The organism is Pseudanabaena sp. BC1403, from assembly GCF_002914585.1.
Classification (GTDB): Bacteria; Cyanobacteriota; Cyanobacteriia; order Pseudanabaenales; family Pseudanabaenaceae; genus Pseudanabaena.
Window position 1 is genome coordinate 1 of record NZ_PDDM01000018.1, and the last position, 57,671, is coordinate 57,671.

Sequence of the window (57,671 nt, forward strand, 5' to 3'; positions counted from 1 at the left end):
AAGTTTTGAAGCATCGCTGTGCTTATCTCAATGATATGCTTGATTCTTGTGAGTATAATTACTCAGTGCCAAACTGAGATGCTCCCAGCTGAATCTCACTATCTACGATCACTTGAAATCAGGGAAAGGCAGCTAGGGGAAAACAATCTCTATGTTGCCAACAGTCTCAATAATCTAGCAGAACTTTACCGAGTACAAGGAAAGTATGACGAAGCCGAGACTCGCTATCTAAGATCGCTCGAAATCTCCGAACAGGAACTAGGAGCAGATCATATCTATGTTGCTCCTGTTCTCAACAATCTCGGATCACTTTATTGTTTGCAAAGGAAGTACGGTAAAGCTGAATCCCTCTTGCTGCGATCACTCAAAATTAGGGAATTCCAACTAGGATTAGAACATCCTAATGTCGCTGACAGCTTATTCAACTTAGCTCAACTCTATCATACACAACGTTGTCCTGAAGCTCTACAATTCATCCAACGCGCCATCCAAATTTACAAACAAAAACTTGATATAGAACATCCGACAATGCAAAATGCACTTGCTTGGCTCCAGAAAATCCGTACTGCCAATAAACCTAGTTTTTCTATAGAATTCTTGCTAAATATGAAACCTTCTATCCTATGAGTCGCTTTTTCCTATGTCCCTACCTAAACGCTAATGTTGAGCTTACCGAAGAGCGCGAACAGCACATTAACCAAAATCATCCGCAAACCCTTCCCAATTACCTTAGTGAACTAGCAGCAACCCTTGACAATCCCGATCAAGTCCGTCCAAGTAGCTTCGATCCTTCAGCCCTAATGTTTTCTAAATGGTTTGATACAATTCGGACAGGGCGATATTTAATTGCTGTTACCGTAACCGATGATCTAACTGAACGTCATTGGATTATCACAGCCTACACAGCCCGCAAAATCACTGGAGGTAATTCCCAATGAAATCCAACATGACAATCCGCTACGACAAAATCGGCGACATTCTCTACATCGATCAATGCATACCCTATGCAGAGCAAGAATCCGAAGAAATTGGTGATGAAATTATTGCCAGACTCAATCCTGTAAATGGCAACATTGAAAACCTAGAAATCCTATTCTTTTCTAGACGACTACAAACCCAAAATATCTTTGAATTACCAATTTTTGCTCAATTGCAACTCATCTCTGCTTAGCTAAAGCACTCAATCTTTAGTCTAGTAGGACTTTACGAATCGCTAGGGAAGTACATTGAAGCCAAACCTCTCTATCTGCGATCCTTAGCAAGTCTCAAGCAAAAGCTAGGACAATATCATCCCAATACCCAAACTGTAATGTCTTCTCTAACGATATTGCGATCGCAAATTTCTACAGGTATGAGTTCTGAAACATTACAACAAATGATTGCCAAAAATCCTGATGATATAATCAGATTGCTACAAGAAAACAATCCCGACAACTAATAAAAAGAAAAAAGCACAAACACTCACAATCAAAAAAATAGCTATGAACACAGCCACTAAAACAATCAAAGTTTACGATGAAATTGTTGACTTCATTGCATCTGGCACAACGCCCCAGAGAGTAATCGACTTCCATCTTTCTGAAGCCGCACAAGAACGTTTAGAAGATTTAGTTCACAGTGCTAAAAACAATGAACTTACAAAAGAAGATAAAAGAGAATTAGAGAAATATTTAGTATTAGAACATATCCTCAGACTCGCTAAAGCTAAAGCCTACAAGTATATCGACACTGGAATTAAAGAAAATGCCTCGATCTTACATTAGGACTGAGTTGCGGCGCTTAGTTGCACAACGTGCAGATTATTCATGTGAATATTGCCTGATTGCAGAAGAAAATACGCCATCTTGCCAAGTTGACCACATCATTAGTGTGAAACATGGCGGTGACTCGACAGCCGAAAATCTTTGCTATGCTTGCCTATTTTGTAACTTACAAAAAGGAACGGATCTAGGCTCAATTAATTGGCAAAATGGAGAACTTGTTAGATTCTTTAATCCTCGCAGAGATTTATGGAGAGAACATTTTCAACTAGATGGAGCGATAATTCGTTCAACTACAGACATCGGCGAAGTCACAGCAAGAATTCTTGATTTTAATGATGAAGATCGTACTTTAGAGCGACAAGTACTCATCGAAAATAACAGATATCCATCACGAGCAGCTAAAAATAAAATTGGCTAAATCGCCAACAATTCTCCAAAGCTAAAATACAATTTGCATGTCGCCTGATATCTTGGGTAGCGCGATCGCGAACAATTATCGGAAAAGCCATACCTGCTATTGCTCTGTTCCAAGTACCGACAATCGGAGATCTTGCCAATAAGCTGAAGTTACCAGTTCAGCATTTAGCAAATCCAGAAAATAATCTGCCACAGTATTATAAGTCCCAGACTGAATCTGTCCTTTAACATAGGATTAGGCTAAAAATATATGTATCAAGTCACAGTAGATTATGCCAAAGCAAACCTTGATGAACTATGCGATCGCGTTTGCTGCCATCAATAATCTTGGCGATTACTAACGTCAAAAAAGCACCCTATCTCAAAAGCAGATAAGATGCTGGGACATTTTCTGGAGAAACTTTAGAAGCTATAGGCAGCATTCGCTAGGCTTAAAACAGCGATCGCGCTCACAAAAAACTTAAAGGAAAAAGCTTGGAGATCAAAGATAGTCATAGTCATGAGGAGGCTAGAGTGTAGAGAGAGCATTTGCCAAAACTAAAACAGCAATCGAACCAAAGTAGAACTTAATAACAAATCTACCAAAATGAAATACTGACATTGCCTTGCTCCTCACTTCCATATAACCGTACTTAGTATCAGGTTTTCCTCCAAGATATGACGTGATATGAGCCTTTTAGGTTTCGTGACTGTTTGCATTAAAATTTGCGATCGTGATCACTAGTCATAAAAAAATGAGAGTTGCGACGCAACTCTCATTTTTTATAAATTAAAGCGAACTATATCTTTCTTCAGCAAATGGTTCTCCACGATGGTGGTAGCCATTCCGTTCCCAGAAACCGAGTTGCATTTTGTCGAGGAACTCAAGCCCATTTAGCCATTTAGCGCTTTTCCAAGCATATAGATGGGGAACTACTAGTCGCATGGGACCACCATTATCAATCGGCAAAGGCTCATCAAAAAGCGTATGGGCGAAGAAATTCTCTTCTCTCGCAAAATCTTCCATGGCAATATTTGTCGTATATCCACCATAGCAATGTTCCATTAAATGTACAGCTTGAGGATCGACTTCAATATATTTTAAGAAATCCGTAACCTTGACACCCTTCCATTTCACATCGAGCTTTGACCATGTGGTTACACAATGAAAGTCAATTGTAAATTCTGTTTGCGGCATTGACATGAAGTCATCCCATGAGAATGTTTTCTCTGTCGCTAATCCCCATACGCGAAATTGCCAATCTTGACGCTTGATTTGGGGAGTATCTCCATAGGTCATGATGGGGAAGCCATTGGTTAGCCTTTGTCCTTTAGGAATACGATCTTGATTTGGCGATCGGGATTGAAATAAACTTCCAAACATAGAAAATTCTCACTCAAAATCAACTGTAAATATTATCGCTGTTTTCAGAAAATAAGGTGATTTCCAGTCTAAAATTTATCCTGCCATAACCCTGCCCTTGGAAAGCAGAGTGAATCAGATTTCTAGTTTTTTTCTTCCCAATCTGGAAATTAAAGGAGGTACATCTGAAAACAAATAATACCAAAACACAAAAAGGCGTAGCCATTTTGTGTTTTTAAAACCTTTACAGGGTTTGGTTTATACCAATTCACGAAAGTGTAGCAACACTTTTGTGAATTGGTATAAACAGGTGATGACACTTCTTGCTGGTAATTCTAATTATAAAAATTTATTAGTTCGAGTTACTGCGCTTTGCGATGTGACTTAAATGGAGACAGCCATAAAAATGCTAATCTTAAGCAAAGTTATGTTTGGTTTACGACAATGTCCTTAACAGGATTACCAAATATTTTGAACGGCATTCAGTCGCGTACTAGTTGGCAGCAACGCTGTCAATATTTACTGATTGTCGAAAAATGGGCGGAGATTGTCGGTGAGTCGGTGGCAAAACAAACTTGCCCAATTGGGGTGTATCAAAAAGCTCTACAGGTCGCTGTATCGAATTCAGTTTGGTCGCAGGCTCTGACCTTTGAGCGCGTCAGGATTTTGGCGAAGGTGAATGCGCTGTTTGGCGGTGCTGGGACTTTAGCGATCGCCGATATTCATTTCTCGACTGCAAAATGGGCTACCCAACAACAAACCTTAAAAGAACAAAAGGTTGTCGCTGAAGATCATCCGAGTTATTTACCTCCTGCGATCGCGAATGAATTAGTAACTAATCGTAAACTGAAGCCAAACCTTAAAATTAAATTAGAAACTCCTAAAGCCCCTGAAACTGCCAATGAAGCATTCCAACGTTGGCAAGATGTAATGAAGTTAAGAACTCATCAAATGCCCAAATGTCCTCGATGCGATCGCCCTGCCCTCACTGGTGAAATATCCCGTTGGAGTATGTGCCGAGTTTGTGCGATCGAATATTTATTCAATTAAAACATTTATCACTGCTACATCATACTAATTCACAAAAGTGTGACAACACGTCTGTGAATTAAAACCCAAACCCTGTAAGGGTTTTAAAAACACAAAATGGCTGTGCCACTTTGTGTTTTGGTATCACGGGAGCGGTGATAAATATTTAGCGTAAAGAAAGTGGTGCTTAACCCCAATTTCTTTATGGATGTGTGATTTGTAACGCAACACAAACAAACAATCAGGTAACATTGCATAGAGTCGAGCTTTGCCTGACTCTATGCAATTAATAACTCTTCACGATGCAACAACTAACACCTAATCCTAGCTTTAGCTTAACCATCCGCGTGCAACTCCTCAACCGCGCAGGAATGCTATCTTCAGTCATTGGCGTTCTAGCTGAAGCGGGAGGGAATCTCGGACAGATTGACCTCATCCAACAGACTCGCAAAATTTCAGTGCGCGATATTACGGTAAATGCTTATAGCGCCGAGCATATGGACAAATTGATTGCCGTCGTGAAGGCAGTCCCCGAAATTCGTGTTCTTGATGTTTACGATCGCACTTTCCAAATTCATAAAGGTGGCAAAATTCATCTAGAAGCCAAAGTTGCTGTCAAAGGACAAGATGACCTCGCGATGGTTTATACCCCTGGTGTAGGGCGCGTATGCATGGCGATCGCGGAAGACAAGCGCAAAGTTTATGACTACACGATCAAATGCAACACGATCGCGGTAGTTACCGATGGTACGGCTGTATTGGGACTAGGCGATATTGGTCCTGAAGCTGCTATGCCTGTCATGGAAGGTAAAGCAATGCTCTTTAAACAATTTGCGGGACTAGATGCATTCCCAATTTGTTTGAATACTAAAGATGTCGATGAAATCGTGGAAACCGTAAAACGCATTTCTCCTGCATTCGGTGGTATAAACCTTGAGGATATTAGCGCCCCACGTTGCTTTGAAATTGAAAGACGACTCAAAGCCGAATTAGATATTCCTGTTTATCATGATGACCAACATGGCACAGCGATCGTGGTAGTTGCTGCCACACTCAACGCTCTCAAGGTTGTCAACAAACCTATCGACACAGTGCGAATTGTGATGAATGGAGCTGGAGCCTCAGGTATCGCTGTAGCTCGTCTCCTGCGTGAAGCAGGTGTGAAGCGAATCGAGATGTGTGACTCTAGAGGTTGTATCAGCAAGGATCGCCCTGATCTCACTGCTGAAAAACTAGAATTTGCTAGCGATCGCTCTGGTTCTCTCGCAGAGGTGATCAAAGGTGCTGATATGTTTGTCGGTTTAAGTGTAAAGGGCGCACTTACGCCTGAGATGGTCAGAAGTATGGCTCCTGCACCGATCGTCTTTGCTATGGCAAATCCTAATCCCGAAATTCAGCCTGAACTAGTGGAAAACGATGTTGCAGTAATCGCCACAGGTCGAAGTGACTATGCAAACCAAATTAATAATGTATTAGCGTTTCCAGGGATTTTTCGTGGTGCACTTGATGCAAGGGTTACCCAAATCACTACCCAAATGAATTTAGGGGCAGCTCAAGCGATCGCTTCTTTAGTCAGCAGTAGCGATCTTGCTCCTGATTTTATTATTCCTTCTGTATTTGATCCCCGCGTTTCCCATGCAGTTGCTGCCGCAGTCCATGCAGTGGCACGTCAGCAAGGACTAGCTAACGCATAAATAAAAGGGCGTGCAAAGCACGCCCTTTTATTTATTAGGACTTACGCATTAACCGAGATTCGTAGGGGCAATTCATGAATTGCCCCTACGAATCTCGGTTATGTTTGCATGGAGATAAATTCATCAACTAAATTTAGGAGTCTTTCGATCGCATCATTGAGATTTATCGACTTCACAGGAAATCCATGAGCGACGCGATTTCTAATCTCGTTTAAAGCGATCACAGTTTCAAACTGATGATTAGAAATACCTAATTGATCGTGAAGATGATGGATCATCAAAATCGTTGGTAAGCGATCAATAGGAATTAATGTATGTCTTGCATGTCTTCGCATCAAGATCTCGGCAAATATCCAAAGCGATAGAAAGGCAGCCTCATGTTCTCCAATCGAGATTAATTTGGCGATCCGTTCTTTGCGATGCAAGATTTGCGATCGCGTAAGTTTATGATCCTCAATATCTTCTTCAGCGATCGGCGTTGCATCTTCTCCAGTTATCAGCAAAAATCGCCAGCCACTATGCTCAGCAACATTTTTGGCAATCTCTCGATAATGGGCGATCGGTAAATTTGTAGCGACATCTTGAACCTCAACGATAAAGCCTTGATTCTCCGACATCTTCACCAATAAATCTGGGCTATACCCATTTAAATCAAATGGTAGCTGCTGGGTATGAGGTTGACGAATAACTTCATATCCCTGGAAACCATAGCATTCGATAACTTTTGTCTTGACCAAACTATTAATACTTGTACTACCTGAACGCATTCTTAATGCCGACTCATTGCTTAAGGCAAAAAACTATACCAGTTGTCAAAATGACGTTGACATTTTAGGGATAGGATAGGCGGCGCGAAGCGCCGCCCATCCTATCTAGTTGAGAATTGGTATTACATGAAATCACGCGGATCGGTGATATGTCCTGTCAAAGCAGAAGCCGCTGCCGTATAGGGTGAAGCAAGATAAATTTGCGCTTGCTTATTACCCATCCGACCAGGGAAATTACGGTTTGTCGTCGAGACACAAACCTCTGCCTCATTGACACGTCCAAAAGTATCTTGTGGCCCACCCAAGCAGCCAGCACAGGATGGTGAAGCTGGTTCAATGCAACCTGCTTGCAAGAAGATTTCTGAAAGTGTCAAGCCATCAATCTTCAAGCTGAATAGATCATTGTAAACCTTCTGTGTTGCTGGTACAAGGTAAGTAGGAACCTTGACCTGTTGACCTTTGATCAATTGAGCGGCGTGATAGAAGTCTTCAGTTTTACCACCAGTACAGGAGCCGATATAAACGCGATCGATCTTCACATCTTGTACTTCGCGAACAAGAGCGCGATTGTCAGGAGAGTGAGGCTTTGCCACTACGGGTTCTAATTTGGAGACATCGTAATGCTTGACGTAATAGTACTCAGCATCAGCATCGGCGTAGAGCGACTCAAAGGGCTTAGCGGTGCGCGATCGCACATAGTCGAAAGTCGTCTGATCTGGTGCAATTACGGCATTTTTACCGCCAGCCTCGATCGCCATATTGCAGATCGTCATCCGCTCTTCCATCGTCATTTTGGCGATCGCTTCGCCTTCAATCTGCAAAGCGCGATAATTTGCGCCACTAACGCCGATATCGCCAATTACTTGCAAAATCAAATCCTTAGCCAACAAATAAGGCGGCATTTCTCCATCAAATACAAACTTCATCGAGGCAGGAACCTTTAGCAATAATTTGCCCGTTCCCAAAACAAAGGCAGCATCGGTATTACCGATGCCTGTGGCAAATTGTCCAAATGCTCCCGCATTACAAGTATGGGAATCAGTGCCAAATAGTACTTCACCTGGTCGCGTGTGACCTTCTTGCGCAAGGGCAATATGGCAAACACCTTTATAGTCAGGATTCGCTTTAAAGTCCGAAAGATCGGTAATGTCGTAGAAATACTTAATGTCTTGCTCTTTGGCAAATTCTCTCAAAATATCAATATTGCGGTTAGCTCTTGTATCTTTGGTAAAAATATAGTGATCGGGGATCAATACTAATTTTTCTTTGTCCCACACCTTGGCATCTTGACCAAATTCACGCTTAAATACGCCGATCGTGCCAGGGCCGCAGACATCATGGGTCATTAGCAGGTCAGCATTCACCCAAATATTTTCGCCTGGGCTAACGTGATTTTTGCCCGACGCTTTTGCCAAAATCTTTTCGGTGAGTGTCATTCCCATAATTGTGATGTCCTTGCGTAGATGTTGATTCCTACTTGTTTTGTAAATTAAATTATAGTCTGAAGATCGGAAGTTTTTAAGTTATCCCCATCTGTCCGTAATAACAATTCTCATTTTGAGAATTGTTATTACGGACAGATGAAATTTAATCTTTACGTAAAATCATGATTATGGCGATCTCTATATCATAATTTGTATTGAATTATGTCGATGTTGATTGGGGCGGCTTGCAACAAAAACATCATGATACGGGACTAATACTCAAACTAAGGCTCAAACTAAGTCTCAATAAAATTGATAGAGGATTTTATGTCCACACCAGAATCAGAACTTCCACAAAAAGCAGGACGGGCTGCTCAAGTTGGCGCAAGTCTTGCCACAGCTAAAATCGCAGGTAACCTTGCGCTAGCCTCTAGTGTTACAATCGCCTTACTTGTGGGGATCGTATTTTCACTAGTTACCGCCACCATTTTTATCGTCAATAGTCCCAACCCTATTCTTGGATTTGGCGTTGCAGTCCTAGTCACGATTGTGGTGAATGCGATTATTTTCTTTGTGTCGCCTTGGATCATGGACTTGACTCAAGGCTGGCTCTATCACACTCGCTGGGTAGAAATCGCAGAAATCGAGCGACTCAGTCCTGAATCGGCTCGTGTGATTCAGCGCATCTGTAGTCTTAAGAAGCTGAAGCAGCCTCGCCTCGGCATTATTGATGATAATAATCCAACTGCTTTTACCTATGGTGCTTTGCCAGATAGCGCTCGTCTAGTAGTTAGTGCGGGTTTGTTTAAGTATCTTGACGATGATGAAGCTGCTACGGTTTATGCCCATGAACTGGGTCATATTGTCCATTGGGATTTTGCGGTGATGACTGTGGCTTCGACATTGGTGCAGATTACCTATTTGCTCTATGTCACTATCCGTGAACTCGGTAAAAGAATTAATGATGAACGTGCTGAAAATGCAGCGATGGTTACTGCATTTATCGCCTATGCGTTTTACATCATTGGTACATATATGGTGCTTTACCTATCACGCACTAGAGAATATTTCGCTGACCATTTTGCCGCAGAGCAGACTGGTAATCCTAATGCTCTATCTCGCGCTCTGGTTAAAATTGCCTATGGCATTGTCCAAGAAACCGAGAAGTCTAAAGAACCAAGCCGTTTGATGCAAGGTACTCGCGCTCTGGGTATTTACGATGCTAAAGCTGCTGCTTCTACTGGTACTGCCTATCAAATTTCTTCTTCTCCAGAAAAAGTTGGTCGCCTATTTCTCTGGGATTTATTTAATCCTTGGGCATGGTGGATGGAGTTAAATTCGACGCATCCGCTGACGGGTAAGCGAGTCCGTGCTCTCAGTAACTATGCTGAGCAACTGGGACTAGCGATGGAATTTGATATGGGTCATGTAGTTGCCGAAGGTAAACGCCTCGACAAAAAGCGTCTTTATGGCACGTTCTATCAAGATGTCTTGCTCTATGGAGCAGAGTTTATTGCGATCGCAGTTGGTTTAGCGATCGGTGCTGCTACATACACAAGTATTGGCGGGCTGAGAGCATTTGTGGCAATTCCTCTATTGTTACTTGGAGCGGTGATGATCTTTAAGCGATCGGTCATGTTTCCAAGTTCCAAGAATGCGCCTACGAATGATGTGATTACCCTCATGTCTGATGCCTACGCTAGCCCTTTGCGCGGTCAACCTGTGCAATTGGAAGGAACTCTGATTGGTCGTGGTGATGCGGGTTATGTGTTTGGTTCTGATCTGAAGTTACAGGACAAAACTGGCATGATGTATCTGCTCTATGCTTCGCGTTGGGGCCCTTTGGGGAATTTCTTCTTTGGCATGAAGCGTGTAGAAGGCTTGATCGGAACAGAAACCACAGCAAAAGGTTGGTTCCGTCGCGGTGTTGCGTCTTGGATGGATTTAGAACTTCTATCTACCAAAAATGGCAACAAAGTTTCCAGTCATCCTGCCTTTTGGGGTTTGGTTTTGTCAATCATCTTTTTAGCGATCGGTACGCTACTATTTTTTGTTAAATAGTTTCTAACCTACATACTAAGCAATAAAGAGAGGGCGATCGCTCTCTCTTTATTGTGAGATATAGACAAGTAATTTCATAGACGTTTAATTAAGCTTTCAATCAACTATGAATCGCAAAAAAGCAGATGAATTAAGTAAGGAATTTGGATTAAATGTTGTTCAATCTCGCTATAGTGATTGGGGGAATTTCTACGGTTTAGTTCAAAATTATCCTTGTGCTCTCTGGGATAAATCGGGTTATGTCATTTTTAATAACGAGGATGATCTGAATATCCCTGAAATCTCTGTTGCTAAAAGAATCAACATACCAAAACGAATATCCTCTCTAAAAACTTATAAGCTAGTACTTCATGAAGCTCAATTACCAGAAGAGCTACCTAGCGGAGTTGTATATCAGGAAGGTACTGCACAAAAAATTATAGTAAATAAATATGAAAGAGATAAAAACGCACGATACGCTTGCTTGTCACATTACGGTTATATCTGCCAAGTATGTCATGTGAAACTCAGTGATGTTTACGGAGCTATAGCTGAAAATCTTATTCATGTACATCACCTCAAGCCAATAAGTGAGATTGGTGAAAATTACACAGTAGATCCAATCTCCGATTTGCTCCCTGTTTGCCCGAATTGTCATGCAGTCATTCACTTGAGAAATCCTCCATATTTACCTCAGGAAGTAAGCCATATGCTTCATAAAGCTTCTACATCTCAAACTGATAAAATTGCCATTTAACTGCCCATTAGTCTACAGAAATATCTTTAATCGCAATTCAAGTTATTCTGCTAATTTTTACGACAATTTATCAAGCGATCGCTAGCTACTTAGAAGATAAGCGATCGCAGTTGGTTTAGAGATCGGTACGTTACTATTCACTTTGCCAGCTTTAATTTCTAAACCTAGTTGTCACTTGACAACTACCTGCTTAGGGGGTAGCCTGTACAAATAAAAGTTTTTATGACAAGACGATCTCACTCAAAGTCAGAAATTGAGGCAGCCTTGAGATATGCCGAACAAAATGGATGGCGCGTTGATGTTGGTGGCGCTCATGCTTGGGGCAAGATCTATTGTCCTTACAATGACAAAGAATGTAGGTGTGGAATTTTTTGTATAACGAGTATTTGGAGCACTCCCAAAAATGCTAGTAATCATGCGAAGCAAATTCGTCGAGTTGTAGATAACTGTACAAAGCATAACAACGCAGATGATTTTTGCGTAGAAGAGGAATGAGTAATGAGCGAGTATGAATTCACTTTAAAGTTTAATCTTCAAAATTCACATGTTGACCCTAACGAGTATGTTGAGCAACTATATGAAAATGGGTGTGATGATGCCTTAATTGGAATTGGAGCGAAAGGATACATAGCACTCGATTTCATTCGCGAAGCTTCGTCAGCTTATGCGGCTGTTTCTAGTGCTATTACTGATGTAAAAAATGTAATTCCCCAAGCGAATTTAATTGAAGCAACACCAGATTTTGTCGGTTTGACGGATGCAGCAAAAATCCTTGGATGTTCTCGTCAAAACATCAGAAACCTCCTTGTCAAAGATCAATCCAAATCTCCTTTGCCAGTTTATGAGGGAACACCTTCAATTTGGCATTTGGCAGACATTCTCATTTGGTTGCGAGAGGAAAAGACTTATTCAATTGATGACTCATTACTAGAGATCGCTAAAATCAATATGAACTTTAATGTTGCCAGAAGTTGGCAAAAAATAGCGCCAGATCTTCAAGCAAATATTAAAGCTTTGGTTGTTTAGATAATATTATTTCTTTTTAAAATGTGAAATGCCGATCGCAATTCAAGTTGTTCTGCTGATTTTTACGACACTTTATCAAGCGATCGCTAGCTACATAGAAAATAGGCGATCGCCTATTGGTCAGCTGATTGATGTCGGTGGATATCGGCTGCATCTTTATACTCTAGGAGAAGCCAAACCAACAATCGTGCTAGACCATAGCTTAGGTGGCGTAGAAGGCTATCTGTTGATAGAGGAATTAGCCAAACTAGGACGAGTATGTATTTGCGATCGCGCAGGATATGGATGGAGCGACCATAGCCCACATCCTCGCACCAGCGGGCAAATTGTCAAGGAACTAGACCTATTGCTAACTCAAGCCAAAATTGAGCCACCTTACATCTTGGTAGGCGATTCCTTTGGTAGTTACAATGTCCGACTATATGCACACTTGTTTCCTCAAAAAGTTTCGGGCTTAGTCCTCACCGATGGACTGCATGAGATCGGGATGCTAAATATGCCGCTCCAATTAAAGGCACTCAAGTTGTTTTTTCTGTCAGGCTTTGTGATGTCTATCTTTGGCTCAGCATTTGGGGTTATTCGATTATTGAGAACATGTAGAGTATTTGAATTAATCAAGCCAGAGTTACGGAATTTTTCTGAAGAATCTCGCGATCGCGTGAAGCATTCTTTTTGTCTTCCCAAACATTGGATAACGATGAGCCGAGAGATCATCAATCTAGACAAAAGTTCAGCGCAAGTGAGTGTCGCTAAACATTTTGGCTCATTACCTATAGTTAGCATTAAAGCCGCCTCCTTCTTTAAGCCTGCATTTTGGACTGCATTTATTCCTCTGCGAAGCATTAATCAGTTACGAGATAAAATGCATCTAGAGCTAAGCCAATTATCCACAGATTGTCAGCAAGTTGAGGCAAGTCAAAGTGGTCATTTTGTATGGGTAGACCAGCCAGAGCTACTGGTAAACGCGGTAAAAACTGCGATCGATAAAATTGCTGCGCATTAAGCATTCTATGGTTTATCAAAGCGAATCATACTTACTGGCGAAGTAAAACTAATATTTTTAGTTTTAATCCATCCTTTCTTTCCATATGGAAACTCTACCCCAATCCAGCCACTATCTGTTTGCGCCTGAAAAACAGTAAGAACCTCATGCTTTGAAATCATACTGACAATATTTGATCGCGCATCTGGACGTTCCCGAATTTCGACACAATCGCCTAACGTCCATACGTACCGTTTATTTTGACTCTTCCATAACTGTTCTACTCGATTCCATTGTGCAACTACTTCTCCTCTGAAAAACTGCAAATCAAAATTTTCGTTGAGACTTGCTCCAGGTAAATCCGTAACTCCGAGATAAACTGTCTTTACTCCATCTGGCTTGACAAAGAGATACATACTCTCTTGACTGGTGTCATCACCCATGTAAAACAATAGTTCTTTTCGCCCATCGCCATCTAGATCTTTATCCAAAGTTAATTTATGAATCCAGTAACTAGCCAGACTAGTTCCATAGGACTGTTCAAGAATGACCTTGCCTGTTTGCTGTCCATCAGCATACAAGGTATATCTCACAAACTTTCCTGATAATGTCTGACAAGCGTTTGAGTCATATTTGGGAACTAAAACTGGACGAATAAAATAGCTAGCAACAATGCGATCGGGTTTTCCGTTGTTGTCAATATCTTCGTTAATAACAGTTTCAGATTTTGGCAATTCTAAATTAGTCTTTGTGCTTGCCAAAGCAGGAAGACAACTAATTGATGAAAATCCTATAATTAAAGCGATTCCAAGATTTTTTATCATTTATCCAATTCCAACTAACTTTCTGCAAAACTGGAAAACCATTAGGGATTAACCCAATACCGAATAGTAAGTTGGGTTGTTTGGGAAGACGAACTCATGCTAACTGATGTTCCTGCCCAGCCCCGCAAGTCACTAAATGGAATATTCTCACCGAAGACATAACGCTTTTTCTGGATTGCTCTTTTTTCGAGAGCTTCAGGAAATTCACGAAAAGGATCTAATCCTGTCTGTGTCTCTTTCCTCCACTCTCGTACAAGACTTGCTGCTTTAGTGAGTGCTTCCGCATGTGTCAATAGAACACCTCGCTTAGTGGGGAACTCGAAAACAAAAACTTGGATGATACTGGTACAAGCATTCCATGTGAGCTTTCCACTCACATCTCCAGACAGCTTTGCCTGTTTAACGCCATTGGTTTCTTTCAATGTGCAATTATTCTTTAGCGGAGCACTCAATATTTCTTGTGTAAATAAGCCTGATAAAACCGCGATCGCAAAAAAATAAGGTAGAACTTTAGCTCTCATTCCGATCCTCCAAAGCATTATGTGTATATGCGATCGCTAAAATAGTTTTAGAAATAGGAAGGGTGACAGCCATAAGAGTATTTTCAGCTAAATAGATTTTTCTAGGTTTAAGCTTGGTAGTTCTTCCAAAATTTCTTCGGGACTGTAGCCGTTTAATAGTTTCTCAATGTACGACTCTAAATGAACTAGTTTTACTACGCTCAATCGATGCAGTTTTTCTAGTATTTCCATCTCTTTTTGCCATTGTTCGACAGAGATAATTTGTGATTCGGCAACTTCGACTGTCACATTTGGAATATTAAACCCTTCAAGACTATAACCATCTTGCGCCAATTCAGTCATGGGATAATGTTCTACAACCGTAGCAACTGAACCACGTTTGAGGTTATACGTGGGTATATCTTGCAGCAAGACAACTTCAGAGAATAAAGGAAATTTAGGTTTCATGTATTTACTCGCGATCGCTTTAACGTTTAGGAACTAAGGTAACAAACTTTGCCTGTTGATTTGCTAACATCCAGATAGTAGTAACTTCAATTTCTACTCCGTTAACTCCTTTTAGGGTTGCATCAATTCTATACTTAGTCCCGTAGATCGTTGTTTCTACAAACTTGGCAGGCTGGGTCAAAATTTGCGCTCTCAGGTCAATTTCTAACTGCTGCCAATTTTCTAATGTGTAACCAGCTTTCTGAAGAAATTGTGATTTGTCATCTTTGGGCAAAAGCACCAAGAGATATTTTGTCAATTTTTCTTCGGCGATCGCTGTATTTGTGGGCAGAAGCATAATCTGTTTCGTAAGTCACTACTGATTATAGCTTTTGGTAAATCAACTATGATTTTTATCTAATTCGATCGCTAAGTAAAAAGTATATTTTCATGAAGTAAGTAAAAGTTCTTTTTTTACCTGTTCTCTATGTGATCGCACCCTAATGATCGCTTCTGACTGTTCTTTTTTAACCATTCTTGATACTGCTGTTCTTGTGACTTCTCTAGAATAAAATCAGGTAATCTGGACATAATAAGCATTTCAGTCTATTGTCCACCGAGATTCGGGAGGCAATAAACTGAAGTATTGAGAATTAACAATGTTCCAACAGTTGTTGCCGAAGTTGTTAGGATCTGAATCATACGACCTACCCAAGGCATCGAATATTTTATCGGCACACATTTCCAAAGTGTTTCGTAAGAGGTGGAGTTGGCTAATCAATTCATCTTCTGTACTGTATTCCCAACGACGGGATGAGTTGTAATCCTCAATTTCGGATTTTTCCTCGAAAGTGAAAGACTTCATAAGCCTATTCCGCTCTTCGTTAGTGAGTTCGTTAGAAAAAAATGTTTGGTAGTGTGCTGGGAAAGCTAAATTAGTGGGACGATCAAACCTTCCTCCACCACTGTGTATGGGTATGCTATCTGATATCAACTGAAGGTTGAGATAAAACTTGTATGGTGGACTAAGATGATTCCACATTGAGCGTTGAACATAGATTAATTCAGCGTAAGTATCGCGTGGTCGAGTAAATTTTGTATTCTTTGTCGTAAATCCTTTAGCGGCAAGAACTGGTTTGACGATTGTTCGTAGATGTTTTGTAAAGGAGAAGTGTTCAGCCATTTATAACCTCATAGATTGAGAGTAATAGTAGAAGTTATAGTTCTCAAAAATGCTCCCAAATACCATTGTAATTATCAAGTAATCGATGAGATGGTTGTTTTGGGTCAAATGCATATAAATGAACAATAACAGGCATCTCTTTGTCCATATGCTCCCAATACAAAACAAACGTTCGATCTTCTAAGTACCATAAACAAGCTTCATTGACTGGCAACCAGATTGGGAAAGTATCGTCTCCACGCTTGACTATAGTTCCGTTAAAACCAAGATTTTCTGATATGTAGGTAATTGCTTCACGATAATACTGTGCAGCCTCGTTATAAGCACTTATAAAATCATTCTCATCATAGTTATTCCAGAAGTCACGAGTTTCATACAATTCAAAACTATCAGCCCATAAGCAGTCAGATAGGAGAGATTCAAGAGAATGCTTGACTTTATCTAGTAATTCTCCAGACATTATTTTGGCTCCTTGCAGGTTGGAGTTTTCAATTCACCCTGAAATCGAGGAATAACCCAACAAAAAACATTACCAATTACACAGATACATAAACCAAATAAGCCAATACTATCATTGACAACTCCAAATACTCCCAAAAGCAGGAGCAAAGAACCCAACGAGATCATGTATGAGCCAATTAAACTTAGTTTCATTGTTCTATTACACAGTTTGACTATTAATTTTATGGTTTAACTCTCATGTTAACGAAAATTCAACCTGTGTTTCCCTGCAATGTAAATTTAGGTTGATCTAACAATGTATTAGCCAAAGTTTGTTGTAAGTGACAAAAAATACAGCTAATTAAGAGATGCTAAAATTCGCTAAAAAAAGGGCGCAAAGCGCCCCAGCTTTAGATTTATTGTGCAGTTGTTGTTAGCACTGCCACTGATTTTGCATTCGGTGCTTTAGCTTGGAGAAACTTAGTTTCTTTTACAGCTTGATTGGAAAGTGAGAATAGAGGGTTAGAAGCAATACCTGCGATCGCAGTAAATATTAGTGTAAATACGAGCGCTGCCTGTAAAGGCTTCATACCAACCTGAGTCCATGAGATCTCAGGATAATTGCGAATCGACTCAGACATTTCTTGAGGCTCTTTGACCACCATCATCTTGACGACGCGGATGTAGTAATAGAGAGAAACTACACTCATGACTAGAGCTAACAATACCAAGCCATAAGCTTGAGCTTGCCAACCAGCCCAGAAAATGTAGAGCTTACCGAAGAAACCTGCCAGAGGCGGAATCCCCCCAAGGGAGAGTAAGCAAACACTCAGTGCCAAGGTGAGTAGAGGGTCTTTTTGGTAGAGACCACTGTATTCGCTGATTTGGTCGGTTCCCGTGCGAGAAGCAAACAGAATCACACAGGCAAAAGCACCCATGTTCATGAATAGATACAAGATCAAGTAAAAGATCATGCTGGCATAGCCTGCTTCGGAGTCGATCGCCATGCCGAGCATCACAAATCCTGCTTGACCGATGGATGAATAAGCAAGCATCCGCTTCATACTGGTTTGCGCGATCGCAACGACGTTGCCCAAAACCATGCTTAGAACTGTCAATACCACAAACACGTAATGCCATTGCAGAGAAGCAAGAGGGAAAACGGTAATTAAAAATCTGAGAGCAAGTCCAAAACCTGCAACTTTCGAGCCAATCGACAAAAAGGCAACTACAGGAGTTGGTGAGCCTTCATATACATCAGGTGTCCATTGGTGGAAAGGTACTGCCGAGAGCTTGAAGGAAACTCCCGCAATTACAAACACCATTGAAATGATTAGAGCAGTATTGCTCACGGTGATCTTCGATGCGATCGCAGCTAGAGAAGTTTCGCCGCCCGATAGTCCGTATAGCAAAGACATGCCATAGAGGAAAATCGCGGAGCTAGCTGCACCGACTAATAAATATTTAAGTGCGGCTTCATTAGAGCGGGGATCGCGTTTGGTATAACCAGAAAGTAAGTATGACGAAATACTCAAGGTTTCTAGGGAGACAAATACCATCACCATCTCGTCAGCACCAGTGAGGAACATTCCGCCCAAGGTGGCACTGAGCAAAATCACCAGATATTCACCCACCACTACACCCGACTGCTCCAAATAACGTACTGAGACGAGGATCGTTAAGAGAGCCGATAGGGCAATAATGCCGCGAAAAATAATGCTGAGTTTGTCACTATTAAAACTGCCAAGGAAGGCGATCGGGTTTTCTAAGCCCGTCCATTGCCAGATCAAAGCGCCTGTGGAAACCGCTAAACCTGCGATCGCAATGTAGGGTAGAACATTTGCCGATTTTCGACCTGAAGCAATCAGATCGACGATCAATACGAGTACCAATGTCCCAATGACGATTAGTTCTGGCAAGATCGCGCCACTATTGAGCAGAGCATTGAGACTTGCTGTATCCATACTTAATTCATGTGTTGTTGCTATGGCAATTGTATAGCAAAAATAGAGTCGCTCTTATTTCTTGCAACCTTCTCTATTTGAGAATTACCTGTCAGAAATCTGCAAGTAAGGTGATGACATCAAACCCTGATCTATCCTTTGGCAGCAGGACTTAGGTAGATTTTGTCCTAACTATAGTCAGCTCAATATATAGATAAAATACTATGTATTGTATAAAAATAATAGACTTTACTCTATTAAGGTTTAACTCTAAGATATCAATAGCAACGAATCAATCGTTCTCAAGTTTTTTCGCTAAGTCTTCTCATAACTTAGCCTCTAAATCTGGGTGAGTTGAGATTGCCTTTAAATTTGCAAGCTGCAATTTAACTAAGGGCGATCGCAGCTTGGCTTTGCGCTGACTTAAATAACACCTTAAAAATTTAATCACTTTTTCTAACGTCAATTAAAGGAACGAAATTATGTCTGATTTCAAGCACAACATTTCACGGCGGCGCTTTATCGCCACAGCAGGAGCAACCGCTCTCAGCTCAGTTTTGCTCAAAGGCTGTCTTGGTAATCCCCCCGAAGACACCCCAACTATTACTTCGGCACAGGCTACCAAAATCAGTATTCCCACTGAGCAAGTCCCAGAGATTACAAAAGTGAGACTTGGATATTTGCCAATTATTGAAGCCGCCCCTTTGATTATTGCTAAAGAAAAAGGCTTTTTTGCTAAGTATGGAATGACTGATGTCGATATCTCCAAGCAAGCCAACTGGGGCGCAGCTAGAGATAATGCCAAAATTGGCTCTTCCGCAGGTGGTATCGATGGCGGTCAGTGGCAAATGCCCATGCCTTATCTGATTTCGGAGGGCATCATTACTGACAATCTCAAAATACCCATGTATGTATTGCTGCAATTGAATACACAGGGAAATGCGATCGCGATCGCGGATAAGCACAAAGACAAAGGCTTGACGCTAAAAGCAGATAAGGCAAAAGCTTTATTCGACAAAATGAAGTCTGATGGCACTAGATTTAAGGCTGCTTACACCTTCCCAAAATCTAATCAAGAATTTTGGATTCGTTATTGGTTAGCCGCTAATGGAGTCGATCCTGATGCTGACATTGAACTGTTGACTGTGCCTGCCGCTCAAACTGTGGCAAACATGAAAACTGGTTCGATGGATGCCTTCAGCACAGGAGACCCTTGGCCCTATCGCATCGTTAAAGAGAAGATAGGCTTTATTCCTGCGCTGACTGCGGAAATTTGGAAAGGACATCCTGAGGAATATCTAGCAATGCGAGCTGATTGGGTGGATAAGTATCCTAAAGCGACAAAGGCTATCCTAAAGGCGATTATGGAAGCTCAGCAATGGTGTGACAACTTCGATAATCGCAAAGAATTAGTGCAGATTGTTTCCGTCAAAAATTATTTTGGTGTCGATCCTGAAATTCTTGAAGACACGATGATGGGCAAGTATGACATGGGTGATGGTCGCATCATCAATGACAAGAGCATGGCTCCACTCTATTGGAAAGACTCGAAAGGGAATGTTTCCTATCCATATCAAAGTCATGATCTCTGGTTCATTACCGAAAGCGTGCGTTGGGGATTTTTGCCAAAGGATTCTCTAGCTACAGCTAAGGATTGGATCAAAAAAGTGAATCGTGAGGATCTTTGGCGTGAGGCGGCAAAAGAAGCTGGTATTCCTGCTGCCGACATTCCGACTAGTACTTCTCGCGGTATTGAAGAATTCTTCGATGGCACAAAGTTCGATCCAGAGAATCCACAAGCCTATCTTGATGGTTTGAAGATCAAGAAGGCATAACTAAAAAATCTAAATAACAACCTAAAAATTACTGTGTGAGGAATATCAAATGAAGAAAATTTACTCTATTGCCAAGATTGGTCTAATTTTGTCTGGTTTGCAGCTATCTTATGGTGCGATCGCTGTCTCTGCCGAAACAAAAACTGAAACAAAAACTGCTGTTGATTCAAAAACTCTTGTTCTCGCAGAAAATGTAACTCCATCAACTTCTAGTAGCAATAAAGCTCCTAGTTCTGAAGTGTCTCAGTTGAGTGCCGAAATTCGCCGTGACACTATCAGTACTAATACAACTGCTCAGAATGTCACATCTGTTTCGCAGCTATCTGATGTGCGTCCCACTGATTGGGCTTTTACAGCTTTGCAGTCTCTCGTTGAGCGCTACGGTTGTATTGCAGGATATCCCGATCGCACATTTCGCGGCAAACAAGCAACCTCACGCTATGAGTTTGCGGCTGGCTTAAATGCCTGTCTCGACAAAATCAACGAGATCATTTCTGCTGGACTAGCTGACAAGGTTAGCAAAGAAGACCTTGCAACTTTGCAAAAGCTTCAAGAAGAGTTTGCTGCGGAACTTGCTACTTTGCGTGGTCGTGTTGATGCCCTTGATGCGAAGACCGCCAAGCTTGAGGCGCAACAATTCTCGACCACAACCAAACTAAGTGGAGAAGCGATTTTCAGCGTTTCGGGTGCAACAGGTGCAAATACTGGGGGCACAAACACTAACATTGTTTTTAATAATCGTGTACGCCTGAATTTATTAACCAGCTTCACTGGTAAGGACTTATTGATTACGGGCTTGCAAGCTACAAATATCAATAGTCTAGCTGAACCTTTAGGCTATGCCGATCCCCTTGGTAGTTCTAGTAATGTCCGATTGGGATTTGAGAATCAATTCCTCAATTTCAATCCATCTAACTCCAATACAGCAGCCGCAAACTCGGTCAACCTTTACAAGTTACTCTACATTTTCCCTGTTGCTGATAAGCTGACGATGTTTGCTGGTTCTAATGCAGAAGTTTCCGACGCTTTCCCAGCGATCAGTCCTTTTGCTAGTGAAGGTCAAGGTTCGATCTCTCGCTTTGGTCAAGGTTTAAATGCTGCGACTCGTGTATCTGGAGGTACATCTGGTACTGGGCTAGCTGCTGCCGTTGGTTTTATTTGGGCTCTTTCCGATCAGGTCGATTTTAGAGCTTTATATGGAAGTGTTAACTCTGCGATCGCTACTAATAGTCCCACTACTCTACTTGGAGCAGGATTCTTTGGCGGTAGTAGCGTTGCGGCTGCTCAATTAACTCTCAAACCCACTTCTACTCTTGATATTGGGCTCAACTATGCCAATAGCTATCACCAGATTAATATTTTGGGGACTGGCTTAGCTCGCGCAGACATTGGTGCAATTAATGCAGGAGGACTAGGCAACCCCATCAAGATGGACTCCGTAGGTGCAACTTTGACTTGGCGCTTTGCTCCCAAGGTTGCCTTTAATGTATCGGGTGCTTGGATCTTTGCAAACCTTACTGGTGTCAATGCTTCAACTACCTTTACTAGTTGGATGACAGGATTCCATTTCAGTGATGTATTCAATGAAGGAAATACAGCTGGAATTATCTTTGGGCAACCTCTTGCACGGAGTTCAGCAGGTGGGATTGCCACGATTCCCACTGGATTGACGGCAACTCCATATCATTTAGAAGGTTATTTCAATTTTAAATTGTCCAAAAACATCAGTGTTACTCCAGGCGTATTCTTTGTGTTTAATCCAGAGGGTATCAATAACGCGCCTACTGCGACTGTCGGTGTAGTTCGGACAACATTCACATTCTAGGGTTTTCAGCTAAGAACAGTTTTAATCAACAATAAAAAAGTAGGAGTAACAAGTTTATGGCAGCAAGTATTGGTAATCGCAATTCGTCAAATGCGATCGCGAAGTTTTGGCAGAAAAATGCTCAAAATTGGGCGCTCCCAATCATTGGGATTTTAGGATTTCTCGCTGTATGGCAACTTCTCTCAAGCATTGGCTTAGTTAAATTGCCTGGGCCATGGAATATTATGCTTGAGAAATCCACTCGTAATTTATTGCTTTATCCTTTCTTCGATCGCGGTGGTACGGACAAAGGGCTATTCTGGCAGACTCTGGCTAGCTTTGAGCGCGTGGCTAAGGGTTACTCATTAGCGGCTGTCGTCGGTATTGGAGTCGGGATTCTAGTTGGCACTAATGCGGTTATTGACAAAGCTCTCGATCCATTGTTCCAATTTTTGCGCACCGTTCCACCACTTGCTTGGGTTCCGATCGCACTTGCTGCACTCCGTCAAAATGAACCAGCCGCCTTGTTTGTTATCTTCATCACCGCAGTTTGGCCAATCCTATTAAACACTGCCGTAGGCGTTAAGCAAATCCCTCAAGACTACCGCAACGTTTCACGAGTGCTACAACTTTCACGCCAAAAGTATTTCTTTAAGATTCTGATTCCTTCCGCTCTTCCCTATATCTTCACTGGTCTACGCATTTCCATCGGTCTTGCATGGCTCGCGATTATCGCCGCAGAAATCATCATGTCAGGTATCGTCGGTATCGGCTTCTTTATTTGGAATGCTTACACTAACGATAAGGTCGGTGAAGTTATTCTGGCTCTAGTTTATATCGGTGCTGTTGGCTTGATCCTTGACCGTGCCATCGGCTGGCTTCAGAACGTGATTTTGCCTGAAGAACAGAAGTAGATTGAAATACCCCCCTTAGTCCCCCCTTGCAAGGGGGGAGATAAGAGATCTTATTCCCTCCCCTTATAAGGGGAGGGTTAGGGAGGGGTTCAAGATTAATGTTATAAGAGGAGAATTTTAAAATGAGTAGTTTTGTTTCAGTTGATCAAGTTGAGAGAACATTTCCCTTAGGCGGTGGCAAAGAATATATTGCGCTTAAAGGAATTGACTTACGTATTAAAAAAGGTGAATTTATTTCCCTCATCGGTCACTCTGGCTGTGGGAAATCAACTTTACTAAATATGATCGCAGGATTAGATCTGCCCACTGGCGGAGTCGTCATGCTCGAAGATGAGCGTGTATCCCGTCCAGGCCCCGATCGCATGGTCGTATTTCAGAACTATTCACTTTTGCCTTGGCTATCGGTACGCGACAATGTGGCTCTGGCTGTCGATGAGGTTCTATCGAATTTACCCAAAGATGAGCGCCATGCTTTAGTTGAGCGTTATGTAAACATGGTGGGGCTAGCCCATGCGATCGATAAGCCGCCCACACAGCTATCGGGTGGTATGCGTCAGAGGGTTGCGATCGCACGAGCTCTCGCAGTCAGACCTAAATTATTACTTCTTGATGAACCTTTCGGAGCCTTGGATGCGCTGACCCGTGGCAATCTGCAAGAGAAATTAATGCAGATTTGTAATGAAGACCAAATTACGGCGGTAATGGTTACGCACGATGTCGATGAAGCGGTATTGCTAAGCGATCGCATTGTTATGCTCACCAATGGGCCATCTTCAAAAATTGGCGGTATTTTGGAAGTGGATATTCCTCGCCCTCGCCAAAGACTAGAAGCCGTTAAGCATCCGAGCTATTACAGCTTACGCAGTGAGATTATCTATTTCTTAAATCAACAGAAGCGCGTTAAAAAGCTCAATGCACGGACTGTTACTACAGTTGCTCGGCATGGATTGGAAAAAGTTAATCTAGAGATTGGCTTCGTTCCCTTAACAGCCTGTGCACCGATCGCAGTTGCTAAAGAGAAAGGCTTTTTTCAAAAGCATGGACTTGATGAAGTATCCCTAGTGCGTGAAACCAGTTGGCGCGGCATTGTCGATGGTATCGCAGGTGGTTATCTTGATGCTGCACAAATGCCTTCAGGCTTGCCAATGTGGATGACCCTCGGCGGTGCTGGCGCTTGCAAACCAATTGTGACGGCGCTAACCATGACTCGTAATGGTAACGCGATTAGTCTCGATCGCCGCTTTTACGATCGCGGTATTCATACTCTTGCTGATTTTAAAGCGATGCTGCAAAATACTCGCGATCGCTCTCACCGCATGGGTGTAGTCCATCCATCTTCCATGCATAATCTGCTACTGCGCTACTGGTTAGCCGCAGGTGGCATTGACCCCGATCACGATGTCGAGCTAAAAACAATTCCACCAGCGCAAATGGTCGTTGACCTTAAAGCAGGCAGTATCGATGGTTTCTGTGTCGGTGAACCTTGGAACTTCCGCGCCGCGATGGAAAATATCGGCTTTACCGTTGCAACGGATTTAGAAATTTGGCAAGGACATCCTGGCAAGGTTCTCGGTGTACGCGAAGATTGGGCAAATGCCTATCCCAACACCCACATCGCTCTCGTCAAGGCATTACTAGAAGCCTGTATGTATTGCTCCGATCCCAATAATGCCGAAGAGATTCGCCAAATACTCTCTCGCCGAGCCTATGTCAGCACTAATGTCAATTACATCCATTTAGGGAATCCTGATGATGTCACCTGTGCGATCGACTCCCCAATGCGCGAACCTGCTCACCACCAGTTCTATGGTGCTGGTGTCAATCGCCCTAGCCGTTCTGAACATCTCTGGCATATTACCCAGATGGCACGTTGGGGCGATGTTCCCTTCCCTCGCAACTGGGTAGAAGTTCTTGAAAAGAGCTGTCGGGTTGGAGTGTTCAGTACAGCAGCGCGTGAGCTTGGGTTGACAGATATCACCTATAGTCGCAATGCGATTCAACTCTTTGATGACATTCCCTTTAATGCCGAAGATCCGATCGCCTATCTCAACCAGCTAGAGATTAAGCGCAATATCACGATGGCAGAAATTGGCATGGACTCTATGCGAATGGTTGCTTAAATGCGATCCCCCTCAATCCCCCTTAAAAAGGGGGAAGAAGATAATTAATTGATTCTCCCCCCTTTTTAAGGGGGGCTGGGGGGGATCTAAATCTCAAACTTTAAGAACAAAATTAAAAAGTTAAAAAGAACATGACCCAAACCACCCTTAATCCCATACCAGTTGCCACCATACCTCCTCAAGAATCCTTCTTGCGCATTGAAAATGTTTCCAAAATTTATCCAACACCTAATAACGGACAATATGTAGTTCTAGATGGTGTAAATCTTCATGTCCAAGAAGGTGAATTTATTTGCCTAATTGGTCACTCTGGCTGTGGCAAGTCCACCCTCCTAAACATGGTTGGCGGCTTCTCGAAACCATCGATCGGCGAAGTTTTAGTTAATGGCAAACTGATTACCAAGCCAGGACCCGATCGCATGGTCGTATTCCAAGGTTATGCGCTCTTACCTTGGCTCACAGTATATGAAAATGTCATGCTGGCGGTAGACTCAGTTAATCCAAATATGTCGAAAGGCGAGAAAAATGATATCGTCCGTCACCACCTCGCTATGGTCGGATTGAGTGAATCCGCCGAGAAAAAGCCAACTCAAATTTCAGGTGGGATGAAACAGCGCGTATCGATCGCCAGAGCCTTATCCATCCGTCCTGAAGTCCTCATCCTTGATGAACCCTTTGGCGCTTTGGATGCAATCACCAAAGAAGAACTGCAAGAAGAACTGCTACAAATCTGGACAGAACATCGCTGTACGGTATTGATGATCACCCACGATATTGATGAGGCTCTATTCTTAGCCGATCGCCTGGTGATGATGACCAACGGCCCCGCCGCGAGTATTGGTGAAATCTTAACGATTCCTTTTGCTCGTCCCCGCGATCGCGCCCAAATCATGGAAGATCCTCTATACTACGATCTGAGAAATACGGCTCTAGATTTCCTATATAACCGCTTTGCCCATGACGAGTAATTCCCCTATCCTCTCTCCCACTGGGAGAGGGGAACAAGGTAACCCAATAGAGTTTCGCGATCGCCTAATGGTGATCGCGACAATGCATCGTAAGGAATTAGCGATCGCGCCAATTGTACAAACATCTTTGGGCGTGAGAGTTACCGTACCTCAAGATTTTAATAGCGACTTGTTCGGCACATTTACCCGCGATATTGATCGCCCTGCTAATCAAGTCGAAACCGCCAAACTCAAAGCCGAAAAAGCTTTAGAACTAATTAACGCAGATCTATCGATCGCTAGTGAAGGTAGCTTTTTCCCACATCCAATTTTAGGTATTCCCTACAATCGCGAAATTGTTTTTTTACTCGATAAAAAGCATAACTTCAATGTTTACGGTGAATGTCTATCTACTGATACGAACTTTCGCCATCAAGAGATTTCTAGCTATGAGCAAGCCTATGATTTTGCTCTAAAAATTGGCTTTCCCGATCATGCGATCGTGCTGATGCCAGATGCCACGACTTCGGCAAAAGAGGCTATTTATAAAGGAATTACTTCAGAAAATTTGCTCAAAGTATCTGTGCGTGAGTTGCTAAAACAATCACCACAAATTCATATTGAAACAGATATGCGATCGCTCTACAACCCGACTCGCATGAGCAATATTGCCAAAGCTACTGAAGAGCTAGTACGGAAGTTACAGCAACTCTGTCCCAATTGTAATTTTGTGAATTTCGATGTAGCAGAAAGATTAAGAGGGTTACCCTGTGAACTTTGCGGCTTACCCACTCAAGTTACTCGCGCTCATGTCTATCGTTGCGATCGCTGCCAGTTTCAGCAAGAAGTTCTATTCCCAGATGAAGTACAAACTGCTGATCCGATGTACTGCTCCTATTGTAATCCTTAAAGAACCAATTTTTTGTGGCGCGGCTTCGCCGCGCCACAAAAAATTGGTTCTTTATTCGATCGCTTGTAAAACTACTTTTGGTGAAAGTTTATCTTTAAACCAAACTGTCAGCGCAGGAGTATCGCTTACTTTTACGCCCGCCTTCTCCAGATTCAGTCGTTCAGAAATCGCCAAAATCAAATTCTCACAATTAGCTTGTCTCACCTGCGAAAACTTCTTGCGTAAATACTCAGGTCGCCAATAACCGACGATCTCTAATAAATAAGTACGTCCATCGGGATGCACTAATCGAAAGTCAGGAATCATCACACTCCCAGGAATGGGAATTAAATCTACTTCTCTTTCTAACTTCCACTCAGTTTTTAGTTCTGCCCAACGCTCTGCAAACGATGACTCGATCGCACTGTCATACATTTTGCCAGCAGGATAATGACTAACTAAGCCACAATCAGAATCGAGAGTAAATAAACCTGTACGTTTTTGTTTTGAATAAGTATCTTTTTCAACGAGGGTGGCGTTGAGGCTCCATTTAGTGACATGTAGCAAAGCTGGTAGCAACTTCGCGATCTCAAGTCCGTAACGAGTACTCGTGCCAAACAAACTCGTAGCACCATCGACAGTAATCGTAAAACCATAATCGACATCACCTTCGATATAGGACATCAATTGAAATAGCTTGAGATAACGGAATAGTAGCTTATATTCTCCTGGATCATTACGATGGACTTTTAGAGTCATGTGACTTGCCCGATAGAAAATCCCTTGCACTTGCGAAAGATTATAACGATGAATAAGAGCTTCAGGTGTCGGACTTTCAAATTCGGTCAGAATCCGATTCTCCATCAGATCGGCATAAAGTCCTGTTGTAATTTGCGAAGGTAAGACTTCACGCTTCAGTTCTTCAGTCAGGCTATCGGCAAGTTTGGTAAGAGTTTGCTGTGTAGCCTGCTGACTAGGTATAACTTGAGCCGACAATTCAAAAATACGGCGGCGTAATTCCTGTGATTCAAGCGGACTCACAATTTCAAAAGTGCTGAAACTGGACTTGAGAATATGTGCCAATCCCCGCTTTACACGATAATCTGGTGTGTCGCCTTCAAGTTCTTGCAATAGGCGATCGAGTTCACTCTGAGTCCTACCCTTAGCATTCTCAAAAATTGCGATTAGTTCTATTGCGATCGCTTGATGCTTATCATCCAATTTCAATCTTTTAGGAACGACGGATTCGCCATTCAGTCGATGCATCAGGAGTTCGCTAGGCAGCATAGATATTCTAAAATAATGCTCTAATTATTAAGAGCACATTATTTTAGCCTCAAGAAAATGATTTTTATGACTCTTTATCAATAAGATACTCTACTATGGCTGAATAAAGCCAATGCAACTTGCCAGAAAGGTATGGTTAAATTCCATGTCATTGAAAGTGTTGATTCGCAACACTTTCAATGACTTTATTGGTTCGATCTTGAGAGCAAATTGGGCTTCCAATCCCCGCAAGTGTAGTCACACTTGCGGGGATTGGAATAACATTAAACGGGTGTTGAGAATCGAATTTTTAGATAATCATCTTCCATCTTTGCCCCAGATGTTTGCAAAACTGATAGAGCTTGGGGTAAAACCAAATTGCGGCGATGATTGCCAATGCGAATGTTTAACTCATCACCAGTCTTGGTTAGCTCAATCTTCTCCTTCGGTACACCTGGCAAATACAATTCCAAACGATACTGCTTGTTCTCTTCAATTACACGCATCGTATTTTCCTTGTAATAGACCTGAGACGGATCTTCATTACCGTATAGCGTGTCTTTAAGCCTTTCTAGGGCAGCAATTCCACACATCTCCTCAGCATAGAGAGGAATCTCCTTGATTGGCAGAGGATGAAAATCACGGTGAATTTGTTCACAATACTGCTTCTGATTGTCCTTCCAAACCTTAAAGAATGGATCTTGGACTTCCTCAGGAATGATGCGATTGGCGATCACCATGTCAGTAGCCACATTGTAGAGACTGAGATAGGAATGGGCTCTCAAGGACTCATTAATCACCATCTTCTCTGGATTAGTCACCAATCTGACCGTTGTGGTGGTATTGTCCGTGAGAATCTTTTCTAGAGCTTCAAGTTCTTCATAAAATTCATAGGGTGCGTCCATTACTTCTTTATTGGGAAGAGAAAAACCCGTCACCCGCTTGAAAATTGGCTCGAATACAGGACTGAGAACCTGTGCCATCCCCTGTAAAGGTTTATAAAACTTCCGCATATACCAACCTGCCACTTCAGGTAGCGAAAGTAGTCGAAGCGCTGTCCCAGTAGGTGCAGAGTCAATTACTAATACGTCGTATTCTTTCTCGTCATAGTGACGCTTGACCCGCACTAATCCAAAAATCTCATCCATTCCTGGTAAGATTGCCAACTCTTCTGCTTGAACTCCCTCTAGCCCTCTGGCTTGGAGGACTTCACTAATATAACGCTTGACCGCGCCCCAGTTGCCCTCTAGTTCACGCAGAGCATCTAGCTCTGCTCCCCAAAGATTTGGGCGAACTTCTTTAGGATCATGCCCCAATTCGACCATAAAGCTATCGGCGAGAGAGTGAGCAGGATCGGTACTCAAAACCAGAGTTTTATAACCCAATTCAGCACAGCGTAAACCTGTAGCTGCGGCGACAGAGGTTTTGCCAACCCCGCCTTTTCCTGTCATTAAAATGATACGCATGGTCGATATGACTCGTCTTATTTAAATTTTGATGAGACTAGGCTGAACATCGCTTTGCTCTAAACAGCCTAATAAATTTTGAATAAATATATTGCTTTGCAAATCTTTACAATTGTCTCTCATTCTAACATTGATATCGCGATCGCCTAAAGTGCTTTTGAAATGTTTAAGCAATTCTCATTATAAAAATCGGTTTTGGAGTAAGTCTGTTGACGACGTAATTAGATTAAAACCGATTTTTGGGTTTCCAGTGTCGTAGGCGCTGAAAACCCAAAAATTGGCTTTATAAATAGAATTCTTGGAAATGCTTTTCCTACTTACAGTTTTTTTGATTGTATACATGGTAGTTTAGCCTGAAATAAACTTAAACTAGCTTAGTTAACTGCTGTAAGGCTTTTACCTATATGAATCATCAACCAGAATCACCTGTTAACTCAGAGCAACTTAGCCAGATATCAGAGGGAGATATAGAGTTTGAGATTGAAGTTCTACAGGTTTATGTTGAAGATGTTTCGCAACGCTTAAACAAAATGCGAGACGAGATCATTAGCAATGACTGGTCACAAATTATGGGCGAGGCTCATCATCTTAAAGGTGCTAGTAGCAATGTAGGTGCTTTGCAAATACAGATATTAGCGCAGCAACTTGAAGAGTTAAATCACTCACAAGATTCAGAAAAAGCCTTGAAAATTATTGAAGAGATGTTCTTGAAATTGAAGGCTGTTGAGCTATTTATCACCGAAAAAATAGTAATTTTTTCATCTTAGAGCGCATTTCAAACCAAAAAAGACAACTGCTGACGTAAAGCACCACTCGTCTTTTTTGTTTTTGTCTTGATATATATCTGTATACAGTCAATTCAGGAATAAACCCCAAGAGAGAGTTGCGGCACTTCGTGCCGCAACTCTCTCTTGGGGTTTATTTTTGTCCTAGCGCTGATGGTTATAGCTATATAAGGATTAAATGGTTTGAGAAAGATCATAACCAAGGTATGCGCTTTTCCTCAAACATTGAAAACTATAAATGATTTAGGATTGCTATATAGTTTTAATAATCATGAGCTTTATGACCAACAAACAATGGCGATCGCTTGCCAATATTTTTTTTATCTGCCTAATTTGCCTTGGCATAACCGTCTCAAACTCTTTTGCGCCCAAAGTATCGGCAGCATCTGAACCTTCTTCATCTCAGATAGTTGAGCGCTTTGAAAACATTAAAACCAAAATGGCAAAACTCAGATTTTGCTACAACGAAAGCTGTTTCTATCGCAACGTCACTAGTAAAGTTGTCCCCCCAACAAATAATAATCCCCACTATACTGCTGAAATCTCTGCGGCTGTAGAGCGTCCATCCTCAAGTCCAGATCTAGCAGATTATCATTTTGTTTATGTCAATGATCTCTGGCAGCTAGTCAAAGGTGAAGAGTTTACCGATGTTGCTGATTACGTATTTATAGGCGATCGCTATGAAATTTACAGCGTGCACAATAGTCATACTTTGCGCGGTAATTTAGACAAAGCAAAGGAAGATGGTGGCATCAAATCAGGATATTTGCCCCTTTATTACGAAGTGTTAGATCGCGGCATTGAGAAACTATAAGGATATGAGATGCGGCGCGAAGCGCCGCATCTCATATCCTTAATAAATAAAAAGCCTCGCATTGCGAGGCTTTTTATTTGAGGTAAACGATTACCGTTTCGAGTATTGAGGAGCTTTACGAGCTTTCTTAAGACCATACTTCTTACGTTCCTTACAACGGGGATCGCGAGTCATGTAGCCTTCAACCTTGAGAGGTTTACGGTTTTCGGGAGCAAGTTCACACAGTGCACGGGCAACACCCAAGCGGATTGCATCAGCTTGACCAGTTACACCACCACCATGAGCATTGACCAAAACATCGTACTCATTTTCCAAGCCCAAGGTTTCCAAAGGAGCTTTAACGCCAGCAATGTATGTGGGGTTAAATTGCAAGTACAAATCGCCTGCTTTACCATTGATGACGACTTTGCCTTCCCCTGGAACAAGGCGTACACGGGCGATCGCCTTTTTACGACGACCAGTTCCCCAGTAAACAGCACGATTAGAACGTTCAGTATCTGACATCGGTTATTTCTCCTACTTCTGAGATGGAATGGTATTGATTACCAAGGTTTCAGGCTGCTGTGCCTCATGAGGATGGCTAGCACCCTTGTAGACCTTGAGCTTGGTGAAAAGCTGGCGACCAAGGGTATTCTTAGGCAACATACCCTTGATGGCATGTTCAAGAATACGTTCAGGAACGCGAGCGATTACCTTGTCAAAGGTTTCTTCCTTCATCCCACCTGGGCGACCAGAATGTCTTCTGTATAACTTTTGGGTGGATTTTTTCCCAGTTACAGCAATTTTTTCGGCGTTGATGACAACGACAAAATCACCAGTATCTAGGTGGGGCGTATAGATGGGCTTATTTTTGCCGCGCAAGATGATTGCGATCGCGCTAGCAAGTCTTCCTAGTCGTTGACCTTCCGCATCAATGACATACCATTTGCGATCGGGATCTTTTGGTAAGTAGCTTTTATTCGGAGTAAGTGTAGTTGTAGTCATTAGTTTCTCTACAAACGAGATTTATCTATGATATTTATCTGAGAAATAGATCTGTGAAATATTTCTGTCAAACTTGTAAGTTTGGAGCACATTAGCCTTTAAACTTCAAACCAATGTAATTACATGGTTGTCATTTAAGCCTAGTGTTTGCTTGCGCGATGCGAACTCAGCAAATGGATGATCGGCATAGCCGATCGCCAATAAGCACAGTCCTTGCGGTGGAGCCGCATACTTAACTTCAATACGACGTTTTTCTTGCCATATGCTCGTAAAGGCTTCAACACTCAGGCGCGAACGCCCAACATCGACTAATTGCCCCACTAGCAAACGGATCATGCCGTACAAAAAGCCACTAGCTTGGACCTCCACATGGACAAAATTGCCATCCCGCCAACATATCGCTTCTTGAAGCTCAAGACGACTATGGGGACGACTTGAACCTGCCCTCTGAAATGCTGCCATATCTTGTTCGCCTAACATCAGCTGTAAGGCTTGATGGATTAGCTTTTCATCAAGGCGATCGTGATAGTAGTGCCAGCTAAAGGGTTTTACAAATAAATTCGGAATCGCGGCAGTGTAAATCGTGTAACGATAACGCCGCCATGTTGCCGAAAATCTTGCGTGCCAGTCAGCAGCCACTTCCGTTGATCCACAGATTAAGATACCTTCAGGCAAATAACTATTCAGTACCTTTGCCCAACGATGGGGGGGGATCAAGCTTGACGTATCAAAATGTGCTACTTGAGCCGCAGCATGAACGCCAGTATCAGTTCTACCTGCACTATGCAAAACGGTTGCTTTTCCGCAGATCTTAGCGATCGCTTCTTCAATCGTTTGTTGCACACTGGGATGATTTGGCTGCCTTTGCCACCCGTAAAAGTATGTACCTAGATATTGAATAACTAAAGCAATACGATGGGGAGACTCAGAATCAGCGGAGAACATCTTGATGTTTACACAAGTTGCAAGATCGCCATTTCGGCATTGTCACCGCGACGGCTGACCGTGCGCACAATACGGGTATAACCACCATTGCGCTCAGCATAGCGATCTTTCGCTTGGGTGAACAATAAGTCAACCAAGGTAGTTACTCGCTCTTCTTCAGGCAATTGTTCTTGTTTAGTCTTGGTCTGAGGACGATCGCTTACGGGTTCGCCATCTTTAACCGAGATATCGTATAAATAGGCGATCGCTTGACGACGAGCGTGAAGAGAGCCGTCTTTAGCCAAAGTGATCATGTGATCGACATTGGACCGAACAGCATCAGCCTTAGCTCTGGTTGTCTTAATTTCGCCTCTGAGGATTAGCTCAGTGGTCAAAGCCCGTAGGAGAGCTTTGCGCTGATCGGCAGCCTTGTTAAGCTGGGGGGTTTTACAACGGTGACGCATAGGTGTGTACTAGATGAATATGAAACCAAACTCTTTATGTAAAAGAGTTTAAAAGATAGCCTTTCTACAGAATTTTAGAAGCCTTGGACTCAGTTAAGGTTAAACCAAGATGCTGTTTGAGGGCATCCATAACTTCCTCAGCCGACTTTTGCCCAAAGTTTTTGATTTCCAGTAAATCGTCTTGGGTATATTCCAACAAATCAGCAACAGTGTTAATCTGTGCTCGTTTGAGGCAGTTGTATGCTCTGACTGACAGTTGCAATTCTTCAATGTGAATTTGCTTAGTCTCATCTTGCTCATCACGTTCTTGAGGCAGTGAGGGCGCAAGAGTGATTTCTTGCAAGGGTGAGAACAAATTCACTAATACGCTAGCGGCTTGGCTAAGCGCTTCTTGAGGCGTAATGCTGCCGTTTGTCCAAATATCAATTAAGAGACTCTCTTTATTGATCGCATCACCGATCCGAGCGTCCTTAATCTCATATTTGACCTTGCGCACAGGCATAAACACAGCGTCGATCTTGAGCGTATCAATAGGAGAACTATGGTCTTCCTTAGAACGATCTACCGAACGATAGCCTTTACCACGCTCAATCGTAAGTTCCATCTCCAATGTTGCACCTTCACTAAGAGTGGCGATGTATTGGTTAGGATTAACAATCTCGATATCCGATGGCAAAGAATGAAAACTGGTAGCCGTAACTAGCTTTGGACCGCGCTCTACCAAACGGATGATTTGTGGTGCTGAGCTATAAGACTTCAGCACTAGCTCCTTAAGGTTGAGCATCAAATCCAAAACGTCTTCCCGTACGCCAGGAATCGTCGCAAATTCATGGTTGACACCAGCAATGCGAACAGCAGTGACGGCCGCACCCTCAAGATTGGAGAGCAATACCCGTCTGAGCGCATTTCCAATGGTAATGCCTTGCCCCCGATCTAGTGGTTCCAGAACAAATTGGCTGTACTGGCTATTGTCTTTTTCTGTATGGGATGCAACGCACTCAACCTGAAACTGTGCCATATTTGTACCGACTTAGTCTGCAAGAGTAAACGAAAATCAAAGGTGAAATTAGAGAATTGAAAAATTACGAATTACGAATTACGAATTTTTTACAGTTTTATTGTTTTAATTCGTAATTTCTAATTCGTAATTGATTACACACGTCTGCGTTTTGGAGGACGGCAGCCATTGTGAGGGATTGGGGTAATGTCACGAATGAGGGTGATCTCTAGACCAGCAGCTTGCAAAGCTCTCACTGCGGTTTCGCGGCCAGATCCAGGACCTGTAACCATTACTTCAACTTGACGCATTCCTTGCTCCATTGCTCTTCTAGCAGCGGATTCAGCCGCAGTTTGTGCAGCAAATGGAGTGCCTTTCTTTGCGCCTTTAAAGCCGCTAGCACCAGCCGAAGACCAAGAGATGACATCACCTACGGTGTCTGCGATCGTGACGATAGTGTTGTTAAAAGTAGACTGGATGTAAGCGACTCCATTAGGGACATTGCGCTTATTCTTACGTGCGCCAGTTCTACGAGTTGTTTGACGAGCCATTGTTTCGTATTAATCCTTACTTACTTCTTACCTGGAGCCTTCTTCTTACCAGCGACAGTACGACGACCGCCACGGCGTGTACGCGCATTGGTGCGAGTACGTTGTCCACGGACAGGAAGCCCCATACGATGTCTACGACCTCTGTAGCAACCGATGTCTACTAGACGTTTGATGCTTAAACCTTCGAGACGACGCAGATCGCCTTCAACTTGAAAGTTGGATTCTACCTCTTGACGCAAAGTTGTTACTTCAGGATCAGTAAGTTCTTTAACCCGTGTATCAGGGTTTATTTTGGTAGCTGCTAAGATTTTTTTGGCGCTAGTTAGACCGATTCCGTATATGTACGTTAGTCCTATTTCGATGCGCTTGTCACGCGGAAGGTCTACTCCTGCAATGCGAGCCACTATAAGTCTCCCAATTTGTTGTCAGTTTTCAATGTTATGGTTGCCCTAAAAGCACTTGCTGATCATCCTTTTCAGGAATCTCGTCAGCAACTTTTTGGGCGGATGGCTGTACAACACGATCTTCGCGAGAGCATTAGTTCTATGCAGTGGGTTAGCTACAATCGACAGAAGCAAATTACGAAGACGTAATATTTTACAGCGAACTCTATAATATATTGACAATGGCAACTTCTGTCAATATTTTTTAGGATTGATTAAGATTATTCCTAAATTGCTAGTAATTTCCAAAGATGAATTATAGATGACAGCTAGTTGTCCCGATCGCTGTCCATGGATGAAACTCCAGAGATGGGGCGATAGGTATAGTTAGCGATCGATGGCGCAGTATTGGGTATATTACTGGGCGAAGGAGATCGTGATATTTTCATGATATCTTCTTTGATCGCTTCAAGATCGACATAGCGATCGGCAACATTAATCAAATGGTCGCTGGTCATTGATCGTAAACTAACTACTTCAACGCGCACACCTCGATAACTCGCCGCGTCAACTGCGTAGGCAAGATCGCCATCGCCACTTACCAATACAGCCGTGTCGTAGGAGCCAATTAATGCCATCATGTCCACAGCAATTTCGACATCGAGATTAGCTTTTTTGGAGCCATCGGGTAGCTGTACAAGTTCCTTGGAAATAACTCGATAGCCATTGCGACGCATCCACAACAGGAAACCCTGTTGTTTTTCATTGGTGCGATCTACGCCTGTATAGAAAAAGGCTCGAAGTAATCGTGAGCCATCGGTAAGGCATAGAAGCAGCTTAGTGTAATCGATTTCGATTCCTAGCTGTAGGGCTGCATAGAAAAGATTAGAGCCATCAATAAAGATGGCAACCCGCCCTCGATTTTCTAAAATCTGGTCTGCTTTAAAGCCAGAATCTTGCTCAAAAGGTAGCATGTTTTTGCCTATAGAACGTTTATTATCTAGTGCTGGGGGATGAAGCTTTGGTATTAGCATTGATACTTACAACCGTCCTAAGTGTTTACCTAATTCAGAAGAACCTCTTAAAATTTTTTAATAAACTCACACATAGCTCATTTAAAGCTAGTATCGGACGTTAAAAGTAGCTTTCAATAAATAAACTTGCTTTATCCCAAGACTTTTTGAGAATTATTAGAGAATTTGATATTAATCAATTCAAAGTAAATTTAAAGATAAATCTAAAATAAACTTAGAACTATAAACGAATTTTTTATAATAAGAATACAAAAACAATAAGTTTATTTTTATAACCTACCTTTTACTATACACCATAAGTAAATATACTTAGAGGCATAGATTCTGATAGATGTAAGAGTTAATAAATTACACCACTTAAATCTTAAATGTATTGCAACTTAAACAATTTCAATACGTTGAAAGATCGGTACTGGTGTAGATAGGGGTGCACCTGTTTTGAGTATTCCCCAATTTGTGTGACTCCAATCAGGTGGAGATGTTTCATCAAAATTTAACCCTAATTGTTGATATGCGGCAATACCTAGTTTTGGCGTAATTGGGGAAAGTAAATAAGCTGCAATCCTTACTGATTCGAGCAAAGTATATAAAGTTTCGTTAACTTCTTTCTGTTTACCTGCTTTAAATTGCTTCCAAGGTGTAGTTTCATCAATTAACTTGTTGCAGTTCCAAATTAGTTCAAGAATTTTCTCGCAAGCTGCTCGAAAGTTGAGATTTTGGTAATCAAGAGCCACGCGATCACCTAATTTTTTTGCTTGTTCGATCACTGGTTTAATTAAGTCTGAGAATTCAGTGCGATCGCTGGGATCATGTGCAGGAATAGTTTGTTGACAATATTTATTTGCCATTCCCAGACTACGGTTTAGTAAATTGCCGAGACTATTAGCGAGATCAGCATTCACGATCGCGATAAATCTATCTTCGTTAAAGTCTCCATCCTTTCCAAATTCAATTTCTTTTAAAAAGTAATAGCGTATGGGATCAGCACCAAACCGATCCACTAAATCGTAGGGATCAATTGTATTACCCAAAGTTTTTCCCATTTTCAAGCCATCTTTTGTCAGCAAACCATGACCAAATACGCGCTTTGGCAAATCTAATCCCGCAGACATGAGCATTGCTGGCCAGTAAATCGCATGAAATCTTAAGATGTCTTTACCAATGATATGTAGATTGAAGGGATACCACTTTTTGAGCGCATTTTCGAGGGTCGGCTCATCATCAGGATCTAGCAAAGCCGTGACATAGCCCAGCAAAGCATCGAACCAAACATAAATTGTATGGGTGGGATCTGTAGGAATCGGAAAGCCCCAATCGAGGTTGACACGGGAAATTGAAAAATCTTGCAAACCCTGCTTCATAAAGCCAAGAACTTCATTGCGGCGACTTTCGGGTTGGATAAAGTTGGGGTTAGCTGCTTGAAATTGATCAAGTGCGTCTTGATACTTGGAGAGACGAAAGAAATAATTTGGTTCATCACGCCATTCGCAAACGACATTGGTATGGATCGGACAATGATGACTTTCGGGGAGTTCGCGCTCTTCTTTAAATTCTTCGCAAGCAACGCAATACCATCCTTTTTGCTGATTTAAGTAAATATCACCTGCGTCATAAACTCGTTGAAAAAATTCATTTACGATCGCTTGATGTTTTGGGGCAGTAGTCCTAGTAAAGCGATCAAAGCGAATATTAAACTTTTCCCAGAGTGAATAAAATTCGGCGACAGTGCGATCGCAATGTTCTTGGGGCGATAAATTATTTTTTTCGGCTGTACGTTGAATTTTTTGTCCATGTTCATCTGTCCCTGTCACAAACATGACAGGATGTCCTTTGAGTCGATAGAACCGTGCAAAAGCATCGGCTGCGATCGTGGGGTAAGCGCTACCAATATGGGGGCGATCATTGACGTAAAAAAGTGGTGTGGTTAATGCGATCGGTTCTAGGACGTTTGGTTCGGGGGACATAGAAGACTCAATTCAGGACTAATACCATTTTGCAAAAAAATGGCTGCAAATGTAACATTAAACCCAAAAATTATCGGTGCATTTCGCGCTGCCGATAATTTTTGGGTTTGATAAGCTGTGAATAATGAAAAATATAGTAATGCATCAAATGTGGATGGATCGGGCGATCGCACTGGCAAAAGAAGCGGGGGAGTCTGGGGAAATTCCTGTGGGTGCAGTGATTGTGAATAGTAGGGGAGAGGCGATCGCGACTGGCGTAAATCGCAAAGAGCGAGATCAAGATCCTACTGCTCATGCCGAAATTGTGGCAATCCGTGAGGCAGCGAGGGTATTGCATGACTGGCATTTGAATGGATGCACATTATATGTGACTTTAGAGCCTTGTCCGATGTGTGCAGGGGCAATTTTGCAAGCGCGGGTTAGTATTTTAGTCTATGGCGCTGATGATCCGAAAGCAGGAGCCATTCGCACAGTGGCTAATTTGCCTGATAGTCCTGTGTCGTTTCACAAGCTGGAGGCGATCGCAGGAATCCGCGAACGTGAATGTCAGGAATTATTAATTTCTTGGTTTGAAAATCACCGCCGCTATTCCTCATCATAAAACTATGTTTTTGGAGAGTTGCCTCAAAAACATAGTTTTATGATGGCATCTGTTTCAAAATTTGCAACACAGATTTGTTTTTCTATCAGTTGTCTTACACTCGAAAATAATTAATTTCAGCTCCAACTTTAATACCAATAAATTTTAAAGCTGGCACCAAGATTAAGATCCATTACAAAAGCTTAATTATTATAGAGCTTTGCGCTGGAATGAAAGATCTTGAAGTTAGTTAACCCACAATTTGCTGTAACTAATTGTTAGAAAAAATAATCATGTTCAATACTATTATCGGCAAACAAGTACTTCTAAAAAGCCGCAATTTATTGATATCTAATGGGATATTAATGGCAGTTTTGTTAGGCGTAGCAGGTTGGCAATATCGTTACTTGTATAACTTTGCTCTTGGTCCATTTCTAGTTGATGCCCAAAAATTAGAGGATCTAAAATCCCTTGATGATGGGATGCAACAGTTCATAACAGTCAAGGGAAATGCGATCGATGATACTGGTGTTCAACAAATTACCAAAAGAGTGCGTCGTAGTACTGGTCAAACTGTTAGCGAATCTGTTTCTGCAAAGTATCAAACTCTGAAACTAAATAAACGCATTCTTTTGGTGAAGTCTGGAGTTAGTGCCAACAGCACTCAAGTTACTGGTGGTTTGTCAGATATTTCCAGCGAAGTTAAAAGCAGAATTGTAGATCCAATTGAATCTCAGAGTTCTACACTCAAGGGAACATTTCTGCCATTTATGCTGGATACTGGAGATTATCGTGCTGTTGGTTATTTTGCCTTGCTATTTGGAGTGCCGATCTCATTATTTAGCCTGTGGAAAATCATATCTGCAATACGCTGGCGATCGGATCTTGGCAATCATCCAATTAGCAAACGTCTAGCAAAGCTAGGTGATTGGCAAACCCTGAATCAAGAAATCGATGCAGAGGCTAATTCGGGAATTAATACGATTACGATTGGCAATAACCAACTCACTCACTCTTGGCTGCTGCAACTTCAGAACATTGATATGAAAGCTATTAAGCTTGATCAGTTAATTTGGGGTTACAAAAAGGTGACTTCCACCAAGTATGGCAAATTTTATAGTCTGGCATTACACGATCGCCAAGGTGAAGAGTATGCCTGTCCTTGCCCCAGTGAAGCTGATGTGGAGTTGCTATTAAAAGAAATTTTCAATCGCTTTCCTTATTTAATATTAGGCTACAGTGATGAGCTTAAAAAAATGTGGAAGCGAGAACGTCAAAAAGTGATTGAATCTGTTGATCAATCTCGTCAAGAGCAATCCTATAGCAATTTCTGAGCAACCATGAACCAATAAATTTTAAAAAGTGTTGACCCGTAACACTTTTTAAAAATTTATTGGTTTTAATATTTATCGGTTTTATTTACTGCATAAAGCATTAATTTGATCGACGACTTCACTTTCTTTCTTTGATGCAGTTTCTAAATCTTGCTCGGCTTTATTCATGGCATTGGTATCTTTAGCCTGTGTTGCTTTGACTTGTTCCTTTAAAGCTTGAGAAGTATCACCATAGACCCCCAACAATTGCGTTTGTAATTCTTTAAGCTTTGAGTCTTGAACTGCGATCGCTTGTATTTCTGTGCGGATTTGATCAATACTTGCAGCTAATGGCGCAAAGCCCGCAAGATCCTTGGGAATTGCCAGAGCCGCAGTTTTATTGGCGATAGTAACAACTTTGTTACATTGGGAAACTTTACTTTCTCCACAACCATAGAGGACAAGTGCGATAGTCAAGGCAGTAGCCCCAAGGGCAGCACGACGGTTTAGACGAGTTGGCAAACGATCAGACAAGTGCTTAGGAAATTGCGTTTGAAGTTGCATTTGGTAATTGCCGATAGTCCAAGATGATTATTCTAGTGTCTAAAAATTCTAAAATGTTTTAGTTGATTAAGCTAATAACAGAGATGTGAATTATGTCCGACAATCGCAGAAGTCGTGCAATTACCGAAGGCGTTCAGAGATCGCCTAACCGCGCTATGTTACGCGCTGTTGGTTTTCAAGACTCAGATTTTACTAAACCTATTGTCGGTGTGGCAAGCGCCCACAGCACAATTACCCCTTGCAATATGGGGATTGCACCTTTGGCGATCCGCGCTGAAGCAGGAATTCGTGCTGCTAATGGGATGCCCCAAGTTTTTGGCACGATCACGATCAGTGATGGGATCTCCATGGGAACTGAGGGGATGAAATATTCACTTGTGTCCCGCGATGTAATTGCGGACTCGATTGAAACCGCCTGTACTGGTCAGAGTATGGATGGCATTTTAGCGATCGGTGGCTGTGACAAGAATATGCCAGGGGCGATGATCGCAATGGCAAGAATGAACATTCCTGCTTTATTTGTCTATGGCGGGACAATCGAACCAGGACATCTTGATGGCGAAGACTTGACCGTAGTTAGTTCTTTTGAAGCCGTTGGCCAATATAGTGCAGGTCGAATTGATGAAGTCAGACTCAACTCAGTTGAGCGCAATGCTTGTCCTGGGGCTGGCTCCTGTGGTGGCATGTATACTGCTAACACCATGTCTTCAGCATTTGAAGCAATGGGCATGAGCTTGATGTATTCCTCTACCATGTCAGCCGTTGCACCCGAAAAAGCCGCTAATACTGAACTGGCTGGCACTGTTTTAGTCAACGCGATTCGCAATAATTTGTTGCCTCGCGACATCATCACACGCAAATCGATTGAGAATGCGATTTCTGTCGTTATGGCAGTAGGCGGCTCGACAAATGCAGTCTTGCACTTTTTAGCGATCGCCTATTCCGCAGGTGTGGAATGGAACCTTGATGACTTCGAGCGGATCCGCGAGAATGTTCCTGTTCTTTGCGATCTCAAGCCATCGGGACGTTACGTTGCGACCGATTTACATAAATCTGGTGGCATTCCTCAAGTGATGAAGATGTTGTTAGCTCATGGCTTATTACATGGTGACTGCATCACTATCACAGGGCAAACTGTCGAAGAACTTCTCAAAGATATTCCTGCCGAACCTCGTGCCGATCAAGATGTCATTCGTCCTTGGGAGCGTCCTATGTACAAGCAAGGACATCTCTCTATTCTCAGAGGTAACCTTGCCTTAGAAGGTGCAGTCGCGAAAATCTCTGGTGTCAAAAATCCAATCATCACTGGCCCAGCCCGTGTTTTTGAATCGGAAGAAGATTGTCTTGGGGCAATTCTCGCTAACAAGATTAATGCTGGGGATGTATTAGTAATTCGCTACGAGGGACCAAAGGGTGGACCTGGTATGCGTGAAATGCTCGCGCCAACCAGTGCGATTATTGGTGCTGGCTTGGGTGATTCAGTTGCTTTAATCACCGATGGACGGTTCTCTGGAGGAACCTATGGCATGGTGGTTGGTCACGTTGCGCCTGAGGCTTTTGTTGGTGGTGCGATCGCCTTAGTAAATGAAGGCGACTCAATCACGATTGATGCACATCAGCGATTGATTCAACTCAATGTCAGCGATGAGGAACTTACTGCCCGTCGTGCAAATTGGAATCCTCCTGCTCCTCGCTACACCAAAGGTGTTTTGGCAAAATATGCCAAGCTGGTTTCAACGAGTAGTAAAGGTGCTGTGACTGATTTAGACCTGTTCTAGACAAACCTCAAAGAGTATGAGGCGCGGCGCTTCGCACCGCCTCATACTCTTTGAGCTTCTATCGCTTTACCTATAGCTCTTTTCAGTCCAGCAGAGTGAACCCAGCCAACAAAACCAGCGTATTGACATTCCCCATCAGAGTTAGAGATGAATATATGATCAACGCCGAAAATATTTTTCCAAGTGTGGAGGCTAGTTCCATCGGCAAAAGAAAATGCAGTCTTGGCATGGCGCACATCTCGCGAATTTGCATCAGTGATGCCTGATACGGCACGAAAATGCGTTATTAACTCTGAAATTAGCGTTATTTCGGGTGCAGGTAGAGGTTCTCTAGGCTTTGCCCAAAATTCTTGAATCGTTTCAGCTACCGCAGGATCAAACCTCAGCGCGGGGTGACTTACATTGTTTAAGCAGACAAAATGAGCGTATTTTAACTTTGTAGACTCAGTTGTGACCGTACCATCACTATCGATATTACCCGCCACTACCAATGTGGGAACTACTGCTGTAATTTGCTCTGCTAGAGGTCGCCGATTTTTGCCAAGATGCTTAGCCATCCCAATACCCCACCCAAAAGGATCGATAATTCGGGCAAGATCTGCACCACCTATAGGCGATCCTAACAATACCAAAGACTCGATTTTTGACCACCATTCTCGATGGCGAGATAATACCTCAATCCAAATCACACCTCCCAGAGAAGTAGCCATGATCCGCGCTGATAAATCAGGGTACTGGGCAAAAGCTTGGGCAGCCGATCGCTCAACCTTTTGAATCAAAGGTGCAATCTCAAAGTGGGTTTGGATAAACCCCAGATTTGGCGCAACGATATGAGAATGCGGCGGTGCAACTTTATGAGCTAATGATTTCATCGCATGGTTGGTATCGCTCATTCCATGCTGAGAAAATATGATGAGCTTTGGTTGATTAACGCTTGGCATACATACTCCCTTCAAGAATTGGTGGTGCGGGGCAAAGCCCCGCACCACCAATTCTTGGTTTTGTAATCTCTAAGTTAACCCTGTACTCCCAAAACCGCCAAAACCGCGATCGCTAGTTCCGAGTTCTCCTTCAATATATTGAGCTTGAATCACTGGCTTTAGTACTAGCTGAGCAATTTTTTGACCTTTTGTGAAAGTATAAGCTTCTGTTCCAAGATTAATCACAATCACTTGAATCTCGCCACGATAACCAGCATCAACTGTTCCAGGCGAATTGAGAACGGTAATGCCATGTTTGAGAGCAAGTCCGCTTTTGGGACGCACTTGGATTTCGTAGCCGATGGGAATATCGACTGCTAATCCTGTGGGAATGGCAGCGCGATGCTGAGGCTGGAGCGTGACTTCAGCAACTGAATAAACATCAGCACCAGCATCGCCAAGATGGGCATAACTAGGAACTTGAGCATCTGGATGCAGCTTTTGGAACTTGATATCTACGGTTTGCATTAATTTGGTATTCCTAAATATATAAGAATAGGCGGTGCGAAGCGCCGCCTATTCTTATATATTTATTTTAAAATGTAAGTGGTTTGGTGGGCTCTGGTGCAGGCTCAGTGGGAATTGGAACTGGCGAGGGCGATCGCGGTGGTTCGGTAGGAATAGGAGTGGGCGTAGGATCAGGCGATCTAGTAGGATCAGGCTGTCCAGAAGTAGGGGTAGGAATAGGAGTGGGCGTAGTTGTGGGTGTATCCTTAGGCGTAGCTGTTGGACTTGGCGTAGGAGTTCGGGTTGGTGTCGGCTGAGCTTTTACTGGAGCTTCTAACTGGACATCGAGCTTATAAGTAGTTTCATTTGTACCAGTGGTTTTGATTTTGATATAGTACACACCATCTTTTTTCAGACGACCTTGCCAATATCCTGTAGCATTATCAATTGCTTTGCGGTCTAGACTAACTTGATCATCACTTTGGATGGTCATTTGCAAATCAGCACCATTTAGCGAAACAGTTAAAAGCTCATCTTTTTCGCCATTAAAACGTACATTAACGACTTGCCCTGCCGCAATCTTCTCGCTACTGAATCCACGATTTAAGCCCTCATTCACTGACTTAAGTTCAAGGCTGGTGTTGATATTCTGTACATTTGTCGCGCTTGGTGTTGCCGTGGGAGAAGAGATCGCAGTTTCGGTCGGATTGGTAGTAGCGCGATTACGACTAAAAAAGAAAGAGGTGATCGCCCAAGAGCCAAACCCAGCTACCAAAATAATTAAAATTCCCAAGAACCAGTTGACACCGCCACCACTGGTTGATCGATTAGGCGAATTTTGAGTACCATAATTTGCTGGATTGCGATTGCTAGCACCAGCTACTACTGTTCTTTGGGGAATATTTGCCGCCACATTGGATGGCACTTGTCGTCCTACCGCATAGGTTTTTGCGCCCGAAAAAGAAGCTTGGGCTACTTGCAGAGCCTGTGTCACCTCATCTGCCGAGCGATAGCGATTGGTGGGTTTATAGCTCAACATTTGGTTGATTACCCTTGCGAATGCAGGATTAACATTGGCAAACTGTTGCCAATTCCATGCCAGATTGATGCTATCAAATAGCTCTGATGGCTCGCGACCCGTCAGCAAAACAATCGAAGTTACCGCAAGGGCATAGAGATCGCTGTTGGCATAGGCATTGCCCGACTGTAATTGTTCGGGGGGCGCATAGCCTGCTTTACCTGCAACGGTTGAGGCGGGAATGCCCATCTGTGAATTTAGTTTTGCGGTGGTTTCCTGCACAACCCCAAAATCGATCAGTACAGGTAAGTTATCCTGCGATCGCAACATTAGGTTCTCAGGGGAAATATCGCGGTGAATAATATTGTGCCCATGCAAATAGCTCAGCACTGGTAAAAGCTGCTGCATCAGTGCAAAAATCTCATTCTCAGAGAATGTCTGTCCAACCTTGAGGCGATCGAGTAGTAAATTGCGGTAGTTTTTACCTTCGACATAGTCTTGGACTAAGAGCAATCTGCCCTCAGACTCAAAGGTTGCGCGAAATTCTGGCACTTGCGGATGACGGATTTGATATAGCACCGACGCTTCACGACGAAATAGCTCTTTCGCTTTTTCTGTCACCTCTTGAGAATCTTGAGGAGGGATAAATTCTTTCAATACGCAGGTTTCGTTAAAGCGCTCTAGATCTTGCGCTAGATAAGTGCGCCCCATGCCACCCTGTCCAATTGTTGATCGGACAGCATAGCGACCTTTAAGTACAAAGCCTTGAGGAAATGGGGGTTGCATAATTAATACCTCACCGCCATTGCACTACCCCGAATAATGTATTTCGGACCTTCAATGTCAATTGATGTACCAACTTTGACTTTTTCACTAGCAAATACAGCCCCGTCATTAGTAATTTGGGCAGTTGCTTCGAGGGTGATAGCAAGGTCTGATTGAGAAGTAGAGATAGCGCGAGGGTCGTCAAAATAGACCGCAGTGCCGTCAGATTTTGCCGCGACAATTTTTGGGGTTGAGATTTCTACTTTTTTGATGGTGACTTCACCGCGTGGTTGATTACGGATGATGATTTTTACTTTGTCGCCAATTTTGATAAGGTTTTGAGGATCGGTAGCACTTAAACCACGCACATTCATATCGACTTGGACGGTCTTATTTTCAGCAGATAGCATTTGAGCGATCGAACTGCCGCCGTTGCCAGGAACGATGAGTAAGCCAATCAGGACGATCAGGATGGTGGCGATCGCACCGATGTCGAGAATGCTAAATTTGCCAAATAAACGACCTTGTCGATCTAGAAGTGCCATGCGTCTTTTAAGAATGTAATTGAGGGTGTAACAGTTGAAATATGTGAAAGTGGAATGTGTGAAAGGCTTGCTGATGCGACAAAGCACTTACAGCATTACAGTATAGCAATCGCTAAGACGGTTACATTGCTTTGCACTGATTATTTACGGGGCAATGCATTTAATAGCTCTTCAGCAATGATTTCAGCCATAATGCTAGACATTTTGGGTAACAAAATTTCATTGGTACGCTTCATGGAGTCACCAACAACCTGAGGTAGTACAGCGATCGCCTTTTTGCCCGTTGCCGAATTATAAAAGCCAATGATGTCTCGCAATTCAGAGGTCGTAAAATACTTGTCATAGATTGGGTAGGACACCTCATCAATCAATTGGTTGACATCAATTTTTTTGATCACGCGATCGCGATATTTGCCAGCCATCCGTGACACGATGTCGCTCAATTTCTTTTGAACTTCTGGGCTATCGCTGTCGAGTGCAGGAACATTTTGGAGGATAGTCGATACTAATTTGGGTAATTCTGCGCGTACCATCGCATCCATGATTTGTTGGGCATTTTGGCTGGATTCGGTAATTTCTAACAGCTCTTTTATCAAAGCTCGTTTTTCTTGGGAAATTACAGGCGAACTTGGTTTGGTTGGCTTGGTTGGCTCGGCTGTATCACTACTCTCTTGAGGAGTTTGCGCGATCGCTTGATTAAATGCAGGTAAAACTAAGGAAGCAGTGAGCAATGAAGATAATGTAACAGTTGTAAAAATACGATTTAGCTTATTATTTCGCATAATTTTATGAGGATATTTTTTCGAGATTATAGGTGAGTTTGTCAGCGATCGCTGTTACCCAATTTTCATCTTGCTTAGTATAGCTACGCGGAATATTTGCGCCTAATACCATGACTCCTTTTTCGCCTAGAGGTTGCACAATTACGCCCTGAGTATTTTCGGGTAGATAGTCAAACTCCACCCGCCCAGGATAAAGCTCTAGTTTGACCAGATAAATTGGCTTTTGGGTTTTCATTACCCGCTCAGCGATCGTGCCGATATTTACCTGATTGCTCTTGCCTAAGATACCCCGCCGTAAAATTGTCTTGCGATCGTAATAAATCGCCACCACCTTAGTCACAGTATTCGTCAGCAAAATATGCGATGCCCAAGCCAGTTCGGTTTTGATTACATCGGGCAGCGCTTCATCAATTTCTAAACCTTCTTCGCCAATTAAATTGACTGCATCAGGTGGTTTCGGCTGCGCTTGTTGCCACAGTAGCCCCACCAAAATCAAAACCGCGCTCAACAAAACTCCCAAAGCATCAGCACGAGACTGACTAGAGGTGAGATTTGCAGTCACCATGCGATTAGCTAATAGGGCAAAGCCCCCTAATGTCCCCACTACAAGGGGCAAATATCGAATCATCATATCTAAATCCATTTAAACCCAATAAAATCAGAGGCGATGCAAAGCATCGCCTCTGATTTTATTGGGTTTAAAACATTTCTTGCCATGAAAAACTTGCATCAGGAAAAGTAAGCATAAAAGATCTATTCCCTTCCCATTCAAGAAATGGCGGTGCGGGGGCTTTGCCCCGCATCGCCATTTCTTGGGTTTAGATGCCTATTTCTTTAGTGGTAAGGGAGTATCATCTTGATTCTCAAAGCTGCATCTTCTGATATCCCCTTGCTGATGGCTGTGAATACCAGAAGATATTATGTTCATTCAAATCCAATAGCATTTCGGCTAGTTGAAGACTTCGATTTCATTCAACGTCAAGTTGAAGTTGAGTCATAAAGTTGAAAAAGATCTATTTCACATTATCCCATTAATTAACTAGGAGATACTCCCTTCCCAGTGAAGGATTAGACGTTGTGGCGCTTCGCGCCGCAACGGGGGGAAGGGAGTAGTATCTGCTTGTTAATTAATGAAATCTGTTGAGAGGAAGAAGAGATTATTTTAACTGACTACATTCTAATTCCCATTTGCCAACGTATTCAATATGCGGTTAACATTTCGATTATTGCGCTGATGTCTCTGTAGCAATATAAGGCTTGATTTGTCCTAACTAACTCAATCATTGCTATAGCAATGATTGGTGATCGCGATCACAGCAGGAGATAATGAATATATCGCGAAACCTGTTAAGCTAAAGCAACTTGCGAACACTATCCATCAATTTTTAGCGACTTAAGAAGATAGGCAATGAATCTAGCATCTGTTTTAATCATTGACGACGAAGCTGATAATTTTGATGTAATCGAAACCATCTTGAACAATCAAGATTACCAGTTGCACTATGCTGCTAGTGGCAAAGATGCGATCGCCTATCTCGACACATTTCAGCCCGATCTAATTTTGCTAGATGTCATGATGCCAGTTATGGACGGCATTGAGGTTTGTAAAAGCATTAAAGCTCTACCAAAGTGGCAAGCCGTGCCAATTATTATGGTTACGGCGCTTAACTCTAAAGAAGATTTGGCAAGATGCCTGAATGCAGGAGCCAACGACTTTATCAGTAAACCCTTAAACTCTCTGGAGTTTCGAGCGAGGGTAGCTTCCATGTTACGCATTAAAGAGCAGCATGATCGGTTGGAACGAGCGAATGCGCTGATTCATGCTCAGCTCGAAGCTAGTCTAGAGGGAATTATTGCTGTAGATGAACAGGGGCGGTTAGTCGCATATAACCAAAAAATGTGTGAAATATGCGATGTTAAAAATATTACGACTACTACTCAAACTCAGGAGTTACCGTTACTGCAAATAGCAAGCTTCCCTCCAGAAATCGCCCAGATCTTAGAAGAAACCTACGACGAGCCAGAGCAAGTTACCCACGGTGAGATAGTGCTCAATGAACTCACATATGAATATTTTAGTAGTTCTGTGACTTCGCCCAATGGTCAATTTTGGGGATTTGTCTGGAGGTTTCGTGACATTACTGATCGCAAAAATTACGAAATCAATCTTCAAGAGTCCAAAGAAGTAGCCGAGTCTGCCCTGCGAGTTAAGTCCGATTTCTTAGCGATGATGAGCCATGAAATTCGTACTCCTATCAATGGAGTCATAGGAATGACGGAGCTATTAGCAACTACTTCCCTAGATCAAGAACAAAATAAGTTTGTCCAATCCATTCAAACTAGCGGGGAAATACTTTTAACAGTAATTAATGACATCCTCGATTTCTCCAAACTTGAATCCCAAAAACTTTTATTTGAAAATCTACCGATTGATTTGCATGGGATGATTGCTGATACCTGTGCGCTACTGAGCCAGCAAGCTGAATCAAAAGGAATTGAGTTAAAGTACCAAGTTGATGCAAAATTACCAGCATATATTCTCGGTGATCCGATCAGGCTGCGTCAAATCCTGCTTAATTTAGCGAACAATGCTGTCAAGTTCACTCACACTGGAGCCGTACAACTGTCCGTATCACCATCTTTATCGCCACAAGTCGAATTGGAAGAAGAGCTAACACTACTTTTTGAGGTACAAGATTCAGGAATTGGTCTTTCGCCTGAACAGATCCAAAAGTTATTCCAACCCTTTACTCAAGCATCGATCGCTACGGCTCGTCAGTATGGTGGCACGGGATTAGGACTAGCGATTTGTCAAAAATTAGTACAGATGATGGGGGGGCATATATGGGCGGAAAGCTATCTAGGCAAGGGTTCTACTTTCTCTTTCACTTTGCCAGTCTCGGCTACAAATGAACGACCTCATGCCATGCCTCCCTATGAAAAGAGAAGTATGTTGCGTAAAGCCCAGCCTCCTAGTATTGAGCTTGCTACGCAATTACCACTAAATATTTTGGTTGCGGAGGATAATTTGATCAACCAAGAAATGGTTTTGGCGATGCTCAGTAAAATGGGTTATGCACCAACGATTGTCAATGATGGATTAGAAGCCATCGACGCGCTGAAAAACCATGCTTTTGATATTGTGTTCTTAGATGTCCAAATGCCTCGCCTAAATGGACTGGAAACCGCGACCTATATTGTCAAGGAATGGTCAAAACTATCGACAAGCCCATCTCGTCCGACATTGATCGCCATGACTGCTAGCGCTATGCAAGGCGATCGCGAAATGTGTTTAGATGCGGGGATGGATGACTATATTAGCAAGCCAGTATCTTTTGATACTTTACAAAGAATAATTGAGCGGTGGGGTAATAGTTCGACAGAAATTGAAATACAATCGTCTACAGATGAAATGTTGACGGACTTTGATAGTAATGCGCTTAGAGAGATTGAGAAAGTTTCTCTGACTTTACCTAAACGGATGGTTAATCTCTTCTTAAACGAAGAATGTCCTGTCTTATTAACCAAGCTGCATCAAGCAGTTTTGGATCAAGACGCTTCTCAGATAGAATATGTTGCTCATACTTTAAAGGGAAGTAGTAGGATGATTGGTGCTAAAGCCTTCGCTGAGATTCTTTTTAAATTAGAAGTTGCAGGGCGCAATCAGCAATTAGAAGGGTGCGATCGCCTAGTGCTAGAAATCGATCAAAGTTATCCTTTGGTTGTTGCTTATTTAGAGGATTATCTGGATAAAAATTCATGACAAATACATTTTCTATTTTAGTTGTTGATGATGAACCTGATAATTTTGATGTGATTGAGACTCTCTTGAGTGCACAGAAATACCAATTGCATTACGCGGCTAATGGCAAAAGTGCGATCGCTAGTCTTGAAACATTTCAACCCGATCTGATTTTGCTAGATGTGATGATGCCAGAGATGGATGGCATTGAGGTCTGTAAGCTGATTAAAGCTAATCCTCAATGGCAAATTGTGCCAATTATTATGGTGACAGCATTAAGCTCTAAGACTGATCTAGCTAATTGTCTAAATGCTGGAGCTGATGACTTTATCAGTAAGCCAATTAATAGTGTTGAGATGCGCGCGAGGGTTCATTCAATGCTGAGGATCAAGCAGCAGTATGACAATATTCAAACCCTCTCACATATCCAATCAAATACGATTAATATCCTCGAAAGCGCTCTCAATGAATTGCGGGGCACTTTAGCGTCGAGAATGTCCCATGAGCTAAATACACCCCTAAATGGCATTATGGGTGCGATATCTTTGCTGAAAGAAGATATCGAAAATATGGATATTACTGAAATCCGAGAAATGCTAGGTTGGGTTGACGAATCAGCGAAGCGCCTAGAAAATTTAACCAAAAAATTTCTGACTTACTTAGAGTTAGAATCATCCCCAAGTCGTCAACAATCCTTCAAAACAGCTCATACTAAATTCTCTAGTACCGAAGTTGAAGCGATGTTGAAATCTTATGTTCACAAGCTAAGGCGTGGTAATGATAATCTGATCTTTGACCTTGAGGACTCAGAGATAGCGCTATCAGATCGATATCTTGCGACGATTCTTTATGAATTAGTTGATAATGCTGTAAAATTCTCCGCTTCAGGCACAATTATCAAAATTAATAGCCGAGTAGTGGACAAGATGTTTAATTTGTCGGTGCATGATCTAGGTCGAGGTTTGACCAAAGAGCAAGTTGAGCGTATTGGCGCTTTTGTCCAGTTTGAGCGTAAGACCTATGAACAACAAGGTATAGGTTTGGGATTAAGAATTGTCAAAAAGATTGTTGAATTAGCTGGAGGGCTTTTTTCGATTAGTAGCATTTATCAACAACAGACAACCGTAAATATTTCTTTGCCGATTCGCTCACAGTTGGAACTTGATTGAGAATAGAGCCTCACAAATTTATGTTTAATTATCCTACTCAAATAGAACTGGTGTCAGCGATTATTTATGATCCCATCATTGTTGCGCCCGACACCAAGGTATTGGAGGCGATCGCTTTGATGAGTGGGGTGCGATCGCAATGTGATACAGCTAAAACTGTAGATAATCAATCGGCTCAATTGAATATAGAAGTGCGATCAAGTTGTGTATTGGTTGTAGATAATGAGCTGTTAGTAGGCATCGTCACTGAGCGAGACGTAGTGCGTCTAAGCGCCGAGCAACTACCCCTAGATGTTCCAGTAACAGAAGTCATGGCTCATCCTGTAATCACTCTGCGAGAGTCTGCTTTTACTGATTTGTTTTTTGCGATTAATCTCATTCAGCAGCACCATATCCGTCATTTGCCAATTGTGGATGATAGCGATCACATAGTGGGAATTGTCACCTACGAAAGCTTACGCCAAACTTCCCGACCAATCGATCTACTGCGACTAAGGCTCGTAAATGAGGTAATGACTCGTGAAGTGATCTGTGCGGCTCCCGAAGACTCTATGTTAGCGATCGCTAAACTGATGGCTAGCTATCGCATTAGCTCTGTGATCATTGTGGAAACTAGGCTAAAACAGGATCGTTGTTTACAAGTACCTGTGGGGATTTTGACTGAGCGCGATATTGTCCAGTTTCAAGCCTTAGGCTTAAACCTAGAAAGTTGGACGGCGGCAGTAATGATGAGCAGTCCGCTCTTTGCGGTCAAGCCAGAGGATTCGCTGTGGATGGTACATCAAATCATGGAGCAGCGATTCATCAGCCGCATCGCTGTAGTAGGCGAAGAGGGAGGACTTTTGGGGATTATCACCCAGACGAGCTTACTGCAAGCACTTAATCCAATCGAACTTTACAATTTAGCAGAGGTTTTAGAGCAAAAAGTGATGCGTCTAGAGGCAGAAAAAATATCTTTGTTGGAAAATCGCAATGAGTTATTAGAAAACCAACAAATCACTACCTATCAACAGCTACAGGAAGAATTAATTGAGCGCAAAAAAGTAGAATTAGAACTCATCGAACTCAATCAATCCTTAGAACTTAAGGTCGAAGAAAGAACTAAAGCTCTTCACAGTAGTGAATCCCATGTACGCGCAATGATCGAGGCTATTCCTGATTTATTGCTGCGTGTGTCGCGTGATGGTAGATGTTTGGAATATATCAATTCTAAAGATCCCGAACAAAATTTCTTGCCAATTCAGCAGCATCTCTCGGAAGTATTGCCACCAGATCTATTACAGCAGCAGCTAAAGATGCTCGCACAAGCGATCGCTACGGGAAAATTGCAGGTTTATGAGCATCAGTTATATCGAGGCGATCGCCTAGTTTTTGAAGAAGTACGGATTGTGCCGATTAGCGATGACGAGGCATTGATCATTGTCCGCGATCAAACTGAACGTAAACAGGCCGAATTAGCTCTACTGAAAAGCGAGAATCGGTTTCGGCGCATATTTGAATCAGACATCGTGGGGATGATGTTTACTGACTTGAACGGACAGATTCGCGATGCTAATGATCGCTTCTTGGAAATGCTTGGCTATACGAGAGAAGAGCTGAACGCCAAGCAAATTAGCTGGGAAAACATAACCCCTCCCGAATATCTACCAATTGATCGCCATGCTATCCAGCATCTGGAGCCTAGTAGCGTGATTGCGCCTTGGGAAAAAGTCTACTATCACAAGGATGGCCATTCTATTCATGTTCTCGTTGGATTGGCGCTGCTCTCCGAGGACGAATGTGTCTTTGTAGTGGTGGATATTAGCGATCGCAAGCAAGCCGAGGAATTGATTCGCCAACAAGTTGATCAGGAGAAATTATTGGCAGCAATTACTCAACGAATTCGCTCAACCTTGAATCTACCTGAGATCCTAAATGCAACTGTACAGCAAGTTCATCAGGTTTTAAAATCTGATCGGGTGCTAGTTTATCGAATTTCCCCTGACGGAACAGGTACTGCTATAGCTGAATCTGTTTTATCTCAATGGAAACCAATTCTAGATATAGCTTTTTCTGAAGAGATTTTCCCTCAAGTTAATTATGATCGCTATGTTAAAGGAAGAATATACGCCCTCAGCGATCGCGAAGCCCAGTCGAGTGAGGTGTTACCCTGTCTGGTAGAGTTTCTTGCCGAGATACAGGTCAGAGCCGAGCTTGTTGTTCCTATCGTTCAAAATGATACCCTATGGGGTTTACTAATCGTACATCAATGCGATCGCCCGCGCCATTGGCAAGTATGGGAAATCAATTTACTCCAACAAATTGCCAATCAGTTAGCGATCGCCATTCAACAAGCTGATTTATTTGAAAAGTTGCAGCAAGAACTTTGCGATCGCCAGAAAACTCAGCAGAACCTTACCGAAATCAATCAACAGCTAGCAATATCCAATGAAGAACTTGCGCGTGCTACCCGACTAAAAGATGAGTTTTTGGCTAATATGAGCCATGAACTCCGCACCCCTCTTAATGCGATTCTGGGGATGACTGAGGGAATGCAAGAGCAGATTTTTGGTAAAGTTACTAGTTCTCAAATCAAGGCTCTGCAAACTATTGAACGTAGTGGATCGCATCTATTGGAACTCATTAATGACATTCTCGATGTCGCTAAAATTGAATCTGGACAAATTGATCTAGAATACTCTAATATATCTGTCGAATTTCTCTGCCAATCCTGTCTTCCTTTTATCAAGCAGCAAGCCCATAAAAAAAGTATCCATTTAGAAACAAAAATTTTACCCAATCTTTCTGAATTAAATATCGATGAACGACGTATTCGCCAAGTCTTGATTAACTTGCTTAATAATGCTGTCAAATTTACTCCAGATGGTGGACGCATCACCCTAGAGGTTAGCACTCATCCACACTCTTTAGGAAATAAAGAGTCTCCTAATCAACCTCCTGCGATCGTTAACCCCAAGCGCGAATTGGAAGAATTGAGCTATCTTTACTTTTCGGTGATCGATACAGGTATCGGTATTTCTCCAGAGAATATTAGCAAGCTATTTCAGCCTTTCATTCAAATTGATAGCGCTCTCAATCGTCAATATCAGGGCACTGGATTGGGGTTAGCGTTAGTAAAACGTATAGTGGAAATGCATGGGGGCACAGTCATGTTAACTAGTGAAATAGGTGTGGGTAGCTGCTTTACAATTGCACTTCCTTATAAAGCCTCTGTTAAGCCCTTGCCACCCGTCTTCAATCAGACCGAAATCACCCCTGAATCCAACCAGAACGAACAAAGCTATTCCTATCAAATTTTGCTGGTAGATGACAACGAACCCAACATCATGACAATTTCTAGCTACTTAACTGCTAAAGGCTATAACATGGTAGTAGCCAAAAATGGACAAGAAGCGATCGCCTTGGCTCAGGCATCAAAACCTGATTTAATTTTGATGGATATGCAAATGCCCGAGATGGATGGCTTAGAAGTTACAAAACAGCTTCGCCAAATTCCTAAACTCGAACATGTGCCAATTATTGCCATCATGGCGTTAGTCATGGAAAATGATGTAGAGCGTTGTCTTGCCGCTGGAGCTAATGATTATTTGAGTAAACCTGTTAAGCTGAGGCAATTAACAAAACTTATTCAACAATTTTTAGTTCTCAATTAGCCCAAAATCATTAATGTGGGCATTGCCCACCCTACGAATTGCTGCTTGGTAAGATATTCTATTGACAGCACCTTATTCTAATTTCCAATCCTCAATTAAGTCTCATGAACAAACCTTCTATCCTAGTCGTTGACGATGAACCTGATAATTTTGATGTTATTGAAACACTTTTAAGTACCAGTGAAGACTTTGAACAGGAAAATCAAGACTATCATTTGCATTATGCGGCTAGTGGTAAAGATGCGATCGCTAATCTAGAAGCCTTTCAACCCGATCTGATTTTGCTGGATGTGATGATGCCAGATATGGATGGCATTGAAGTCTGTCGGCGGATTAAAGCGATGTCAAAATGGAGTGCCGTGCCAATTATTGTGGTTACAGCCTTAACCACTAAAAAAGATCTGGCTCAATGCTTATTTGCAGGTGCTGACGACTTTATTAGTAAGCCTGTCAATCGTTTAGAGCTAACCGCAAGAGTGCGCTCAATGATCCGCATTCACCAGCAATATCAACAATTAGCAATCTTTAATACGCAATTAGAAGCAATGGTGCAAAAGCGTACTGCCCAGTTGCAAAATATGCTTTTAGAAGATGCTCTCACTAAGTTACCAAGTCGAGCATTCTTAGTTCAAGAATTAAAAGAGAGTTTACAAGCGGGAGAATCATCCTTAGCTTTAGTTTATATAGACTGCGATCAATTCAAATTGGTGAATGGTTCCTTTGGTCATGCTGTTGGCAATCAATTACTAATTGCGATCGCTCAACGTTTACAGCAGCATCTCCGCTCCGATGATTTACTGGCGCGGATGGGTGGCGATGAATTTTGTTTCTTGCTACATCAGATTGATGAAGAAAGTTCTATAGAGCCATTTCTTCTGAAAATCCTCCAAAGTTTTACGCAACCATTCGCAGTAGAAAATTGTGAAATCTTTATCACGGTCTGCATGGGAATTGCCCTAGGTAAAAATAGCGATCGCCAAGCAGAGGAGCTATTGCAAGATGCAGATACAGCAATGTATCAAGCCAAATTACGCGGTAAGGATAGCCATCAAATCTTTGATCGCCAAATGCATCTCGCCATGTTCAATCGCTTGATTTTAGAAAATGATCTTCAGCGAGCACTAGAACAAAAAGAGTTTATTCTCTTTTATCAACCAATCATCGAGTTGCAATCTGAAAAGCTAGTAGGTTTTGAAGCATTAGTACGTTGGCGAAATTCTGAGCGGGGCATGGTTTCTCCCGCCGAATTTATTCCTTCTATGGAAACAACTGGCTTAATAGTGCCTGTGGGGATGTTGGTATTTAAGCAAGCTTGTGAGCAGCTTTATACATGGCATCAGCAAGGCTGGACAGACCTAACCATGAGTGTCAATCTCTCAGTGCGGCAGTTTTCTTGTGCGACTCTACTCGCTGATATCGATCGCATTCTTGCCGAAACTAAAGCTAATCCTGCCAATATCAAATTAGAAATTACAGAAAGTGCGATTATGGATAGTGCTGAAACTGCGATCGCTCTAACCCAAGAATTGCGATCGCGTCATATTCAAATCAGCATTGATGATTTCGGTACAGGTTATTCTTCTCTCGGTTATCTCCATCGCTTTCCTGTGGATAA

The 57,671-nt window shown here is 42.4% G+C and carries 57 protein-coding genes (1 of these 57 running past the window's edge); 29 read left to right on the top strand and 28 right to left on the bottom strand.

Features of this window, described 5'->3' with window-relative positions; all coding sequences use genetic code 11:
• The first annotated feature begins 78 nt into the window (after positions 1-78).
• The 6 genes from CQ839_RS16030 to CQ839_RS16050 all read left to right on the top strand — a co-directional run bounded on the left by CQ839_RS16030 (position 79) and on the right by CQ839_RS16050 (position 2,181).
• Positions 79-627 (top strand): tetratricopeptide repeat protein, encoded by a 549-nt coding sequence (locus tag CQ839_RS16030; RefSeq protein WP_181016221.1) that lies wholly within the window; start codon positions 79-81, stop codon positions 625-627.
• On the top strand, positions 624-938 hold the full coding sequence (locus CQ839_RS16035) for a hypothetical protein (protein ID WP_103669302.1): 315 nt from the start codon (positions 624-626) through the stop codon (positions 936-938). Before CQ839_RS16030 ends, CQ839_RS16035 begins: the two co-directional genes overlap by 4 nt.
• Entirely contained in the window at positions 935-1,171 is a 237-nt protein-coding gene (locus CQ839_RS16040; protein ID WP_103669303.1) for a DUF2283 domain-containing protein, read from the top strand. Before CQ839_RS16035 ends, CQ839_RS16040 begins: the two co-directional genes overlap by 4 nt.
• Before the next feature lie 138 nt (positions 1,172-1,309).
• Positions 1,310-1,438 carry a hypothetical protein gene (locus tag CQ839_RS25740; protein WP_258040759.1) on the top strand — a complete coding sequence of 43 codons (129 nt, stop codon included), beginning with the start codon at positions 1,310-1,312 and terminating at the stop codon, positions 1,436-1,438.
• Between the two features lie 43 nt (positions 1,439-1,481).
• Entirely contained in the window at positions 1,482-1,763 is a 282-nt protein-coding gene (locus CQ839_RS16045) for a hypothetical protein (protein ID WP_103669304.1), read from the top strand.
• Positions 1,744-2,181, top strand: coding sequence for an HNH endonuclease (locus tag CQ839_RS16050; RefSeq protein WP_103669305.1), 438 nt, complete (start codon positions 1,744-1,746; stop codon positions 2,179-2,181). Before CQ839_RS16045 ends, CQ839_RS16050 begins: the two co-directional genes overlap by 20 nt.
• Positions 2,182-2,949: 768 nt before the next feature.
• Here the strand turns inward: CQ839_RS16050 and CQ839_RS16055 are convergent.
• Positions 2,950-3,543: a sulfite oxidase-like oxidoreductase gene (locus tag CQ839_RS16055; protein ID WP_103669306.1), complete on the bottom strand. Its 594-nt coding sequence runs from the start codon at positions 3,541-3,543 to the stop codon at positions 2,950-2,952.
• A gap of 423 nt (positions 3,544-3,966) precedes the next feature.
• Here CQ839_RS16055 and CQ839_RS16060 point away from each other — a divergent pair, with 423 nt between their 5' ends.
• Entirely contained in the window at positions 3,967-4,572 is a 606-nt protein-coding gene (locus tag CQ839_RS16060) for a DciA family protein (RefSeq protein WP_103669307.1), read from the top strand.
• A gap of 281 nt (positions 4,573-4,853) precedes the next feature.
• Entirely contained in the window at positions 4,854-6,245 is a 1,392-nt protein-coding gene (locus tag CQ839_RS16065) for an NAD-dependent malic enzyme (RefSeq protein WP_103669308.1), read from the top strand.
• 98 nt (positions 6,246-6,343) lie between these two features.
• Here the strand turns inward: CQ839_RS16065 and CQ839_RS16070 are convergent, their stop codons facing one another.
• On the bottom strand, positions 6,344-7,012 hold the full coding sequence (locus CQ839_RS16070) for a hypothetical protein (RefSeq protein ID WP_103669309.1): 669 nt from the start codon (positions 7,010-7,012) through the stop codon (positions 6,344-6,346).
• A 122-nt stretch (positions 7,013-7,134) separates the two neighbouring features.
• A complete protein-coding gene (locus CQ839_RS16075) occupies positions 7,135-8,454 on the bottom strand; it encodes a 3-isopropylmalate dehydratase large subunit (RefSeq protein WP_103669310.1) in 1,320 nt (439 codons plus the stop codon).
• Between the two features lie 309 nt (positions 8,455-8,763).
• On the opposite strand from CQ839_RS16075, the gene CQ839_RS16080 reads away from it, so the two are divergent.
• From CQ839_RS16080 to CQ839_RS16100, 5 genes are all read left to right on the top strand, one after another.
• Entirely contained in the window at positions 8,764-10,497 is a 1,734-nt protein-coding gene (locus CQ839_RS16080) for a zinc metalloprotease HtpX (protein ID WP_103669311.1), read from the top strand.
• A gap of 106 nt (positions 10,498-10,603) precedes the next feature.
• A complete protein-coding gene (locus CQ839_RS16085) occupies positions 10,604-11,233 on the top strand; it encodes an HNH endonuclease (RefSeq protein WP_103669312.1) in 630 nt (209 codons plus the stop codon).
• Positions 11,234-11,455: 222 nt separating this feature from the next.
• Positions 11,456-11,728, top strand: a complete 273-nt coding sequence (locus CQ839_RS16090) for a hypothetical protein (RefSeq protein ID WP_103669313.1) — start codon at positions 11,456-11,458, stop codon at positions 11,726-11,728.
• Between the two features lie 3 nt (positions 11,729-11,731).
• The gene (locus CQ839_RS16095; RefSeq protein ID WP_103669314.1) at positions 11,732-12,259 is read left to right on the top strand and encodes an AlpA family transcriptional regulator; all 528 of its coding nucleotides are present in this window, start codon (positions 11,732-11,734) and stop codon (positions 12,257-12,259) included.
• A gap of 28 nt (positions 12,260-12,287) precedes the next feature.
• Positions 12,288-13,262, top strand: coding sequence for an alpha/beta hydrolase (locus CQ839_RS16100; protein ID WP_103669315.1), 975 nt, complete (start codon positions 12,288-12,290; stop codon positions 13,260-13,262).
• A 5-nt stretch (positions 13,263-13,267) separates the two neighbouring features.
• Here CQ839_RS16100 and CQ839_RS16105 read toward each other — a convergent pair whose 3' ends face one another.
• From CQ839_RS16105 to CQ839_RS16140, 7 genes are all read right to left on the bottom strand, one after another.
• Positions 13,268-14,065: an SH3 domain-containing protein gene (locus CQ839_RS16105; RefSeq protein WP_103669316.1), complete on the bottom strand. Its 798-nt coding sequence runs from the start codon at positions 14,063-14,065 to the stop codon at positions 13,268-13,270.
• A gap of 41 nt (positions 14,066-14,106) precedes the next feature.
• Positions 14,107-14,586 (bottom strand): hypothetical protein, encoded by a 480-nt coding sequence (locus tag CQ839_RS16110; RefSeq protein ID WP_146048751.1) that lies wholly within the window; start codon positions 14,584-14,586, stop codon positions 14,107-14,109.
• Between the two features lie 87 nt (positions 14,587-14,673).
• Complete coding sequence (locus tag CQ839_RS16115) at positions 14,674-15,033, bottom strand: DUF4926 domain-containing protein (protein WP_103669318.1); 360 nt, start codon at positions 15,031-15,033, stop codon at positions 14,674-14,676.
• Between the two features lie 19 nt (positions 15,034-15,052).
• Entirely contained in the window at positions 15,053-15,370 is a 318-nt protein-coding gene (locus CQ839_RS16120; RefSeq protein WP_103669319.1) for a DUF6883 domain-containing protein, read from the bottom strand.
• A 243-nt stretch (positions 15,371-15,613) separates the two neighbouring features.
• Positions 15,614-16,195 carry a DUF4304 domain-containing protein gene (locus tag CQ839_RS16125; RefSeq protein ID WP_103669320.1) on the bottom strand — a complete coding sequence of 194 codons (582 nt, stop codon included), beginning with the start codon at positions 16,193-16,195 and terminating at the stop codon, positions 15,614-15,616.
• 43 nt (positions 16,196-16,238) lie between these two features.
• Positions 16,239-16,655, bottom strand: a complete 417-nt coding sequence (locus CQ839_RS16130; RefSeq protein WP_103669321.1) for a hypothetical protein — start codon at positions 16,653-16,655, stop codon at positions 16,239-16,241.
• Between the two features lie 397 nt (positions 16,656-17,052).
• Positions 17,053-18,600, bottom strand: coding sequence for an NAD(P)H-quinone oxidoreductase subunit N (locus tag CQ839_RS16140; protein ID WP_103669323.1), 1,548 nt, complete (start codon positions 18,598-18,600; stop codon positions 17,053-17,055).
• Positions 18,601-19,061: 461 nt separating this feature from the next.
• Here CQ839_RS16140 and CQ839_RS16145 point away from each other — a divergent pair, with 461 nt between their 5' ends.
• From CQ839_RS16145 to CQ839_RS16170, 6 genes are all read left to right on the top strand, one after another.
• A complete protein-coding gene (locus CQ839_RS16145; protein WP_103669324.1) occupies positions 19,062-20,414 on the top strand; it encodes a CmpA/NrtA family ABC transporter substrate-binding protein in 1,353 nt (450 codons plus the stop codon).
• Between the two features lie 49 nt (positions 20,415-20,463).
• The gene (locus tag CQ839_RS16150) at positions 20,464-22,239 is read left to right on the top strand and encodes an iron uptake porin (protein ID WP_103669325.1); all 1,776 of its coding nucleotides are present in this window, start codon (positions 20,464-20,466) and stop codon (positions 22,237-22,239) included.
• Between the two features lie 56 nt (positions 22,240-22,295).
• The gene (gene ntrB / locus CQ839_RS16155) at positions 22,296-23,132 is read left to right on the top strand and encodes a nitrate ABC transporter permease (RefSeq protein ID WP_103669326.1); all 837 of its coding nucleotides are present in this window, start codon (positions 22,296-22,298) and stop codon (positions 23,130-23,132) included.
• 122 nt (positions 23,133-23,254) lie between these two features.
• The gene (locus CQ839_RS16160) at positions 23,255-25,252 is read left to right on the top strand and encodes a nitrate ABC transporter ATP-binding protein (protein ID WP_103669327.1); all 1,998 of its coding nucleotides are present in this window, start codon (positions 23,255-23,257) and stop codon (positions 25,250-25,252) included.
• Between the two features lie 131 nt (positions 25,253-25,383).
• The gene (locus tag CQ839_RS16165) at positions 25,384-26,220 is read left to right on the top strand and encodes a nitrate ABC transporter ATP-binding protein (RefSeq protein WP_103669328.1); all 837 of its coding nucleotides are present in this window, start codon (positions 25,384-25,386) and stop codon (positions 26,218-26,220) included.
• On the top strand, positions 26,210-27,109 hold the full coding sequence (locus tag CQ839_RS16170) for a DUF6671 family protein (RefSeq protein ID WP_258040760.1): 900 nt from the start codon (positions 26,210-26,212) through the stop codon (positions 27,107-27,109). Before CQ839_RS16165 ends, CQ839_RS16170 begins: the two co-directional genes overlap by 11 nt.
• A 51-nt stretch (positions 27,110-27,160) precedes the next feature.
• Here CQ839_RS16170 and CQ839_RS16175 read toward each other — a convergent pair whose 3' ends face one another.
• Positions 27,161-28,375 (bottom strand): DUF790 family protein, encoded by a 1,215-nt coding sequence (locus CQ839_RS16175; protein WP_103669329.1) that lies wholly within the window; start codon positions 28,373-28,375, stop codon positions 27,161-27,163.
• Positions 28,376-28,638: 263 nt separating this feature from the next.
• Positions 28,639-29,820, bottom strand: coding sequence for a TRC40/GET3/ArsA family transport-energizing ATPase (locus CQ839_RS16180; RefSeq protein WP_103669330.1), 1,182 nt, complete (start codon positions 29,818-29,820; stop codon positions 28,639-28,641).
• A gap of 404 nt (positions 29,821-30,224) precedes the next feature.
• Between CQ839_RS16180 and CQ839_RS16185 the strand changes: the two genes are divergently transcribed.
• Together CQ839_RS16185 and CQ839_RS16190 are read left to right on the top strand one after the other, a co-directional pair.
• Positions 30,225-30,587, top strand: coding sequence for an Hpt domain-containing protein (locus tag CQ839_RS16185; RefSeq protein ID WP_103669331.1), 363 nt, complete (start codon positions 30,225-30,227; stop codon positions 30,585-30,587).
• A gap of 298 nt (positions 30,588-30,885) precedes the next feature.
• Positions 30,886-31,419 (top strand): hypothetical protein, encoded by a 534-nt coding sequence (locus CQ839_RS16190; protein WP_103669332.1) that lies wholly within the window; start codon positions 30,886-30,888, stop codon positions 31,417-31,419.
• A gap of 90 nt (positions 31,420-31,509) precedes the next feature.
• Here CQ839_RS16190 and rpsI read toward each other — a convergent pair whose 3' ends face one another.
• The 7 genes from rpsI to rpsM form a co-directional block, all read right to left on the bottom strand.
• Positions 31,510-31,923 carry a 30S ribosomal protein S9 gene (rpsI, locus tag CQ839_RS16195; protein ID WP_103669333.1) on the bottom strand — a complete coding sequence of 138 codons (414 nt, stop codon included), beginning with the start codon at positions 31,921-31,923 and terminating at the stop codon, positions 31,510-31,512.
• 12 nt (positions 31,924-31,935) lie between these two features.
• The gene (rplM, locus tag CQ839_RS16200) at positions 31,936-32,403 is read right to left on the bottom strand and encodes a 50S ribosomal protein L13 (RefSeq protein ID WP_103669334.1); all 468 of its coding nucleotides are present in this window, start codon (positions 32,401-32,403) and stop codon (positions 31,936-31,938) included.
• A 105-nt stretch (positions 32,404-32,508) separates the two neighbouring features.
• Positions 32,509-33,348, bottom strand: a complete 840-nt coding sequence (gene truA, locus CQ839_RS16205; protein ID WP_103669335.1) for a tRNA pseudouridine(38-40) synthase TruA — start codon at positions 33,346-33,348, stop codon at positions 32,509-32,511.
• 8 nt (positions 33,349-33,356) lie between these two features.
• A complete protein-coding gene (gene rplQ, locus CQ839_RS16210) occupies positions 33,357-33,791 on the bottom strand; it encodes a 50S ribosomal protein L17 (protein WP_103669336.1) in 435 nt (144 codons plus the stop codon).
• A 64-nt stretch (positions 33,792-33,855) separates the two neighbouring features.
• Positions 33,856-34,809: a DNA-directed RNA polymerase subunit alpha gene (locus CQ839_RS16215; protein WP_103669337.1), complete on the bottom strand. Its 954-nt coding sequence runs from the start codon at positions 34,807-34,809 to the stop codon at positions 33,856-33,858.
• 134 nt (positions 34,810-34,943) lie between these two features.
• Positions 34,944-35,339, bottom strand: a complete 396-nt coding sequence (gene rpsK / locus CQ839_RS16220) for a 30S ribosomal protein S11 (protein WP_009628986.1) — start codon at positions 35,337-35,339, stop codon at positions 34,944-34,946.
• A gap of 20 nt (positions 35,340-35,359) precedes the next feature.
• Positions 35,360-35,743, bottom strand: coding sequence for a 30S ribosomal protein S13 (gene rpsM / locus CQ839_RS16225; RefSeq protein ID WP_009628987.1), 384 nt, complete (start codon positions 35,741-35,743; stop codon positions 35,360-35,362).
• A 36-nt stretch (positions 35,744-35,779) separates the two neighbouring features.
• Here rpsM and CQ839_RS25185 point away from each other — a divergent pair, with 36 nt between their 5' ends.
• A complete protein-coding gene (locus CQ839_RS25185; protein WP_181016222.1) occupies positions 35,780-35,932 on the top strand; it encodes a hypothetical protein in 153 nt (50 codons plus the stop codon).
• A 119-nt stretch (positions 35,933-36,051) separates the two neighbouring features.
• On the opposite strand, the gene CQ839_RS16230 is transcribed toward CQ839_RS25185, so the two are convergent.
• Positions 36,052-36,696, bottom strand: coding sequence for an NYN domain-containing protein (locus tag CQ839_RS16230; RefSeq protein ID WP_103669338.1), 645 nt, complete (start codon positions 36,694-36,696; stop codon positions 36,052-36,054).
• 440 nt (positions 36,697-37,136) lie between these two features.
• The gene (gene metG, locus CQ839_RS16235) at positions 37,137-38,720 is read right to left on the bottom strand and encodes a methionine--tRNA ligase (RefSeq protein WP_103669339.1); all 1,584 of its coding nucleotides are present in this window, start codon (positions 38,718-38,720) and stop codon (positions 37,137-37,139) included.
• A gap of 124 nt (positions 38,721-38,844) precedes the next feature.
• Here metG and CQ839_RS16240 point away from each other — a divergent pair, with 124 nt between their 5' ends.
• Together CQ839_RS16240 and CQ839_RS16245 are read left to right on the top strand one after the other, a co-directional pair.
• Positions 38,845-39,321, top strand: coding sequence for a nucleoside deaminase (locus tag CQ839_RS16240; RefSeq protein WP_103669340.1), 477 nt, complete (start codon positions 38,845-38,847; stop codon positions 39,319-39,321).
• 272 nt (positions 39,322-39,593) lie between these two features.
• A complete protein-coding gene (locus CQ839_RS16245) occupies positions 39,594-40,634 on the top strand; it encodes a DUF6709 family protein (protein ID WP_103669341.1) in 1,041 nt (346 codons plus the stop codon).
• Positions 40,635-40,715: 81 nt separating this feature from the next.
• Here the strand turns inward: CQ839_RS16245 and CQ839_RS16250 are convergent, their stop codons facing one another.
• Positions 40,716-41,177: a hypothetical protein gene (locus CQ839_RS16250; protein ID WP_103669342.1), complete on the bottom strand. Its 462-nt coding sequence runs from the start codon at positions 41,175-41,177 to the stop codon at positions 40,716-40,718.
• A 92-nt stretch (positions 41,178-41,269) separates the two neighbouring features.
• Here CQ839_RS16250 and ilvD point away from each other — a divergent pair, with 92 nt between their 5' ends.
• The gene (gene ilvD / locus CQ839_RS16255; RefSeq protein ID WP_103669343.1) at positions 41,270-42,955 is read left to right on the top strand and encodes a dihydroxy-acid dehydratase; all 1,686 of its coding nucleotides are present in this window, start codon (positions 41,270-41,272) and stop codon (positions 42,953-42,955) included.
• A gap of 41 nt (positions 42,956-42,996) precedes the next feature.
• On the opposite strand, the gene CQ839_RS16260 is transcribed toward ilvD, so the two are convergent.
• The 6 genes from CQ839_RS16260 to CQ839_RS16285 form a co-directional block, all read right to left on the bottom strand.
• Complete coding sequence (locus CQ839_RS16260; RefSeq protein ID WP_103669344.1) at positions 42,997-43,896, bottom strand: alpha/beta fold hydrolase; 900 nt, start codon at positions 43,894-43,896, stop codon at positions 42,997-42,999.
• Between the two features lie 69 nt (positions 43,897-43,965).
• Positions 43,966-44,403: a dUTP diphosphatase gene (dut, locus tag CQ839_RS16265; RefSeq protein ID WP_103669345.1), complete on the bottom strand. Its 438-nt coding sequence runs from the start codon at positions 44,401-44,403 to the stop codon at positions 43,966-43,968.
• A gap of 67 nt (positions 44,404-44,470) precedes the next feature.
• Entirely contained in the window at positions 44,471-46,186 is a 1,716-nt protein-coding gene (locus CQ839_RS16270; RefSeq protein WP_103669346.1) for a serine/threonine-protein kinase, read from the bottom strand.
• A gap of 2 nt (positions 46,187-46,188) precedes the next feature.
• Complete coding sequence (locus CQ839_RS16275; protein ID WP_103669347.1) at positions 46,189-46,710, bottom strand: DUF4330 domain-containing protein; 522 nt, start codon at positions 46,708-46,710, stop codon at positions 46,189-46,191.
• Positions 46,711-46,850: 140 nt separating this feature from the next.
• Entirely contained in the window at positions 46,851-47,492 is a 642-nt protein-coding gene (locus tag CQ839_RS16280) for a DUF2059 domain-containing protein (protein WP_103669348.1), read from the bottom strand.
• Between the two features lie 4 nt (positions 47,493-47,496).
• Positions 47,497-48,120, bottom strand: coding sequence for a cofactor assembly of complex C subunit B (locus tag CQ839_RS16285; protein ID WP_103669393.1), 624 nt, complete (start codon positions 48,118-48,120; stop codon positions 47,497-47,499).
• Positions 48,121-48,900: 780 nt separating this feature from the next.
• On the opposite strand from CQ839_RS16285, the gene CQ839_RS16295 reads away from it, so the two are divergent.
• The 4 genes from CQ839_RS16295 to CQ839_RS16310 form a co-directional block, all read left to right on the top strand.
• Complete coding sequence (locus tag CQ839_RS16295) at positions 48,901-51,255, top strand: response regulator (protein ID WP_103669349.1); 2,355 nt, start codon at positions 48,901-48,903, stop codon at positions 51,253-51,255.
• On the top strand, positions 51,252-52,403 hold the full coding sequence (locus tag CQ839_RS16300; RefSeq protein ID WP_103669350.1) for a response regulator: 1,152 nt from the start codon (positions 51,252-51,254) through the stop codon (positions 52,401-52,403). The genes CQ839_RS16295 and CQ839_RS16300 overlap by 4 nt, the downstream gene beginning before the upstream one ends.
• Before the next feature lie 20 nt (positions 52,404-52,423).
• Positions 52,424-56,056 (top strand): CBS domain-containing protein, encoded by a 3,633-nt coding sequence (locus CQ839_RS16305; protein WP_103669351.1) that lies wholly within the window; start codon positions 52,424-52,426, stop codon positions 56,054-56,056.
• Positions 56,057-56,160: 104 nt separating this feature from the next.
• A protein-coding gene (locus CQ839_RS16310; protein WP_103669352.1) for an EAL domain-containing response regulator crosses the window boundary here: on the top strand, positions 56,161-57,671 show its 5' portion. 238 nt of this gene lie beyond the right edge of the window; only the first 1,511 of its 1,749 coding nucleotides appear in the window; the start codon lies at positions 56,161-56,163; the stop codon falls past the right edge of the window.

Bases quoted from the DNA above. Each gene is read 5' to 3' on its own strand.
- CQ839_RS16030 (WP_181016221.1), top strand. From the start codon at position 79: ATGCTCCCAGCTGAATCTCACTATCTACGATCACTTGAAATCAGGGAA.
- CQ839_RS16035 (WP_103669302.1), top strand. From the start codon at position 624: ATGAGTCGCTTTTTCCTATGTCCCTACCTAAACGCTAATGTTGAGCTT.
- CQ839_RS16040 (WP_103669303.1), top strand. From the start codon at position 935: ATGAAATCCAACATGACAATCCGCTACGACAAAATCGGCGACATTCTC.
- CQ839_RS25740 (WP_258040759.1), top strand. From the start codon at position 1,310: ATGTCTTCTCTAACGATATTGCGATCGCAAATTTCTACAGGTATGAGT.
- CQ839_RS16045 (WP_103669304.1), top strand. From the start codon at position 1,482: ATGAACACAGCCACTAAAACAATCAAAGTTTACGATGAAATTGTTGAC.
- CQ839_RS16050 (WP_103669305.1), top strand. From the start codon at position 1,744: ATGCCTCGATCTTACATTAGGACTGAGTTGCGGCGCTTAGTTGCACAA.
- CQ839_RS16055 (WP_103669306.1), bottom strand. From the start codon at position 3,543: ATGTTTGGAAGTTTATTTCAATCCCGATCGCCAAATCAAGATCGTATT.
- CQ839_RS16060 (WP_103669307.1), top strand. From the start codon at position 3,967: ATGTCCTTAACAGGATTACCAAATATTTTGAACGGCATTCAGTCGCGT.
- CQ839_RS16065 (WP_103669308.1), top strand. From the start codon at position 4,854: ATGCAACAACTAACACCTAATCCTAGCTTTAGCTTAACCATCCGCGTG.
- CQ839_RS16070 (WP_103669309.1), bottom strand. From the start codon at position 7,012: ATGCGTTCAGGTAGTACAAGTATTAATAGTTTGGTCAAGACAAAAGTT.
- CQ839_RS16075 (WP_103669310.1), bottom strand. From the start codon at position 8,454: ATGGGAATGACACTCACCGAAAAGATTTTGGCAAAAGCGTCGGGCAAA.
- CQ839_RS16080 (WP_103669311.1), top strand. From the start codon at position 8,764: ATGTCCACACCAGAATCAGAACTTCCACAAAAAGCAGGACGGGCTGCT.
- CQ839_RS16085 (WP_103669312.1), top strand. From the start codon at position 10,604: ATGAATCGCAAAAAAGCAGATGAATTAAGTAAGGAATTTGGATTAAAT.
- CQ839_RS16090 (WP_103669313.1), top strand. From the start codon at position 11,456: ATGACAAGACGATCTCACTCAAAGTCAGAAATTGAGGCAGCCTTGAGA.
- CQ839_RS16095 (WP_103669314.1), top strand. From the start codon at position 11,732: ATGAGCGAGTATGAATTCACTTTAAAGTTTAATCTTCAAAATTCACAT.
- CQ839_RS16100 (WP_103669315.1), top strand. From the start codon at position 12,288: ATGCCGATCGCAATTCAAGTTGTTCTGCTGATTTTTACGACACTTTAT.
- CQ839_RS16105 (WP_103669316.1), bottom strand. From the start codon at position 14,065: ATGATAAAAAATCTTGGAATCGCTTTAATTATAGGATTTTCATCAATT.
- CQ839_RS16110 (WP_146048751.1), bottom strand. From the start codon at position 14,586: ATGAGAGCTAAAGTTCTACCTTATTTTTTTGCGATCGCGGTTTTATCA.
- CQ839_RS16115 (WP_103669318.1), bottom strand. From the start codon at position 15,033: ATGAAACCTAAATTTCCTTTATTCTCTGAAGTTGTCTTGCTGCAAGAT.
- CQ839_RS16120 (WP_103669319.1), bottom strand. From the start codon at position 15,370: ATGCTTCTGCCCACAAATACAGCGATCGCCGAAGAAAAATTGACAAAA.
- CQ839_RS16125 (WP_103669320.1), bottom strand. From the start codon at position 16,195: ATGGCTGAACACTTCTCCTTTACAAAACATCTACGAACAATCGTCAAA.
- CQ839_RS16130 (WP_103669321.1), bottom strand. From the start codon at position 16,655: ATGTCTGGAGAATTACTAGATAAAGTCAAGCATTCTCTTGAATCTCTC.
- CQ839_RS16140 (WP_103669323.1), bottom strand. From the start codon at position 18,600: ATGGATACAGCAAGTCTCAATGCTCTGCTCAATAGTGGCGCGATCTTG.
- CQ839_RS16145 (WP_103669324.1), top strand. From the start codon at position 19,062: ATGTCTGATTTCAAGCACAACATTTCACGGCGGCGCTTTATCGCCACA.
- CQ839_RS16150 (WP_103669325.1), top strand. From the start codon at position 20,464: ATGAAGAAAATTTACTCTATTGCCAAGATTGGTCTAATTTTGTCTGGT.
- ntrB (WP_103669326.1), top strand. From the start codon at position 22,296: ATGGCAGCAAGTATTGGTAATCGCAATTCGTCAAATGCGATCGCGAAG.
- CQ839_RS16160 (WP_103669327.1), top strand. From the start codon at position 23,255: ATGAGTAGTTTTGTTTCAGTTGATCAAGTTGAGAGAACATTTCCCTTA.
- CQ839_RS16165 (WP_103669328.1), top strand. From the start codon at position 25,384: ATGACCCAAACCACCCTTAATCCCATACCAGTTGCCACCATACCTCCT.
- CQ839_RS16170 (WP_258040760.1), top strand. From the start codon at position 26,210: ATGACGAGTAATTCCCCTATCCTCTCTCCCACTGGGAGAGGGGAACAA.
- CQ839_RS16175 (WP_103669329.1), bottom strand. From the start codon at position 28,375: ATGCTGCCTAGCGAACTCCTGATGCATCGACTGAATGGCGAATCCGTC.
- CQ839_RS16180 (WP_103669330.1), bottom strand. From the start codon at position 29,820: ATGCGTATCATTTTAATGACAGGAAAAGGCGGGGTTGGCAAAACCTCT.
- CQ839_RS16185 (WP_103669331.1), top strand. From the start codon at position 30,225: ATGAATCATCAACCAGAATCACCTGTTAACTCAGAGCAACTTAGCCAG.
- CQ839_RS16190 (WP_103669332.1), top strand. From the start codon at position 30,886: ATGACCAACAAACAATGGCGATCGCTTGCCAATATTTTTTTTATCTGC.
- rpsI (WP_103669333.1), bottom strand. From the start codon at position 31,923: ATGTCAGATACTGAACGTTCTAATCGTGCTGTTTACTGGGGAACTGGT.
- rplM (WP_103669334.1), bottom strand. From the start codon at position 32,403: ATGACTACAACTACACTTACTCCGAATAAAAGCTACTTACCAAAAGAT.
- truA (WP_103669335.1), bottom strand. From the start codon at position 33,348: ATGTTCTCCGCTGATTCTGAGTCTCCCCATCGTATTGCTTTAGTTATT.
- rplQ (WP_103669336.1), bottom strand. From the start codon at position 33,791: ATGCGTCACCGTTGTAAAACCCCCCAGCTTAACAAGGCTGCCGATCAG.
- CQ839_RS16215 (WP_103669337.1), bottom strand. From the start codon at position 34,809: ATGGCACAGTTTCAGGTTGAGTGCGTTGCATCCCATACAGAAAAAGAC.
- rpsK (WP_009628986.1), bottom strand. From the start codon at position 35,339: ATGGCTCGTCAAACAACTCGTAGAACTGGCGCACGTAAGAATAAGCGC.
- CQ839_RS25185 (WP_181016222.1), top strand. From the start codon at position 35,780: ATGGTTGCCCTAAAAGCACTTGCTGATCATCCTTTTCAGGAATCTCGT.
- CQ839_RS16230 (WP_103669338.1), bottom strand. From the start codon at position 36,696: ATGCTACCTTTTGAGCAAGATTCTGGCTTTAAAGCAGACCAGATTTTA.
- metG (WP_103669339.1), bottom strand. From the start codon at position 38,720: ATGTCCCCCGAACCAAACGTCCTAGAACCGATCGCATTAACCACACCA.
- CQ839_RS16240 (WP_103669340.1), top strand. From the start codon at position 38,845: ATGAAAAATATAGTAATGCATCAAATGTGGATGGATCGGGCGATCGCA.
- CQ839_RS16245 (WP_103669341.1), top strand. From the start codon at position 39,594: ATGTTCAATACTATTATCGGCAAACAAGTACTTCTAAAAAGCCGCAAT.
- CQ839_RS16250 (WP_103669342.1), bottom strand. From the start codon at position 41,177: ATGCAACTTCAAACGCAATTTCCTAAGCACTTGTCTGATCGTTTGCCA.
- ilvD (WP_103669343.1), top strand. From the start codon at position 41,270: ATGTCCGACAATCGCAGAAGTCGTGCAATTACCGAAGGCGTTCAGAGA.
- CQ839_RS16260 (WP_103669344.1), bottom strand. From the start codon at position 43,896: ATGCCAAGCGTTAATCAACCAAAGCTCATCATATTTTCTCAGCATGGA.
- dut (WP_103669345.1), bottom strand. From the start codon at position 44,403: ATGCAAACCGTAGATATCAAGTTCCAAAAGCTGCATCCAGATGCTCAA.
- CQ839_RS16270 (WP_103669346.1), bottom strand. From the start codon at position 46,186: ATGCAACCCCCATTTCCTCAAGGCTTTGTACTTAAAGGTCGCTATGCT.
- CQ839_RS16275 (WP_103669347.1), bottom strand. From the start codon at position 46,710: ATGGCACTTCTAGATCGACAAGGTCGTTTATTTGGCAAATTTAGCATT.
- CQ839_RS16280 (WP_103669348.1), bottom strand. From the start codon at position 47,492: ATGCGAAATAATAAGCTAAATCGTATTTTTACAACTGTTACATTATCT.
- CQ839_RS16285 (WP_103669393.1), bottom strand. From the start codon at position 48,120: ATGATTCGATATTTGCCCCTTGTAGTGGGGACATTAGGGGGCTTTGCC.
- CQ839_RS16295 (WP_103669349.1), top strand. From the start codon at position 48,901: ATGAATCTAGCATCTGTTTTAATCATTGACGACGAAGCTGATAATTTT.
- CQ839_RS16300 (WP_103669350.1), top strand. From the start codon at position 51,252: ATGACAAATACATTTTCTATTTTAGTTGTTGATGATGAACCTGATAAT.
- CQ839_RS16305 (WP_103669351.1), top strand. From the start codon at position 52,424: ATGTTTAATTATCCTACTCAAATAGAACTGGTGTCAGCGATTATTTAT.